The organism is Enterovirga sp. GCM10030262 (assembly GCF_042666435.1).
GTDB lineage: Bacteria > Pseudomonadota > Alphaproteobacteria > Sphingomonadales > Sphingomonadaceae > Allosphingosinicella.
On record NZ_JBHTDC010000001.1, the window covers coordinates 1171208 to 1226878 of the forward strand.

The 55671-nt window shown below is 67.8% G+C and carries 55 protein-coding genes and 1 pseudogene (3 of these 56 cut by a window edge); 15 read left to right on the top strand and 41 right to left on the bottom strand.

Annotated features, from left to right (window positions below):
• The 3 genes in view from queF to ACFQRC_RS05710 are tightly spaced (at most 18 nt apart) and all read left to right on the top strand, a layout consistent with a single transcriptional unit that may run on beyond the window.
• Positions 1–61, top strand: partial view of a preQ(1) synthase gene (gene queF, locus ACFQRC_RS05700; protein ID WP_379958755.1) — the 3' end only. The gene continues 386 nt to the left of window position 1, outside the view; the window shows 61 of its 447 coding nt (coding positions 387–447); its start codon lies beyond the left edge, outside the window; it ends in the stop codon at positions 59–61.
• Positions 58–1107, top strand: a complete 1050-nt coding sequence (locus ACFQRC_RS05705; RefSeq protein ID WP_379958757.1) for a 2-dehydropantoate 2-reductase — start codon at positions 58–60, stop codon at positions 1105–1107. Before queF ends, ACFQRC_RS05705 begins: the two co-directional genes overlap by 4 nt.
• Before the next feature lie 18 nt (positions 1108–1125).
• Entirely contained in the window at positions 1126–1524 is a 399-nt protein-coding gene (locus ACFQRC_RS05710) for an acyl-CoA thioesterase (RefSeq protein WP_379958759.1), read from the top strand.
• A gap of 2 nt (positions 1525–1526) precedes the next feature.
• Here the strand turns inward: ACFQRC_RS05710 and ACFQRC_RS05715 are convergent, their stop codons facing one another.
• The 4 genes from ACFQRC_RS05715 to hflK all read right to left on the bottom strand — a co-directional run bounded on the left by ACFQRC_RS05715 (position 1527) and on the right by hflK (position 6770).
• Positions 1527–3083, bottom strand: a complete 1557-nt coding sequence (locus ACFQRC_RS05715) for a helicase HerA-like domain-containing protein (protein ID WP_379958761.1) — start codon at positions 3081–3083, stop codon at positions 1527–1529.
• A 70-nt stretch (positions 3084–3153) separates the two neighbouring features.
• A complete protein-coding gene (locus tag ACFQRC_RS05720) occupies positions 3154–4707 on the bottom strand; it encodes a Do family serine endopeptidase (protein WP_379958763.1) in 1554 nt (517 codons plus the stop codon).
• A 123-nt stretch (positions 4708–4830) separates the two neighbouring features.
• Positions 4831–5694, bottom strand: a complete 864-nt coding sequence (gene hflC, locus ACFQRC_RS05725) for a protease modulator HflC (RefSeq protein ID WP_379958765.1) — start codon at positions 5692–5694, stop codon at positions 4831–4833.
• Positions 5691–6770, bottom strand: a complete 1080-nt coding sequence (hflK, locus tag ACFQRC_RS05730) for an FtsH protease activity modulator HflK (protein ID WP_379958767.1) — start codon at positions 6768–6770, stop codon at positions 5691–5693. The genes hflC and hflK overlap by 4 nt, the downstream gene beginning before the upstream one ends.
• Before the next feature lie 300 nt (positions 6771–7070).
• On the opposite strand from hflK, the gene ACFQRC_RS05735 reads away from it, so the two are divergent.
• The 3 genes from ACFQRC_RS05735 to ACFQRC_RS05745 all read left to right on the top strand — a co-directional run bounded on the left by ACFQRC_RS05735 (position 7071) and on the right by ACFQRC_RS05745 (position 10452).
• A complete protein-coding gene (locus ACFQRC_RS05735) occupies positions 7071–7835 on the top strand; it encodes an Mrp/NBP35 family ATP-binding protein (protein WP_379960401.1) in 765 nt (254 codons plus the stop codon).
• 28 nt (positions 7836–7863) lie between these two features.
• Positions 7864–8295 carry a CoA-binding protein gene (locus ACFQRC_RS05740; RefSeq protein ID WP_379958769.1) on the top strand — a complete coding sequence of 144 codons (432 nt, stop codon included), beginning with the start codon at positions 7864–7866 and terminating at the stop codon, positions 8293–8295.
• Between the two features lie 561 nt (positions 8296–8856).
• A complete protein-coding gene (locus tag ACFQRC_RS05745; RefSeq protein WP_379958771.1) occupies positions 8857–10452 on the top strand; it encodes a winged helix-turn-helix domain-containing protein in 1596 nt (531 codons plus the stop codon).
• Between the two features lie 187 nt (positions 10453–10639).
• Here the strand turns inward: ACFQRC_RS05745 and ACFQRC_RS05750 are convergent.
• The 6 genes and pseudogenes from ACFQRC_RS05750 to ubiA all read right to left on the bottom strand — a co-directional run.
• A pseudogene (locus tag ACFQRC_RS05750) lies at positions 10640–11134 on the bottom strand (TfuA-like protein); the annotation flags it as partial.
• The gene (locus ACFQRC_RS05755; RefSeq protein ID WP_379958774.1) at positions 11131–12282 is read right to left on the bottom strand and encodes a YcaO-like family protein; all 1152 of its coding nucleotides are present in this window, start codon (positions 12280–12282) and stop codon (positions 11131–11133) included. The pseudogene ACFQRC_RS05750 and the gene ACFQRC_RS05755, both read right to left, overlap by 4 nt.
• Positions 12283–12317: 35 nt before the next feature.
• Positions 12318–12602 (bottom strand): hypothetical protein, encoded by a 285-nt coding sequence (locus ACFQRC_RS05760; protein WP_379958776.1) that lies wholly within the window; start codon positions 12600–12602, stop codon positions 12318–12320.
• A 92-nt stretch (positions 12603–12694) separates the two neighbouring features.
• Entirely contained in the window at positions 12695–13456 is a 762-nt protein-coding gene (locus ACFQRC_RS05765) for an inositol monophosphatase family protein (RefSeq protein ID WP_379958778.1), read from the bottom strand.
• Positions 13449–14795, bottom strand: a complete 1347-nt coding sequence (locus ACFQRC_RS05770; protein ID WP_379958780.1) for a TldD/PmbA family protein — start codon at positions 14793–14795, stop codon at positions 13449–13451. Before ACFQRC_RS05770 ends, ACFQRC_RS05765 begins: the two co-directional genes overlap by 8 nt.
• 37 nt (positions 14796–14832) lie before the next feature.
• Positions 14833–15756: a 4-hydroxybenzoate octaprenyltransferase gene (gene ubiA / locus ACFQRC_RS05775; RefSeq protein WP_379958783.1), complete on the bottom strand. Its 924-nt coding sequence runs from the start codon at positions 15754–15756 to the stop codon at positions 14833–14835.
• Between the two features lie 102 nt (positions 15757–15858).
• Between ubiA and ACFQRC_RS05780 the strand changes: the two genes are divergently transcribed.
• The 4 genes from ACFQRC_RS05780 to ACFQRC_RS05795 all read left to right on the top strand — a co-directional run bounded on the left by ACFQRC_RS05780 (position 15859) and on the right by ACFQRC_RS05795 (position 19022).
• On the top strand, positions 15859–16629 hold the full coding sequence (locus tag ACFQRC_RS05780) for a 16S rRNA (uracil(1498)-N(3))-methyltransferase (protein ID WP_379958785.1): 771 nt from the start codon (positions 15859–15861) through the stop codon (positions 16627–16629).
• Positions 16630–16674: 45 nt separating this feature from the next.
• On the top strand, positions 16675–18048 hold the full coding sequence (locus tag ACFQRC_RS05785; RefSeq protein WP_379958788.1) for a glutamate--cysteine ligase: 1374 nt from the start codon (positions 16675–16677) through the stop codon (positions 18046–18048).
• 192 nt (positions 18049–18240) lie between these two features.
• The gene (locus ACFQRC_RS05790) at positions 18241–18786 is read left to right on the top strand and encodes a hypothetical protein (protein ID WP_379958791.1); all 546 of its coding nucleotides are present in this window, start codon (positions 18241–18243) and stop codon (positions 18784–18786) included.
• Positions 18783–19022: a hypothetical protein gene (locus tag ACFQRC_RS05795; protein ID WP_379958793.1), complete on the top strand. Its 240-nt coding sequence runs from the start codon at positions 18783–18785 to the stop codon at positions 19020–19022. Before ACFQRC_RS05790 ends, ACFQRC_RS05795 begins: the two co-directional genes overlap by 4 nt.
• Before the next feature lie 26 nt (positions 19023–19048).
• Here the strand turns inward: ACFQRC_RS05795 and ACFQRC_RS05800 are convergent, their stop codons facing one another.
• The 3 genes from ACFQRC_RS05800 to ACFQRC_RS05810 form a co-directional block, all read right to left on the bottom strand.
• Complete coding sequence (locus tag ACFQRC_RS05800) at positions 19049–19708, bottom strand: sigma-70 family RNA polymerase sigma factor (RefSeq protein ID WP_379958795.1); 660 nt, start codon at positions 19706–19708, stop codon at positions 19049–19051.
• 89 nt (positions 19709–19797) lie between these two features.
• Entirely contained in the window at positions 19798–19935 is a 138-nt protein-coding gene (locus ACFQRC_RS05805) for a hypothetical protein (protein WP_379958798.1), read from the bottom strand.
• An 88-nt stretch (positions 19936–20023) separates the two neighbouring features.
• Positions 20024–20821, bottom strand: a complete 798-nt coding sequence (locus tag ACFQRC_RS05810) for a response regulator (protein WP_379958801.1) — start codon at positions 20819–20821, stop codon at positions 20024–20026.
• Between the two features lie 299 nt (positions 20822–21120).
• On the opposite strand from ACFQRC_RS05810, the gene ACFQRC_RS05815 reads away from it, so the two are divergent.
• Positions 21121–21345: a NepR family anti-sigma factor gene (locus ACFQRC_RS05815; RefSeq protein ID WP_379958804.1), complete on the top strand. Its 225-nt coding sequence runs from the start codon at positions 21121–21123 to the stop codon at positions 21343–21345.
• A gap of 92 nt (positions 21346–21437) precedes the next feature.
• Positions 21438–22949 (top strand): sensor histidine kinase, encoded by a 1512-nt coding sequence (locus ACFQRC_RS05820; RefSeq protein ID WP_379958807.1) that lies wholly within the window; start codon positions 21438–21440, stop codon positions 22947–22949.
• A 15-nt stretch (positions 22950–22964) separates the two neighbouring features.
• Here the strand turns inward: ACFQRC_RS05820 and ACFQRC_RS05825 are convergent, their stop codons facing one another.
• Positions 22965–23153 (bottom strand): hypothetical protein, encoded by a 189-nt coding sequence (locus ACFQRC_RS05825; protein WP_379958810.1) that lies wholly within the window; start codon positions 23151–23153, stop codon positions 22965–22967.
• A 396-nt stretch (positions 23154–23549) separates the two neighbouring features.
• Here ACFQRC_RS05825 and ACFQRC_RS05830 point away from each other — a divergent pair, with 396 nt between their 5' ends.
• Positions 23550–23678, top strand: coding sequence for an entericidin A/B family lipoprotein (locus ACFQRC_RS05830; RefSeq protein WP_379958813.1), 129 nt, complete (start codon positions 23550–23552; stop codon positions 23676–23678).
• A 55-nt stretch (positions 23679–23733) separates the two neighbouring features.
• Here ACFQRC_RS05830 and ACFQRC_RS05835 read toward each other — a convergent pair whose 3' ends face one another.
• From ACFQRC_RS05835 to argS, 9 genes are all read right to left on the bottom strand, one after another.
• A complete protein-coding gene (locus ACFQRC_RS05835; RefSeq protein WP_379958816.1) occupies positions 23734–25473 on the bottom strand; it encodes a phospholipase D family protein in 1740 nt (579 codons plus the stop codon).
• A complete protein-coding gene (tatC, locus tag ACFQRC_RS05840) occupies positions 25470–26240 on the bottom strand; it encodes a twin-arginine translocase subunit TatC (protein WP_379958819.1) in 771 nt (256 codons plus the stop codon). Before tatC ends, ACFQRC_RS05835 begins: the two co-directional genes overlap by 4 nt.
• The gene (gene tatB, locus ACFQRC_RS05845) at positions 26237–26602 is read right to left on the bottom strand and encodes a Sec-independent protein translocase protein TatB (RefSeq protein WP_379958822.1); all 366 of its coding nucleotides are present in this window, start codon (positions 26600–26602) and stop codon (positions 26237–26239) included. The genes tatC and tatB overlap by 4 nt, the downstream gene beginning before the upstream one ends.
• 25 nt (positions 26603–26627) lie before the next feature.
• Positions 26628–26882 carry a twin-arginine translocase TatA/TatE family subunit gene (locus ACFQRC_RS05850; RefSeq protein WP_379958824.1) on the bottom strand — a complete coding sequence of 85 codons (255 nt, stop codon included), beginning with the start codon at positions 26880–26882 and terminating at the stop codon, positions 26628–26630.
• 30 nt (positions 26883–26912) lie between these two features.
• Positions 26913–27503, bottom strand: coding sequence for an SMC-Scp complex subunit ScpB (gene scpB, locus ACFQRC_RS05855; protein ID WP_379958827.1), 591 nt, complete (start codon positions 27501–27503; stop codon positions 26913–26915).
• Positions 27500–28261 carry a segregation and condensation protein A gene (locus ACFQRC_RS05860; RefSeq protein WP_379958830.1) on the bottom strand — a complete coding sequence of 254 codons (762 nt, stop codon included), beginning with the start codon at positions 28259–28261 and terminating at the stop codon, positions 27500–27502. The genes scpB and ACFQRC_RS05860 overlap by 4 nt, the downstream gene beginning before the upstream one ends.
• Positions 28262–28351: 90 nt before the next feature.
• Positions 28352–29359 carry a beta-N-acetylhexosaminidase gene (gene nagZ, locus ACFQRC_RS05865; protein ID WP_379958832.1) on the bottom strand — a complete coding sequence of 336 codons (1008 nt, stop codon included), beginning with the start codon at positions 29357–29359 and terminating at the stop codon, positions 28352–28354.
• 8 nt (positions 29360–29367) lie between these two features.
• On the bottom strand, positions 29368–30078 hold the full coding sequence (locus ACFQRC_RS05870) for an SPOR domain-containing protein (protein ID WP_379958835.1): 711 nt from the start codon (positions 30076–30078) through the stop codon (positions 29368–29370).
• The gene (gene argS / locus ACFQRC_RS05875; protein ID WP_379958838.1) at positions 30078–31811 is read right to left on the bottom strand and encodes an arginine--tRNA ligase; all 1734 of its coding nucleotides are present in this window, start codon (positions 31809–31811) and stop codon (positions 30078–30080) included. The genes ACFQRC_RS05870 and argS overlap by 1 nt, the downstream gene beginning before the upstream one ends.
• A gap of 182 nt (positions 31812–31993) precedes the next feature.
• Here argS and ACFQRC_RS05880 point away from each other — a divergent pair, with 182 nt between their 5' ends.
• Together ACFQRC_RS05880 and ACFQRC_RS05885 are read left to right on the top strand one after the other, a co-directional pair.
• The gene (locus ACFQRC_RS05880; RefSeq protein ID WP_379958840.1) at positions 31994–33034 is read left to right on the top strand and encodes an endonuclease/exonuclease/phosphatase family protein; all 1041 of its coding nucleotides are present in this window, start codon (positions 31994–31996) and stop codon (positions 33032–33034) included.
• A 130-nt stretch (positions 33035–33164) separates the two neighbouring features.
• A complete protein-coding gene (locus tag ACFQRC_RS05885; RefSeq protein WP_379958842.1) occupies positions 33165–34577 on the top strand; it encodes a calcium-binding protein in 1413 nt (470 codons plus the stop codon).
• A 6-nt stretch (positions 34578–34583) separates the two neighbouring features.
• Here the strand turns inward: ACFQRC_RS05885 and ACFQRC_RS05890 are convergent, their stop codons facing one another.
• Positions 34584–35747: a deoxyguanosinetriphosphate triphosphohydrolase gene (locus ACFQRC_RS05890; RefSeq protein WP_379958844.1), complete on the bottom strand. Its 1164-nt coding sequence runs from the start codon at positions 35745–35747 to the stop codon at positions 34584–34586.
• Complete coding sequence (locus ACFQRC_RS05895; RefSeq protein ID WP_379958847.1) at positions 35744–37465, bottom strand: SPOR domain-containing protein; 1722 nt, start codon at positions 37463–37465, stop codon at positions 35744–35746. Before ACFQRC_RS05895 ends, ACFQRC_RS05890 begins: the two co-directional genes overlap by 4 nt.
• A 107-nt stretch (positions 37466–37572) precedes the next feature.
• Positions 37573–39027 carry a cell division protein FtsZ gene (ftsZ, locus tag ACFQRC_RS05900; RefSeq protein ID WP_379958849.1) on the bottom strand — a complete coding sequence of 485 codons (1455 nt, stop codon included), beginning with the start codon at positions 39025–39027 and terminating at the stop codon, positions 37573–37575.
• A gap of 109 nt (positions 39028–39136) precedes the next feature.
• Entirely contained in the window at positions 39137–40408 is a 1272-nt protein-coding gene (gene ftsA, locus ACFQRC_RS05905) for a cell division protein FtsA (RefSeq protein WP_379958851.1), read from the bottom strand.
• Positions 40409–40418: 10 nt separating this feature from the next.
• The gene (locus ACFQRC_RS05910) at positions 40419–41348 is read right to left on the bottom strand and encodes a cell division protein FtsQ/DivIB (RefSeq protein WP_379958853.1); all 930 of its coding nucleotides are present in this window, start codon (positions 41346–41348) and stop codon (positions 40419–40421) included.
• Positions 41345–42283 carry a D-alanine--D-alanine ligase gene (locus ACFQRC_RS05915; RefSeq protein WP_379958855.1) on the bottom strand — a complete coding sequence of 313 codons (939 nt, stop codon included), beginning with the start codon at positions 42281–42283 and terminating at the stop codon, positions 41345–41347. The genes ACFQRC_RS05910 and ACFQRC_RS05915 overlap by 4 nt, the downstream gene beginning before the upstream one ends.
• Positions 42284–42400: 117 nt before the next feature.
• Positions 42401–43396 (bottom strand): UDP-N-acetylmuramate dehydrogenase, encoded by a 996-nt coding sequence (gene murB / locus ACFQRC_RS05920; RefSeq protein WP_379958857.1) that lies wholly within the window; start codon positions 43394–43396, stop codon positions 42401–42403.
• 26 nt (positions 43397–43422) lie between these two features.
• Positions 43423–44835: a UDP-N-acetylmuramate--L-alanine ligase gene (murC, locus tag ACFQRC_RS05925; protein WP_379958859.1), complete on the bottom strand. Its 1413-nt coding sequence runs from the start codon at positions 44833–44835 to the stop codon at positions 43423–43425.
• A complete protein-coding gene (gene murG / locus ACFQRC_RS05930) occupies positions 44832–45998 on the bottom strand; it encodes an undecaprenyldiphospho-muramoylpentapeptide beta-N-acetylglucosaminyltransferase (protein WP_379958861.1) in 1167 nt (388 codons plus the stop codon). Before murG ends, murC begins: the two co-directional genes overlap by 4 nt.
• Positions 45998–47206, bottom strand: a complete 1209-nt coding sequence (locus ACFQRC_RS05935) for a putative peptidoglycan glycosyltransferase FtsW (RefSeq protein ID WP_379958863.1) — start codon at positions 47204–47206, stop codon at positions 45998–46000. Before ACFQRC_RS05935 ends, murG begins: the two co-directional genes overlap by 1 nt.
• Before the next feature lie 10 nt (positions 47207–47216).
• A complete protein-coding gene (gene murD, locus ACFQRC_RS05940) occupies positions 47217–48533 on the bottom strand; it encodes a UDP-N-acetylmuramoyl-L-alanine--D-glutamate ligase (RefSeq protein ID WP_379958865.1) in 1317 nt (438 codons plus the stop codon).
• A complete protein-coding gene (mraY, locus tag ACFQRC_RS05945) occupies positions 48530–49600 on the bottom strand; it encodes a phospho-N-acetylmuramoyl-pentapeptide-transferase (protein WP_379958867.1) in 1071 nt (356 codons plus the stop codon). The genes murD and mraY overlap by 4 nt, the downstream gene beginning before the upstream one ends.
• Positions 49600–51000, bottom strand: a complete 1401-nt coding sequence (gene murF / locus ACFQRC_RS05950) for a UDP-N-acetylmuramoyl-tripeptide--D-alanyl-D-alanine ligase (protein WP_379958869.1) — start codon at positions 50998–51000, stop codon at positions 49600–49602. The genes mraY and murF overlap by 1 nt, the downstream gene beginning before the upstream one ends.
• Positions 51001–51031: 31 nt before the next feature.
• A complete protein-coding gene (locus tag ACFQRC_RS05955) occupies positions 51032–52447 on the bottom strand; it encodes a UDP-N-acetylmuramoyl-L-alanyl-D-glutamate--2,6-diaminopimelate ligase (RefSeq protein WP_379958871.1) in 1416 nt (471 codons plus the stop codon).
• A complete protein-coding gene (locus ACFQRC_RS05960; RefSeq protein ID WP_379958873.1) occupies positions 52447–54138 on the bottom strand; it encodes a peptidoglycan D,D-transpeptidase FtsI family protein in 1692 nt (563 codons plus the stop codon). The genes ACFQRC_RS05955 and ACFQRC_RS05960 overlap by 1 nt, the downstream gene beginning before the upstream one ends.
• A complete protein-coding gene (locus tag ACFQRC_RS05965) occupies positions 54135–54707 on the bottom strand; it encodes a hypothetical protein (protein ID WP_379958875.1) in 573 nt (190 codons plus the stop codon). Before ACFQRC_RS05965 ends, ACFQRC_RS05960 begins: the two co-directional genes overlap by 4 nt.
• Positions 54704–55671, bottom strand: the 3' portion of a protein-coding gene (gene rsmH, locus ACFQRC_RS05970) for a 16S rRNA (cytosine(1402)-N(4))-methyltransferase RsmH (protein ID WP_379958877.1). 1 nt of this gene lie beyond the right edge of the window; only the last 968 of its 969 coding nucleotides appear in the window; the start codon is cut by the window's right edge — 2 of its three bases fall inside, at positions 55670–55671; the stop codon is at positions 54704–54706. Before rsmH ends, ACFQRC_RS05965 begins: the two co-directional genes overlap by 4 nt.
• On the bottom strand, positions 55669–55671 hold the 3' portion of the coding sequence (locus tag ACFQRC_RS05975; protein WP_379958879.1) for a division/cell wall cluster transcriptional repressor MraZ. 480 nt of this gene lie beyond the right edge of the window; 3 of the gene's 483 nt are visible here — the last part of the coding sequence; its start codon lies off the right edge, out of view; the stop codon is at positions 55669–55671. Before ACFQRC_RS05975 ends, rsmH begins: the two co-directional genes overlap by 4 nt.

Genomic DNA, 55671 nt, shown 5'->3' on the forward strand with positions numbered 1-55671 from the left:
GCCTCCCGGCGGCCTGTGGCTGCCGGCCCAGGACGTATCAGGCTACCGCGGTCGCGGATGACGTTGAAGAACGAACCGCGCATCGTGGTGCTCGGCGCCGGCTCTGTCGGCTGCTTCATCGGCGGGGCGTGGCTGGCGGCCGGGTGCGAGGTCGGCTTCGTGGGCCGCGATAGCGTTCGCCGGGAGATCGCGGATCACGGCATCGGTCTTAGCGACCAGGACGGCTGGCGCATCCATCTGGCGCCGGACCTCATTGATTTCGCGACGAAGCCGGCGGCGCTCCGGAAGGCCGATATCGTCGCGCTGACGGTGAAGAGCCCCGGCACGGCGGCGGCGGCGAAGGAGATTGCGCGCCACGCGAAGCCGGGGGCGACCGTGATCAGCTTCCAGAACGGCATCGGCAATGCCGACCTGCTGAAGCGGCTGCTGCCGAAATTCGAGATTGTCCAGGCCATGGTCCCGTACAATGTGGTCCGGCTCGGCCCCGGCCGCTGGCACCGCGCGAGCTGGGGCGACCTCACCGCCGCCGATACCGAGGCGACCCGCGCCCTCGCCGCCCGCATCGGCAACCGTCCGGGCAGGCTGGTGCTGGCCAGGGACATGGTCGCCGTTTCCTGGGGCAAATTGCTGCTCAACCTCAACAATGCGATCAACGCCTTGTCCGGCCAGACCATCCTCGAAGAACTGGGCCAGCGCGATTACCGCCGGGTGCTCGCCGCGGCGATGGTGGAGACGCTGGAGCTGCTCGATGCGGCGGGCATCGCGCCGGTTGCGACCGGACCCATCCCGCCCAAGCTCATGCCCCACGCCATCGGCGCGCCCGACTTCGTCTTCCGCAACCTGATGCTCCGCGTCCAGAAGATCGATCCCAAGGCGCGGTCTTCCATGGCCGACGATTTCGCCGCCAACCGAGCGACGGAGATCGACTATCTGAACGGGGAAGTGGTGAAGCTCGCATCCTCGCTGGGGCGGGAGGCGCCGGTCAACGGTGCGATCGTCGATCTCGTCAGGCAAGCCGAAATGGGCATCGCGCGGACATGGAACGCCGCGGAGCTGCGAGCCCATGTGCTCGAAGGTCATAGGGGGGTCGAAATCTTCGGCTACTGACATTATGTTCAGTAGAGCATGACCTCATCCGCGCACAGCTATCCGATCGGCATCGAGCCTACCGACATCGACTTCATGGGTCACGTCAACAACGCCATCTACCTGAAATGGGTGCAGGCGGCGGTGGTGAGCCATTGGGAGAAGCTGGCGCCGCCCCAGGCCGTCGCCAGGCATCTCTGGGTCGCCCTTCGCCATGAGATCACCTATCGCAAGCCCGCCTTTCGCGACGACGAGCTGTTCGCTTCGGTGGTTCTCGAAAAGGTCCATGGGGCTCGCGCCTTCTACCGGACGCTGATCAAGCGCGGCGAGGACGTGCTGGCGGAAGTGAAATCGAGCTGGTGCTGCCTAGATTCCCGGACGCAGCGGCCGTCGCGCATCGCCCAGGAGATCACGGCGCGCTTCTTTCCCGGGGAATAAGCTCAGCGCCCCTTGAACAGGCCGCCCAGCAGGCCGCGCAGGATCGATCCCGCGACCTTGTTGGCGACCTGTCGTTGGAGGGTCTTGCCAACCTGGCGGGTCATCTGCTCGGCGAGCGACGGATTGGCGCGGCGTTCGCGTTCCAGCCTCGCGCGCTCTTTGACTTCGGCCGCGTGTGCACGGGCTTCGACCTTGGCCCGCTCGGCCGCCGCTTTCTCTTCTTCCGCCTCCGCCTGGACGGCCGCCGCCGCGGCCGCGGCCTCCTCGCCCCGCGCCTTCAATATCTCCTCTGCGCTCTCGCGATCGACGACTATGTCATACTTGCCCTCGACCGGCGAAATCGACTGAATGATCGCCCGTTCCTTGGGGCTGAGCGGCCCGAGCCGCGAGCGCGGCGGTTTGACCAGGGTCCGTTCGACCGGCGACGGCGCCCCGTCCTCAAGCAGCACCGACACCAGCGCTTCACCGACCTTGAGCTCGGTGATCGCCGTCTCCACATCGAGTTTCGGATTGATCCGGAACGTCTCCGCCGCGGCCTTGATCGCGCGCTGGTCGCGCGGCGTGTAGGCGCGGAGCGCATGCTGAACACGGTTGCCGAGCTGGCCGGCGACCTCCTCGGGAATGTCGATAGGGTTCTGGGTGACGAAATAGACGCCGACGCCCTTGGAACGGATCAGGCGGACGACCTGCTCGATCTTGTCCTGAAGCGCCGGGGGCGCATCTTCGAACAGGAGGTGCGCCTCGTCGAAGAAGAAGACGAGCTTCGGCTTGTCGAGATCGCCTACCTCGGGCAGCTCCTCGAACAGCTCCGACAGCAGCCACAACAGGAAGGTCGCGTAGAGCTTCGGGCTGGTCATCAGCCGGTCGGCGGCGAGGATGTTGATATAGCCCCTGCCCTGCTCGTCGATCTTCAGAAGGTCGGCGATGTCGAGCGCGGGCTCGCCGAAGAAGCGGTCGCCGCCCTGGCTTTCGAGCTGAAGCAACTGGCGCTGTATCGCGCCGACGCTGGCCTTGGTGACGTTGCCATATTCCGCCGACAGCTCCCCCGCATTCCGGGCGCAATGGGCAAGCAGTTCCTGGAGATCCTCGAGGTTGAGCAGCAATAGACCCTGTTCGTCCGCCACCCGGAAGGCGATGCTGAGCACCCCTTCCTGGGTCTCGTTGAGGTTCATCAGCCGCGCCAGCAGCAGCGGCCCCATTTCCGAGATGGTGGTACGGACCGGATGGCCCTGCTCGCCATAGAGGTCCCAGAAAACGGCCGGATTGTCCGAATAAGCGTAATCGGTCATGCCGATTTCGGCGGCGCGTGCGGTCAGCGCCCCATGCGCCTTGTGGGTCGGCGATCCCGCCATGGCTATGCCGGCAAGGTCGCCTTTCACGTCGGCGACGAGCACCGGCACGCCCGCGGCCGAGAAGCTTTCGGCCAGTCCCTGCAAGGTCACGGTTTTGCCGGTGCCCGTCGCTCCGGCGATCAGCCCGTGGCGGTTGGCGCGGGAGAGGATAAGCCGCTGCGGCTGGCCGCCCCCAAGGCCGATGAAGATGCCGCTCGCGTCGTCCATGTCTCGCTCCCCGTCATGCCGGCACACCGCGCTTCTTCCTCCAATCGGAGAGGCGCGGCAAGCCGGTTGGTCAGGTGCTCACGAGATCGACGCCGACATAGAGCGGCGGGGCGTTGCCGCGGCGGATGAGCAGCAGCACCGAATTCCGGCCGCCGCTGCGCGCCGCTTCGACGGCCGCCGCCGCCGCTTCGGGCGTCGGCGTCGCGCGCTGGTTGATCGACAGGATGATGTCGCCGGTCCGCAATCCTTCGGCGGCCGCGTCGCTCGACGGATCGATCGAAGCGATGACGACGCCGCGCAAATTGGTGTCGCTGAGACGCAGGGTTCGGGCGACTTCGGGCGTCAACGTCTGGACGGTGACGCCGAGACTCTCGCGGGCGGAGCGCTGGCTGGTGGTCTGCTGCTCCTCGGGCTGCTCTTCTATCTCCGCCTCGCCGCCGCCGCCGAGTCGGGCCAGTTCTTCCTCGGTCGGCCGTTCGGCGACCATCAGGGTCACGGTCCGGCGCTGGCCGTCGCGGATCAGTTCCACGGGCACGCGGGAGCCGACCGGCTGCGAGGAGACGAGGTAGGACAGGGTCTCGTCAGGGGTGACCGGGCGGCCGTTGACGGTGATCACCACGTCGCCCTGCTCGATGCCGGCGCGCGCGGCCGGGCTGCCGGGCTGGACGCCGCGGATCAGCTCGCCGCGGTTGCGCGGGAGGCCGAGAGAATCGGCGATGCCTTCGTCGAGCGGCTGCAGGCTGACGCCGATATAGCCGCGCTCCGGCCGCTCGCCGCGCCTCAACGCCTCCACCACCGGCAGCGCCTGTTCGGCGGGTATGGCGAAGCCGATGCCGACATTGCCGCCGGTCGGCGATATCAAGGCGGTGTTGATGCCGATGACGTTGCCATTGACGTCGAACATCGGCCCGCCCGAATTACCCTGGTTGATCGACGCGTCGGTCTGGATGTAGCGGTCATAGGCGCCGCCGCCGGTAATGCCGCGATGCAGCGCCGAGACGATGCCCGCGGTGACGGTTCCGCCCAAGCCGAACGGGTTGCCGATCGCGACCACCCAGTCGCCAACCCTGGTCCGGGTCGAATCCCCGAAACGGACGAACGGCAGGTTGGTGGCCTTGATCTTGAGCACCGCGAGATCGGAGGCGACGTCGCGTCCGACCAGTTCGGCCTCATATTCCTTCCGGTCGGTCAAGGTGACGGTGATGGAATCCACGGTGGCGCCGTCGCGGGCCGGCGAGATCACATGGTTGTTGGTGACGATATAGCCGTCGGGCGAGATGATGAAGCCGGAACCCAGCGATCCGCCGCGCTGGGTAATCGTGTTGTCGCCACCCTCCGTCTGGGGAGCGCGGCCGCCGAAGCGCCGGAAGAATTCCTCGAAGCCCGGCGGGAGGCCCGGGTTGCGGCTGACTTCGATCGACTGCTTGGTCGAGATGTTGACCACGGCCGGCTGGAGCCGGGCGGCGAGATCGGCGAAGCTCATCGGCGCGCCGGGGCGCGGCGTCGTGGCGGCGATCGCGCCCGGTTCGTTCTGCGCGGTCTGCGCGCCCACGGGGCCCACGGTCAGCGTTGCGACGGTTCCACCGAGAAGAAGCGCGGTGGTGATGCCATAGACGTAACGCACGTTGTCGGTCTCCTTACACTCTCTGGCCCGGCCGGGCGGACCCGGACGGGTCGTTCAGTCGGCCTTCAGCTATGGGGGCACGGCTGAACGGGAATTGAATATGCCATCACTGCCGCGCGGCACTCACTCGCCCCCCGTAAACTCCTCCAGATATTCGTTGCTGGGGGAGAGGATGATGGAGGAACGACCCATGGGCTGACCCGATCCATTGTCGACGAACGTCGTCTCGTAGGACTGCATGGCGCGATAGAAATCGTAGAAGTCCGGATCCTTGCCGAATGCGCCCGCATAAGTGGACGCCGCCTCGGCATCGGCTTCGGCGCGAATGATCTGCGCCTGCTTCAATCCCTGCGCCCGGATCGAGCGCGCTTCTTGCTGCCGGGCCGTCTGCATTCGCTGGTAAGCGGATTCGAGCGGCGTTCCGCTCGGCAGGTCGGCGCGCTTGATTCGGACATCGACGATCTCGGCGCCATATTGGCGGGCGACCCGGTTCAGGGCCTTCTGGATATTGTCCATCATCTGGCCGCGCTCCGGGCTCAGCAAAGCGGCGAAGGGCCGCTTGCCGAGCTCGTTCCGGAGCGCCGAGCCGAGGATCGGTCGGAGCTCGTCGCTGACCCTCTGCTCGGTGCCGGCGGCGATGTACATGCGCAGCGGATCGACGATCCTGTAGCGGGCGAAAGCATCCACCTGAAGCCGGAGCTGATCGGTCGACAGAACCTGCTGGCGGTCCATATCGACCGAGAGGATGCGCTTATCGATCCAGACGATCTGCTCCATGAACGGGATGCGGGCGGTGAGGCCGGCGCCGGTCTTGCCGAAACTCTCCTCCGGCTTGAAGCGATTGACGATGCGCTGGGGCTCGCCGAAGCGGACGATCACCGCCTGCTTGGTCTCCGGCACGATCGACAGGGTCGATCCCAGCAGGACGAGCAGGACGATCGCGATGAAGGCGAGCGCGATGGGGTTGCGGCCGAGACGCTGGATCATCGGGCCGCTCCTTCCTGGGCGCGCTTCTGAATTTCCGGCAAGGGCAGATAGGGGGTGACGCCGGGCGCCTCGATGATCGTCTTGTCCACGCGCGAGAGCACCTTCTCCATCGTCTCGTAATACATGCGCCGCCGCGTCACTTCGGGCGCGAGGCGATATTCCTCATAGACCTTGTCGAAGGCCGCGGCCTCGCCCTGCGCCTTGGCGGTGAGCTGGAGCGCATAGGCGCGCGCATCGTTCATATAGGTCTGCGCCTGCTGCTGCGCCGCCGACACTTCCTTGAAAGCATCGTTGACGGCCGCCGGCGGGTCGGACTGCTTGATGGCGACGCCCTGGACATCGACGCCGGCGCCATAATCGTCGAGCAATTGCTGCATCACCTGCGCGACGCGCTGCTCGATCTCGCTCCGGCCCGATCCGATCGCGTCGTCGAGCGACACGCCGGCAACGACCGCGCGCATCGCGCTTTCCGCGACTTCGCGAATCGTCTCCTCGGGGTTGGCGATCTGGAACAGGTAGAGCTGCGGCTCCTTGATGTTCCAGCGCACCGAATAAGCGAGATCGATGATGTTCTGGTCGCCGGTGAGGATCAGATTCTCGCTGCTCGCATCGGTCGATCCGATGTCGATGGTGCGGATTTCCTCGACATCGACCTTCTGGACGCTGTCGATCGGCGCCGGCAGGGTCAGGCCGATGCCCGGCCCCATCGTCGCGGTGTAATTGCCGAAACGAGTGACGACGCCGCGCTCCTGCGGCCCGATGCGGTGGATGCTGGTGAAAAGCAGCCACAGGATGAGGAAAATGCCGAGCCCGTAAAGCCAGTAAGGCTTGCCGTCGCCGGTCGGGAAGCGACCGCCGCCGAACCGCTCGCGGCTCTTCTTGATGAAATCGTCAAGCGAGGTGACGTTGCCCGTCGTGCCGGCGGGACGACGCTTGCGGGGGGGCTGGCCCCAGGGATTGCGCGGGCCATCGCCGCCGCCGCCGGAGCCGCCGCTCCCGCCGCTGCTGCCCCAGGGGCTCTTATTTTCATTGAAAACGGCGCTTAAACGCGCGCCCCACCCGAAAAATCTGCTCATGGAACCTTTATAGGAAGCGCTTCGGCGGAAAAACAGTGCCATCGGCCGATGATATGCCTATCGGCTCCGTTCATGAGTGAAAGCACCGACAGCCTGCTGGCCGCGCTGGCGCGCGTGTCCGATCCTGCGGGCGGCAACCTGGCGAGCGGCGGCCGCGTCTCGGCGCCGAGGGTCAAGGACGGCGTCGCCTCTATCGTCCTCGACGTCACCGGCCTCGCCGCCGACGCCCGCGCCACGCTCGAACGCCGGATCCGCGCCGAGATGGTGGGCGTTCCCGGCATCTCCGACATCCGCATCGCGATGACCGCCGACAAGGTGGCGCGGACGATCATCGCCATCGGCAGCGGCAAGGGCGGGGTCGGCAAGTCCACCCTTTCGGCGAACCTCGCCATCGCCCTTGCCCGTTTCGGAAAAAAGGTCGGATTGGTCGACGCCGACATTTATGGTCCCTCGCAGCCCCGCATCATGGGCAATCACGATCGTCCGGAGCTCGCCGACAAGCAGATCGTGCCGGTCGATGCCTGGGGCGTGAAGATGCTGTCGATCGGCCAGCTGGTCGATGCCGGCACCGCTCTGGCTTGGCGCGGACCGATGGTGGCGAGCGCGCTCGGCCAGCTGATGGACGGCGATTGGGGCGATTGCGACACGATGATCGTCGATCTTCCGCCCGGCACGGGAGACATCCAAATGTCGCTCATCCAGAAATGGAAGCCCGCCGGCGCGCTGATCGTCTCGACTCCGCAGGACCTCGCCCTCATCGACGCCACCCGCGCAATCGACCTGTTCCGCAAGATGCACGTGCCCGTGCTCGGCCTCGTCGAGAATATGGCCGGCTATGCCTGCCCTCATTGCGGCGAGATTTCCGACCCGTTCGGCACCGGCGGCGCGGAGGCCGCGGCGCGGGTGATGGAGATACCCTTCCTCGGCCGCGTTCCGCTCACCCTCTCGATCCGGCGCGCGTCGGACGCGGGGACGCCGCCGGCCGCGGGAGATGACGAGGAGGCTGAGATATTCGCCGGAATCGCGGCCCGGCTGATGGATGAAGTGAACCGAAAGCGGATGTGACGCATTTTCGTCACGAGGAGGAACGAACATGCCCCTGACCAGCGACCAGGACATCGCCGAATTACTGGCCAATACCCGCACCATCGCCCTGGTCGGCGCGTCCGACCGGCCGGACCGGCCCAGCTACGGCGTGATGCGCTTCCTTCAGTCGCACGGCTACCGCGTCTTCCCGGTCAACCCGCAGATCACCGGCGAGCATGTCCATGGCGAATATGTCTGGCGGGAATTGTCGCAGATCGGCGAGCCGATCGACATGGTCGATATCTTCCGTCGACCCCAGGCCGCCGGCGAGGCAGTCGACGAAGCCATCGCCGCCGGAGCCAAATCGGTCTGGCTCCAGATCGGCGTCATCAACGAGGAAGCGGCGGCCCGCGCGGAAGCGGCCGGACTCAAGGTCGTGATGGACAAATGTCCGAAGATAGAGATCCCGAGGCTCAACGTGGCGCCCGTCGGCTCATAAAGTCTCGGTCGCAGCGCTCCACGAGGCGACGGCAGGAACGGACCCAATTCCCTTCGAAGTTCGTTGTCTCGGTCTGCTTTATCCCGAAGAGACCGGCGCAGGGCACCGCTCGGCGCGGCTCATCCAGGGTCGAGGGCGACCCGGGCCGGAGCCCGGATCGCCCGTCAACGATCGATTGGAGGCAATCGAGGTTCGTGTCGTGGGGCCGCGCGCGGCTCATGCGACCTGGACCTGGGCGCCGGTGTCGATGCTCATGATCGCCAGGGTGCCGCTGAAGGCGCTCAGAGTCATGAACGAGGCGGCGAGGATGAAGAGGCTCTTGCGGATCATTTCGTGTCTCCCGAAGCGACCCGGCTTCATTGCCGGGGGCAGGATTCGATCTAGCCCGGCCGGCGGCGGACATCCTGCGAGGGGGGTGGAAACATCCTGTGTCAGAATCTTTCCACGATCCCGCGCCGCGTTCGGCCAGACCGGCGCTCGTCCGGCATCGAATCGGCGGCCGGTTTATGCTAGGCAAGTCCGTGGCTTGTCCGCTTTCGGCGGTTGGCCGGGAGACGTGGAGTGTCGATCGATCCGACAGGCGACCTGATCTTCGGTGACTTCCGGATCGATCGAGCGGACGAGCGGCTGGTCGGACCCCAGGGACCGGTGAAGCTCGGCAACAAGGCCTTCCAGGTGCTGATGCTGCTCGCCGGCCAGAGCGGACGGCTGGTGACCAAGGATGCCTTGTTCTCGTCGGTCTGGGACGGGACGATCGTGACCGAATCGGCGCTGACCTCGGTCATCAAGGAATTGCGGCGCGCGCTGGGCGACGAATCCCGCACCCCGCGCTACATCGAAAGCGCCTATGGCCGGGGTTATCGCTTCATCGCCCCGGTCGAATCGGGGGATCACGGCCCGTTCGCTTCCGCGTCCTGTGCGCCGGCGTCGGCCGAGGGCCAGCCGCCGCTGGTGCTGGTTTCGGCGTTTCGCGACGATGCGGTTCAGGCGCGCCATCCGCACTCCGCCGCTTGGCTGCGCGAGGAAGTGGTGTCGGCGCTGGCGCGCCTCCGCGAGATCCAGTTGGTCTCCGACAACCGCCCCGAGCAGGAAGCGGGAACGGGCCGCCCGGACCCTTCGGATCGGGACTATCAGCTGACCGCCACCTTGCTGCCCGACGGCGAGGGCGTGAAGGTCGCCGCCCGCGCCAAGCGCCTGGCCGACGGGCGCGTCGTCTGGGCCGAAACCATGTCGCTCGCCGATACCGGCACGGCCGGCGGCGTCGAGAAGATCGTGCGGCGCATCGTCGCCGCGGCGCTGCCCGCGCTCGACGGCGACCTCCTGCTCGGCCTGCCCGCCGGGACCGGCGATCTTTACGACCGCTATCTCCTCGCCAAGCATCGCTCGTTCACGGCGGCGACCTTTGCCGAAGCGAAGGCGGTCGCCGAGGCGCTGGAGGCGATCATCACCGAACGCCCAGCCTTCGCGCTCGCTTATCCGCCGCTGGTGCGGCTCTACAATATCGACTTCGGCTATACCGCATTCGGCGCGACCGGGCCGGCCGAGCGCGCCCGAGCGCTTGCCCTCGCGAAAGCCGGGCTCGCCGCCGATCGGGCCAACGTCCATGCTTATACGGTGCTCGGATTCTGCTACGTCTGGCAGAAGGAGCGCGACCTCGCCCGCAAGAGTTTCGAATGGGCGCTGGCGCTCAACCCCTATAATCATGTCCGCCTGCAGGAAGTCGCGGCAGGCCTGGTCTATACCGGCGACGCCGCGACGGCGCGGGCGCTGATGGAGCGCGCGAGTGAGCTCAACCCCATTCCCGACGATAACTTCTTCGAGGATTCGGGCCGGTTGCGCCTGTTCGACGGCGATTATGAGGGCGCGCTCGCGATGCTCGAATCTATCATGAGCGGGACGATCTGGGCGGAATTCTACCGGGCGATCTGCGAGATCCGGCTCGGCTCGGAGCAAGGCCCATCCCGGATCGCGGCGTGGCGGGCACGGGCCGGGGCCGGCTGGCATGGTGCGGCCCGCCCGTCGCCGGACGACATCAAGAGCTGGATCGCCCGCCATCATCCGCTGCCCGGCGCGGCGGGCGAGCGGTTTTTCGCGGACGTCGAAGAGGCGCTTGGGCGTCCCGTTCCTGCCCGACCAGCTCTGCGAGTTCCTGGATGAAGCAGGTATAAGGAGGGGGAACCGCGCGATGGGGAGCGTGGCTTCGCCGCGCCACCGCCAGGCAGGCGAGCGCGTCGATCCGCTTCAACGGGACATGAAGTTCCCGCAGCCGCCGGAACGTGGCCGCATCGACCAGCCCCTCGCCGAGGCAGCGCGCCTCCATCAGCGGCCAGTCCCGGCTGTCGAAATGAATGTCGTGGACACGCGCGCGGATACGCCGGGCGACATCCACGCCTAACAGCCCGGCCCGGCACGCGGCGACCAAAGTCGCGCGAACCTCGACCATCGGCACGGTCAGCGGAGCCCAGCCGAGCCGCTCGGTCGCGTGGATCAGGGCAACCTCGTCATCACCGGTCAGGCGCCCATCCCGGTAGGCGCGATAGATGGCGCCGACCCCGATCATGCCCAGCCCGTCCAGCTCGGCCGCCCTCAGCGCCCCCATGCTCGCCGCGCCGAGAACGCGCGTTCCCCGCGCCATCAGCATCAGCAGCTCCTTGTGCCAGGGCGCGGGACGGGAATCGAAGAAACCGTCGATCAGGCAGAGCATCGGCGGCGGCCGGTCGAGCCATGCCAGGAGGTCGCCGGCCGACGCCGGCGGGCGCCAGGAGAAGGCCGAATCCTCCGGCCGGAAGGCGGGCGGCAGCGAGGGTCCCACGAAGACGGGGATGGGCTGCGCATTCATGCGACCGGCGCTCGCCGCCGGCGGTGGACCGAGCCAAGCCCGCAAACGAACGCCTTGACCACGGCGATGCCCCCGCCATCCAATAGCGGCACGATCGCAATCCGCGGGTACCCCGCGCGCGCCAATGCATCTGTGATCGCGTCGGCGCCTTCGGGCCCGGGTGCGACGGCGCCGAAATCGACGCCGTTCATGCCGGGGGCCGGCGGAACGCCGAACATGATGTCCATCCCTCCCCGCGCCCGTCGCGCATAGGTCGCCGGCGGCAGATCCTCGCGCGCGCCCGCGATGAACGTCGCCCGCGCCTGGATCGCCTCGGCGAGCGCCTTGAACAAAGCGACCTCCGGGACCGGATGGCATCCCCTGCCCTGGATCGCGCGATAGGGCGCCCCGGTCTTGCCCATATCGTTCAGCTCGCAGGCGAAGACCGGCAGATCGACGACCGAGGGAACAAAATAGATTCTCACCGACACCCCGGCACGGTGCAGCCGCTCGCGCCACTCGCCGAGCCAGTCGAACGGCACCGTATCGAGACGGATCGCGTCGGCCATGCAGGCGAGCAGGCCCCGCGTCTGCCACTCGGTCACCGCGTCCCGCTCGATCACCTCCATGAGCGCCACTGTGATCGCTTCCGCCCGCGACGCGCCGGCGGCGAGGCCGTTGCTGCCCCGGTCGAACGCGCTCGGCACGTCCACCGTCAGGTCGAGCGAGACGATCTCGAACGGCAGGTGGATAGGGCCGCCCGAGATCGGATCGTGCGCGATGGCCCAGCGATAGGAGGCGTCGGCCGCCGGCGGTCGCTCCCGATCCAAGGCGAAGTCCGCCAGGCTTTCTCCGCGGCTCGCCCCCGGCAGGGCGTCGAACCGACAGTTCGGCCCTTCGGCGCCGAACGTCTCGGCGCTGTCGCTCTCGACCGCCTCGAGCAACGCGCCTAGCTGGGCGTCCGCGTCGGTCGCGCCCTTGCCCTGATGGACGCTGAGCGCCCGGCTCATCGGCCGCACAGCCTGCCAGACGGGCAGGCCGAGGCAGTCGAGCCGGGTGATATCGGCGAGCCTGGTCACGCCGGCCCGCGCGGCGGCGGCGCGAGCGGCGGGTAACAGCGCCCCGGCGGCGGCCGATCGCAGCGGATCGGAAGGGCCGAGGGCCGCCATGCGATCAGGCCGCCGCTGTTATGGCGGCGTCCTTGTCAGATTGCGGGCTTCGGGCCGGTATGCATCGGCCCCAAAGCGGCCCATTGATAGTCAATACGGCCCGCGCGCAGCGATCCGCCATCCTGCGACTTCACGAACATCTGCCGCATCTCCTCGATGCCGCGCTTCTGCTCGTCGGTGAGATCCTGCGCCCCCGGATCATATTCCAGGACCGCGATCGCCACATAGAGGCGCTCGCCGTCCTCGATCACGAAATTCGGCGCGGCGAGGGCCGGCTGGCCGTCCTTGGCGACGTGGACGACCTTGCTCTCGGATTCCATGTGCATCTCCGGCGCTGGGGAGGGAACGCAACACGACCGCCTCGCATACCATATCGCCCTGCTTCTGGAAACGGCGTCCCGCGCCGCGAGAATCAGACGGCGGCTTCCGCCCGTTCCCGCAGCCGCTCCACCGCCGCCGCGTGGATGCCCGGGGTTGCGACCAGCACGCCGAACGCTTCGCCCGAATGGGTGTTGAAGGCGAAGGGCTGGCCGAGCACGCCGGTCACCGTGGCGCCGGCTTCGGCGGCGATCAGGGCGGCGGCGGCGATATCCCATTCGAAGCCCCAGCGCAGGGTCGCCACCAGATCGGCCTCGCCGGCCGCGACCATGGCGATGCGCAGGGCGATGGAATTGGGCTTGGCGACGGCAACGAGGTCCCCGTCCACTTGAGGGAGCTGGTCGGCCGGAACTCGCGCGCCGGCGAAATCCGTGCGCCCGCTCACCCGCAGCCGCTTGTCGCCAAGCCACGCGCCCTTGCCGGCCTCGGCCTTCCAATGCTCGCCCCGCGCAGGCGCATCGAGCACGCCGATGATCGGCACCCGGTCCTCGACCAGCGCCACCGACACGCACCAACCCGGCCGCTGGCGGAGGTAATCGCGCGTCCCGTCGATCGGATCCACGATCCAGGCGCGGCGTTTCTCGTAGCGGTCCGAGGCGTCGAGCGTCTCTTCCGACAGCCAGCCCGCATCCGGGTCGAGCGCGGTCAGATGCTCGCGGAGGAAGGCATCCACTTCGAGGTCGATGTCGCAGACCGGATGGCCCGGCACCTTCTCCCACCGTTCGAAGGCGTCGCCGCACCGTCCCAAAGCGATGCGCCCGGCCTCTGCGGCGATCCTGGAAACCTCCTCAAGCACCGGCGATCGTCATTCCTTCCATGCGCAAGGTCGGAACATTGACCGCGCGGCGATGTTCCAGATCGTCCGCCGGGGTGAGACTCGCGAACATGGCGATCAGATTGCCGGCGATGGTGATCTCGGCCACCGGCGCGCCGATCTCGCCATCCTCGATGATGAAGCCGGAAGCACCCCGGCTATAATCGCCGGTCACCGGGTTGACGCCCTGGCCGATCAGTTCGGTCACATAGACGCCCCGCTTGATGTCGCCGATCAGCGCCGCCTTGCTCACCCGTCCCGGCGCCATGTCGACATTGGTCGCGCTCGCGCCCGGAGAGCCGCCGATGCCGCGCGTCGAATGGCCGGTCGGCGCCCGACCCAATTGCCGCGCCGAGGCGCTGTCGAGCAGCCAGCCGGTGAGCCGCCCGCCGTCGATGAGCTTGCTCGGCGCGGTCGCCATCCCTTCGCCGTCGAAGGGTTTGGAGCGAAGCCCGCGCCTCTTGTGGGGATCGTCGATGATGGTGACGCCATCGGCGAATATCTTTTCGCCCTCTCGGTCGAGCAGGAAGCTCGTCTTGCGGGTGATGGCGGAGCCGGTGATCGCACTCAGCAGATGGCCGACCAGGCTCGCGCCGACGCGCCGATCGAACACGACCGGCATCGGCCCGCTTGGCAGTCGCGCCGGATTGAGCCGCGCCACCGCGCGCTCGCCCGCCTCGCGCCCGATCTCCTCCGCATCGTCGAGATCCTCGAGCCAGCGCGCGCTGTGGCTGGCATGGTCGCGCTGCATCGAGCCGCCGCTGCCGGCGATGACGCTGGCGGAGCCTCCATAGCCGCTGGTCGTGTAGCCGCGGCAGAAACCGTGACTGGTGGCGAGCGCGACCACCGAGCGACCGGCGCTGACTCCGGCGCCCTCGCTGTTGGTGACGCCTGCGACGCTTCGCGCCGCATCCTCGGTCGCCAGCGCGCGGGCCTTCAGGTCGGCCGGCGAAGGGTCGCGGCCGTCGTCACCCTCGACATCGACTCCTCCGTGCCGCAGCAACCTGTCCTCCGGCGCGAGGCCGGCAAATGCGTCCTCCGGCGCCTCGCGCGCCATCGCCGCCGCGCGCTCGACCAAAGCCGCCAGCGCCTCCATCGACAGGTCCGACGAAGAGACGCTCGCCGACCGGCGCCCCAGGAAGAAGCGCAGCCCGATCTCCTCGCCCTCGGATCGCTCCACGTCCTCCAGCTCGCCGAGCCGGACCTGGATGCCGGTGGAGGCTTCGCCGGCATAGAGCACGTCGGCGGCGTCGGCGCCGGCCTTGCGGGCGGCCTCGATCAGGGCGGCGGCGCGCGCCTCGGCTTGTTCGATGCTGAGCATGGCGAGCGCTTAAGGCGGCGCGGCGCCAAAAGCAAAGTCAGGTGGTTCCGACCACCAGGCAGGCGAGGAACATCAGCAGCCCGGCGAAGCGGTTCGACCTGAACTTGGCGAGCGCGTCGGCGCCGTCGTCGAGTCGCAAAGTCGCCACCTGCCACAGGAGGTGCAGCGCCATCGGCAGCAACGCCGCCAGCGCGATCATGTCCGGCCGCAAGCGCCAGATAGCCGCGCCCCACAGAAGCAAGGCGGCCAGATAGCAAACGAGGACGCCGCCGCGCGCGTGCCGCCCCAGCGCGAGGGCGGACGACTTGACGCCCACCAGCGCGTCGTCCTCCTTGTCCTGGATGGCGTAGATCGTGTCGTAGCCGACCACCCAGAACACCGCACCGGCCCACAGCAACAAGGCCGCCGCGTCCATCTTCCCGGTCACCGCCGGCCAGCCGACCAAAGCCCCCCAGGAGAAGACCAGCCCCAGCCACGCCTGCGGCCACCAGGTGATCCGCTTCATGAACGGATAGGCCGCGACCAAAGCGAGGCTGCCCAGCGCCACGATGGCGGCGGTGAACTTGAACTGGAGCAACACCACGAGCCCGACCAGGCTCAGCCCGACGAGCAAGGCCCAGGCGCCTCTCACCGACACCCTTTTGCTCGCCAGCGGCCGAAGCTTAGTCCGCTCCACCCGAGCGTCGAGGTCGCGGTCGACGATATCGTTATAGACGCACCCCGCGCTCCGCATCGCGAACGCGCCGAGCGCCAGCCAACCGATCAGCGCCCATCCCCCGCGCCCCACCCCCGCCAGCGCCACGCTCCACGCGCACGGCCAGAACAGCAGCCAAACCCCGATCGGCCGATCGAGCCGCATGAGGGAGGCATAAGGCCGAACGGCGCGCGGCAAGGCGCCGATCAGGCCCCGGCGCTCCGAGTCGGGGACTATGTCCGTATCTTGGTCAACATTGGTCGTCATAACCGACAGATGCCGTTCGTCCCGAGCGAAGTCGAGGGGCGCTGGCAGGGAGTCATCACGGGCGCCCTCGACTTCGCTCGGGGCGAACGATTAGGAGGGCGCATGCCCGCCACCCCCGCCTGGCCGCCCTCCAGCCTTCCTCGGCTGTTCGTCGATCAGCCCTTGGCGCAGGATGCCCTCCTTACCCTCGAAGGTCCCCCGGCAAATTATCTCGCCACCGTCCTCCGCCTCCAGCCCGGCGACCAGGTCAAGCTGTTCGACGACCGCAGCGGCGAATGGCTCGCTGAGATCGTCGAGGCGGGGAGGAAGCGCGTCACTCTGCGCCTCGCCACGCACCTCCGCGAGCGCGAGGCAGTGCCTGATTTGTGGCTGCTGTTCGCGCCGATCAAGCGCGGGCGGATCGACTGGATTGCCGAGAAGGCGACCGAATTGGGGGTCGCGCGGATCGTCCCCGTCCTCACCCGGCGCACCATCGTCGACCGCGTCAACAGCGATCGCCTGCGCGCCCACGCCATCGAAGCCGCCGAGCAATGCGACCGCACCGCCCTTCCCGAACTGGCCGAGCCGGTGAAGCTCGCTTCGCTCCTCGCCGACTGGCCCGCCGACCGCGCCCTCCTGTTCGCCGACGAGCAGGGCGGCGTTCCGCTGGCCGAGGCCGCCGCGCCCGGCCCGGCCGCGATCCTGATCGGCCCGGAAGGCGGCTTCACCGACGAGGAGCGCGCCGTCATTCGCGCCATTCCGCAGGCCCAAGCCGTCTCGCTCGGCCCCCGCATCCTGCGCGCCGACACGGCCGCTCTCGCCGCCATTGCTTTGTGGATGGCGAGCGCCGGCGACTGGGATCTAGACCCGTCATCCCGGCGAAGGCCGGGATGACGATGCAGGCTGGCGGCCTTCCCCGGCCCCGGCTATGGGCGCGCGATGACGACGCGCACCGCTTCCGACGCCGCCGATCCCCTGATCGAGAGCCGCGACGACCTGCTCGCCCCCTTCATCAAGGGCGAGAAGCCGAAGCATGCCTGGCGGATCGGCACCGAGCATGAGAAGTTCGTCTATCGCCGCGAGGATCACCGCGCGCCGAGCTATGATGAGCCCGGCGGCATCCGCGACCTTCTCATGGAGCTCACCCACTTCGGCTGGGAGCCCGTCGTCGAGAATGGCAACGTCATCGCCCTCTCCGGCCCCGACGGCAATGTCAGCCTCGAGCCTGCCGGCCAGCTCGAACTGTCCGGCGCGCCGCTCGAGAACCTCCATCTGACCTGCGCCGAGGCCGGCCGCCATTTGAATCAGGTGAAGGCCGTCGGCGACAAGCTCGGCCTCGGCTTCCTCGGACTCGGCATGTGGCCCGACAAGGCGCGCGCCGATCTGCCGGTCATGCCCAAGGGCCGCTACGCCATCATGCTCCGCCACATGCCGCGCGTCGGCAATCTCGGCCTCGACATGATGCTGAGAACCTGCACCATCCAGGTCAATCTCGATTATGCGTCCGAAGCCGACATGGCCGCGAAGTTCCGCGTCGGCCTCGCCCTCCAGCCGCTCGCCACCGCGCTCTTCGCCAACTCGCCCTTCACCGAAGGCAAGCCCAACGGCTACCTCTCCTATCGCAGCCACATCTGGTCGGACACCGATCCGCACCGCACCGGGATGCTGCCCTTCGTGTTCGAGGACGGCTTCGGCTATGATCGCTATCTCGATTACGCGCTCGATGTGCCGATGTACTTCGTCTACCGGGACGGCCGCTACATAGATGCCGCCGGCCAGTCCTTCCGCGACTTCCTTGCCGGGAAGCTCCCGGCCCTCCCCAGCGAGAAACCGCGCCTCTCGGACTGGACCGACCACCTTTCCACCGCCTTCCCCGAAGTGCGCCTCAAGAGCTTCCTCGAAATGCGCGGCGCCGACGGCGGCCGCTGGAGCAAGATCTGCGCCCTCCCCGCTTTGTGGGTCGGCCTGCTCTACGACGGCAATGCGCTGGACGCCGCCTGGGACGAGGTCAGGCACTGGACGCTGGAGGAGCGCCAGACCCTGCGCGACGCGGTGCCGCGGCTCGGCCTCCAGGCGGCGACTCCGAACGGCGGAACCCTGCGGGAGCTCGGCGCCCGCATCCTCGCCATCGCCGAATCCGGCCTCCAGGGGCGCGCGCGCCTCAATGCCGCCGGCGACAGCGAATCGGGCTTCCTCGATCCGCTTCGCGAAATCCTCGCCCGAGGCCAATCCCCCGCCGCGTCGCTGCTCGAGCGTTATCACGGGGACTGGAATGGCGACGTTTCCCACATCTATGAGGAACTGAGTTTCTGATGGGGCTTCAACGGACGCGACCACGACTTCGCCTCCGAACCTCGCGCTCGTCTCGCATCCGCAACGCTTAGTCCGGTTCGCGCCCCCGGGGGGATTCCAGCGGCTCAACTTCCCGCTAGCTTCACCTCTCACAGCAGCGAATCGGTAGGGGGAGCCGTTCGGGGAGGCAGTAAGTTGGCGACCACCGGACAGATGGCAAGCAACCCTGGGCTGGGCGAAAAGGATTGGCCGCCAAGTCCCGTTTCCGAAGCCGACCTCGCCCGAGGCATGTTGCTGTTGCGCGCCAGCAACATGAATGTCGTCCGGCTCCAGCTGGCGATGGAGCGGCGCGACCGCCGTTTGGCCATGGAGGCGCTCGACGGCCTCGTCGCACTCGATGGGGAATTGAGCGGCCTAATCGGGGACATGCCGCCGCCCGGCGCCGAATATAGCGCGCTGGCCCGTCGTCTGGACGACCAGAAAATCGCGCTCGCCTCCGAAAAGCTGGTCTTCGCCGCCGGCCGTGCCGGGCCCGCTCTGGCCCGCGCCTCTTCCGCTCCCGCTTACACAGAAATCCCATCCCCTCCGGCGCCCGAGGAGGCCGAATTCTTCGCCGGGGAAGACGAGGAGCCCGCGCGCGGCACACCCTGGATCGCCTTCGCCGCGACAATCATCCTCCTGCTCGCGCTCGGCGCGGTGGGCGCTTATTATGCGCTCGGCATCGACGGCGTGACCAAGATCGTGGAGGCTTGGCGATGAGCGAGTGCGAAGGCCTGCTCCGCGCCCGGGCGCTGGAAGCCTATGAGACGATCCCCTCGCTCGACGCGCATGGCGAACTCACCCGCCTGATCCTCGCCGAGGTCGCCTTGCTGACGAAGAAATATCGCTGCGTCCGCCGCCACGATGTTCCGCACATCGCCGAACTGACCGGCCTGCTCGATGTCCTGTGGCAGGAAGTGGAGATGGCCGAGGCGCGGGGCGACGAGGCGCACTGAGCCGCGGGCGGCGGCGAAACGCCGTCCTAACCGCCGCGCGCGCCGGGATCGCGGTCGCGGCTGAGATCGTCCACTTCGCTCATGATCGATTGAAGCGCCGTCTTGCTCGAATCGGTTTCGTGGTCTCGCCGCGAGGGGAGGTTGCCGTCGGTCAGCAAAGCCTCCAGCGCGACCCGGCCGCGGGCGACCCGGCTCTTGATCGTGCCGACCGCGCAGCCGCAAATCTCGGCCGCCTCCTCGTAAGCGAAGCCGCCCGCGCCGACCAGGATCAGAGCCTCGCGCTGCGGCTGCGGCAAATGCATCAACGCCCGCTGCATGTCGCCCAATTCGACGTGCCGGTCCTGGCTCGCCGGCGCGGCCAGCAATTTGGACGCGGTCAGTTCGTCCCATTCGCCCTTGAACCGGGCGCGTCGCATCTGGCTGAGGAAGAGGTTGCGCAGGATGATGAAGGTCCAAGCGCGCATGTTGGTGCCGGCCTGGAAGCGCTTCCGCGCCGCCCAGGCCTTGAGCAATGTCTCCTGGACGAGATCGTCGGCGAGGTCGCGGCTGCCCGAGAGCGACCGCCCGAAGGCGCGCAGGTGCGGGATTACCTGGCCAAGCTGTTCCTTGAATTCGTCGTCGGGCAGCGGCACCGGCTCTTCCCGGCGCTCCTCTTCGTCGATCACTGCTGGCTTATGGCCGGCCATCAGGCTGCCCCCGTATGCTGAAATGGATTGTCGCTTGCGCGCATGACGGCCCGTTTGGGGCCGCTACCATCTGGTATTGGATGTATGCGCTAGCGCCAGACAAACAAGATCAGGGCGAAGAGGATGACGACTAGAACGACCGAGATGCTGAGTATGTAGCGCGTCATGTGAGGCGTCGTGCCGGCACGGGCCTCGGTCTTGCCGATATGCTGTTCGCGTTCGTCCATAAGCTGGGCGCTTCCTCGATCTACCTGAACTTACCGGGCCAACGTCCGCCGGGGCGGGGCGGTTCCCTTCGGCCCGAAAACGCCGCCGTCACGCCGCCGGAACGGTCGCGCTGTCGAAGAACAGTGCCTGGGCGATCGCCGCCTTCACCGTCGAGCGCTGGAACGGCTTGGTGATGAGGAAGGTCGGCTCCGGCCGCTCACCGGTCAGCAGCCGCTCGGGGAAAGCGGTGATGAAGATGACCGGCACCTGGAATTCGGCGAGGATATCCTTGACCGCGTCGATGCCGGAGCTGTCGTCGGCGAGCTGGATATCGGCGAGCACCAGGCCCGGCCGCTTCGCCATCGCCTGGGCGACCGCTTCGTCGCGGGTCACGGCGACGCCGGTGACGCCATGGCCGAGATCGCGGACGATCGTCTCGATGTCCATCGCGATGATCGGCTCGTCCTCGATGATCAGCACTTCGGCCCGGGTCTGGCGCTCGATCTCGGCCAGCGCTTCGGCGACGAGATTCTCCACTTCGGAGGCGGACGCGCCGATCAGATAGCCGGCATCCTCCGGGGTGAACCCTTCCATCGCCGTGAGCAGAAGCGCCTGGCGCGACAGCGGCGTGATCCGCGCCAGCCGGGCTTGGGCGATGCCTTCGGGATCGTGCGCGTCGCCGCCGCCTGAATCGTCTTCGATATTGGCCGAGGACCAGATGGCGTGGAAGGTGCGGTAGAGGCCCAGCCGGGGATCGACATCGCGCGGGAAATCACCTGGAGCGGCGACGATCGCTTCGAGCGTGGCGCGGACGAAGGCGTCGCCATGGCCCTGGGTGCCGGTGAGAGCGCGGGCATAGCGCCTGAGGAAGGGAAGGTGAGGCGCGAGTTCCTGGCCGAGCGACATTTTGGTTACGACTCCTGCATGAATTGGCCGGTGTTGTGGTTGGCTTGCCCGTGCTTTGCAACCCCGCCTCGCGCGGCATCGAAACAGCATGAACGCGGGAAAGAGAACGGCCCGGCCCGCTCCCTCTCGAAAGGGTGGAACCAATAAGCGACTTTTTTGTTTCCATGGCCACGTCGGCCGTTACAACGTCCCGGTCGGTGGGCTCTGTTCGTATCCGAATCGGTGGCGACACGCGGTATTGGCGGCGGGCCTTTTTTCAATGAAGCGGGCGCGGCGTGGGCCGCGAGGGGTATTCAGATTTGACTTTCGAGCTTGAAAAGGATGCCGACCGCCGGCGGAAATCCACTTATCCCGGCAACAGCGGAACCCCCGCTGGGTCAGGCGGTTCCAGTCGGGCCGACCTGAAGAAGAAGCAGCAGGCGGACCGACCCGAACTGGGGCTGGCGCTCAAGACCGTTTACCAGCGCACGGTCGAGGAAGACATTCCGCCCGAAATGCTCGATCTGCTCGGGAAGCTGGGGTAACGCCCCCCGCGCGAAACGGTCTGAACAGAGTGGAGCGAGACGACAAAGGCAGATTTGCATCCCGGTTCGCGCGGCTTTCCACCGGACTGAAGATGCTGTTGATCCTCAGCCTGGGATTGCTCCCGCTGGGGCTCATCGCCATCCTGGCCTCGGTCGAAAGCGCGCGCGACACCGGCGCCAAGCGGGCCGAGCAGACGCTCGCCAAGCTCGATTTGAAAGCGCAGCGGGTCAACGGTCTGCTGTCGCGCAGTTCCGGCACTATCCGCGCGGCCAGCACGGCGATCGCGCTGACGCCGCCGGGATCCTCCATCTGCGAGACCACCCTGCTGAGGCTGGAGCGTGCCCAATCCTCGATCGGCCGCTTCGCGCTCTACGGCAATGACAATGTTCCGAGGTGCGCGACGCCGGAATATTCTCCGGCCGCCGTCCCGGCGGCGGCCGGCCGCCGCTCGCTCATTGAGATCGGCGAGGAAGGCGAAGTGCTGCGCTTCGTCCTGTGGGACGACAGAGGCGCCATAGAAGGCGCCGGCGAATTCACCCGCGAGGAGCTGTCGGAACTCACCTATATTCCCGGCACGAGCGGCAATTTCGATCTGGAGCTGCTGCAAGGCGACAGGTCGATGATGCTGCGGAGCGATTATCAGCCCGGCCCGCTCGTCCAGTCGGTGACGGGCCTCGCCTCCATCGCCGGCGAGCGCCTGATGATGCGGATCACGCTCGGCGCGGTTCCGATCAGCGCGGTCGAGGTGCTGATGATCCTGCTCCCGGTGATGATGTGGATTTTTGCCGCGATCATCGGCTGGATCATTCTCGACCGGCTGCTGCTGAGGCCGCTGGTGCGGATGCAGCGGGCGGTCCTGGCCTATCGCCCGGGCGACACGAGCCTCGATCTGCCCACCTTGAAGACTCCGGCGCGCGAGATCGGGGACCTTGGCCGCGCCTTCGATCAGGTGACGCGGACCATCGCCCGGCACGAGGCGGACCTCGAGGCCGCGATCGAGCGCCAGAGCCGGCTCGTCCGCGAAGTCCATCACCGTGTGAAGAACAATCTCCAGGTGGTCGCCTCGCTCCTCAATCTCCATGCCCGCGGCGTCGCGAACGAGGACGTGGCCGCCGCCTACGCCTCGATCCAGCGCCGGGTCGACGCGCTCGCGGTCGTGCATCGCAACCATTTCGCGGAGCTGGAGGATAATCGCGGCGTCGCCTTGCGGTCGCTTATCTCCGAACTCGGCGCCAATCTGCGCGCCACCGCTCCGGCTTCCGCCGGAAACATGACGATCCGGATCGATATCGAGCCCTTCTACACCACCCAGGACGTGGCCGTTTCCGTCGCCTTCCTCGTCACCGAGATCGTGGAGTTCGCGATGTTTTGCGGCGCGCACCCGGTGTCGATTTCATTGCGCGCCGGCGCGAGCGGGAGCGCCCTGCTGGCGGTCGAATCCGAAAGCCTGCGTGGCGAGGCGTCCTGCGATCCCGATCTCGTCGACCGGTTCGAACGGATCATCACGGGCCTGGCGCGCCAGCTCCGCTCCGCGCTCGACCGCGACAACGAACGGGGCCGCTACGCACTGGAAATCGCGGTCATCGACAAGGGCGACGGCTAGGTTCGGGCCGCGGGGTCACCGGCTGCGGTCGTCGCGCCCTTTCGCTTCGTCCGAATAAGGCGGGCGGCCGATCGACTTCTTCTTCGCTTCGGCGAGATCGGCTGAATCCTGGCCCGCCTCGGCCGCGCTGTCGATATTGCGGCGCTCATCCTCGCGGACTCCGTCGAGATCGGAATGGGGCGTCGCTTTGGGTGGTTTGCTCATCCGTTGCTCCTTGGCTTTTCCATCCCTAACCGGCCGCGCGGCAATCCGGTTGCGTTCGCCCCGGCCGGCTGCGGAAAGTTTTTGTGCCCGCCGCGATTTTTTTCGAACCCGGCGGGAACCCGAGTGCCCCTCCCTCGTTCAGCACTTCGGATAGTGACCTTTTGCCCCCCCGCTCTCGCTATCCATAATATGAGCCCGGACGCGCCAACCTCCCCCCCCCGGTGGCGCTTCCGGGCTCAACATTTTTGAGGCGGGCTCCCATCCAAGGAAATAGGCGCGCCGATTGCGATGTCGGCGTCGTGACGCCGGTGGAACCAAGGCGCGCCGGCGCGCATTAAGCCCTCGCACGCACGCCGGCCACTCGATCGTCGCGCGCGTTTAGCCAGGAGAAAGATCATGGTCCGTAAGCTGTTTGCACTATTCGCCATAACGGGCAGCCTTGCCCTTGCCGCCTGCAACACCATCGAAGGCGCCGGCGAGGATGTCGAGTCGGTCGGCGAAACCGTGTCCGACGCCGCCGATTGAGGCGGTTCCCCTACATCCATGGAAAGGCGTCGCCGAGGCGGCGCCTTTTTCATGTTCACACCAGATCGTCCGGTATGAACCAGTAAGGCCGCGCGAACCGCCGCGCCCGGCCGAGTTGATAGGGAACGACGAACCCCTTTCGCGCCTCGGGCGCCGCGGCGGCATTGGCGCGGGCGACGGCGCGCCAGCCCTCCAGGTCCATGCCCTCCGGCAGCGCGCCTTCGAGGAGCTGTTTCCAGAGGTCGCGCTTGAAGTCGGCGATCCGGTCCCCCGCTTCGGTCCAGATGAAGCCCAGCTCCGTGTCCCACTCGAAGCTGCGCCCGTTCACGTTGGCCGAGGACATGAGGCAGGCCTTGTCGTCCGCGATCAGCAGCTTGGAATGGATATGGATGAGCCCGGAGCCGTAAGCGGTGCCCCGCGTCTCCTTAAACTTTTCCTCGCCGGATTCGACGGGCTCGTCCTTGGCCAGGGTGAACAGGCCGACGCGATGGGGGCCCGCCTTGCGCAGCAGCCTTCCGAGCGCGCGGGCCTGGAGGTGCTCGCCATGCCGGTGGGCGAGGTTGTCGCTCTGGCCCTGAAAGGCGATTTCCTCCGGCGCGTTGGCGACGAGGATGATGACTTCAAGGTCGGAGCTGGCGCGCAGCGCCGCCTCGATCCAATCCGCCGCGTCGTTGGAGCGAAAGAATTGCGCCTCGATATAGAGCTGGCGCCTGGCTGAGAGGATCAGTTCCCGGTGCGCCGCCTTCAGCTCCCGAATGCCGCGCGCCGGGCCGATTGCGAACGTCCCGCCGGATTTCAGCGACATCGTCCGGGCGAGCTGGACCCGGGCCTGGCCTTCGCTCTCCTGCGTCGTCGGCTCGGCTTTGATCTCGGTCAGCGGGTCGAGCATCAGCTCGCGGCCGCAGCCGTCGGTCCATTCCGCGACGGTCGAGCGGTAGCGCGGCAGTTCCCGGTTCCACAGCCGCGCGAAATGGCGCGCGGCGTCGGCGACCACGGGCCCCTCGACCAGCGCCGACATGTCGTGCCAGGTGCGGTCGGCGCGCTGGTCGTGCCGGCGGTCGTCCCAGCGACGCTCGTCGAGATCGAGCCCGCCAATGACCGCCTTGTCGCCGTCGACGACGACGAATTTCTGGTGGTAGGTGGCGGGCCACAATCGGGGCGGCGGGGCGGCTTTCCAGGCTTTCGCCTGCTTTTCCTCCCACCGGACATGACGCCACAGGCCGGGCCGGGTCTCGAAGCCGCCATCCTTGTGCTTCTCGCGCTTCAGGAGCTTCCCGACCACCTTGCGGATGCGGCGGCGCAGCAGCAGCCGCAGCAATTGCCGCCAGCCCCAGCCCATCTCCCCTTCATGCTGGACGACGATGAGCTGGAGGCGAGGGCGTATGTCCTCGTCCAGTCCCTCGATGACGGCGCGCAGCGTCCGATAGGTGCACCACGACCCCGCGTGGAGAAAATCGGCCAGCACCGGTTCGAAATCGGCAAGGAGGATCCGCACTTCGACGCCGCGTTCGACGATATGGGCGATCAACGCCGACCAGTCGCCGAGCCCGAGCGCCTTCGCCCGGTCCGAACGCGTTTTCGTGTCGGGATCGAAAACGCGGAAGGAGAGCCAGACCGCCTGCTTCGCATCGAGCAAGAGGTCTTCCAGCGCGGGATACATGTCCGCCGCCTCGATGAGCGGCGTGACGCGGCAGCCGTCACGGGGCGGCGCGGGCTTCATCCAGTCCGGAGCATCCTTCACCGCGAGCATCGCATTGCGATCGCTCAGGAAGGGCGGCGGCGGCGCGGCCGTCAAACCAGGTCTTTCCCGGCGTCCCGCGCCCTCCGCCGCTCGGTGAACCAGATCGCGATCAGCGACAATTCGTAAAGCAGGATCAGCGGCACGGCGAGCATGAACTGGGAGAGGATGTCGGGCGGCGTCGCCACCGCGGCGATGATGAAGGCGACGAGAATGGCGTAGCGCCGCCCGCGGACCAGCTGCTCGCGCGTGACGATCCCCGCCCGTTCCAGCAGCATCAGCAGGACGGGCAGGAGGAAGGCGATGCCGAAGGCGAGGATGAAGTGCATCACCAGGCTCAGATATTCGCCGATCGACGGCAGTGCCTGCTGCTCGATGCCGCCAATGTCGCCCTGATAGCCCAGGAAGAAGGTGAAGGCGGTCGGCATCACGACATAATAAGCCAGCGCCCCGCCGGTCAGGAACAGGACGGGCGTGGCGATCAGGAAGGGAAGGAAGGCGCGCTTCTCCTTCGAATAAAGGCCCGGCGCGACGAACGCCCATATCTGGTTGGCGATGATCGGAAAGGCGAGGAAGAAGGCGGCGAAGAAAGCCACCCGCACCTCGACGAAAAAGGCTTCGTAGAGCTTGGTGTAGACGAGCTTGCCCTGCCCCGGCCCGAACGCTTCAACGAGCGGCTGGGCGAGGAACGCGAAAATCCTGTCGGCGAAATAGAAGCAGCCGCCGAAGCAGAGCAGCAGCGCCACGGCCGACCAGATCAGGCGCCGCCTCAGCTCGACGAGATGGTCCATCAGCGGGGCGCGACTCTGGTCGACCTCGCTCATGGCAGCTTGCGGTCGTCGTCGCCGGCGCGCGGCGGCGGCATGTCGCCTTCCACAGGCGGCGTTTCTCCGGCCGGTGGCGGCGATTCTCCGACGGGAGGCGCGCCGTCACTCTTCGGGACTTCGACCGAGGGGAATTCGCGCATGATGCGGGCATTCTCCTCTTTCCATTTCTTCTCCATCTCCTCCAGCTCGGCCTCGCGCATCATCGTGTCGAGGCCCGAACGGAAGTGACGCGCCATGCCCTTCGCCTTGCCGACCCAATTGCCGACGGTGCGCATCACGCGCGGCAGATCCTTCGGGCCGATCACCACCAGGGCGACCAAAGCCACGATCAGCAGCTCGGTGGGTGCGATATCGAACATGCGCCCAGCCCCTCAGGCGAGCCGGTCAGGGCTCGCGCCGGTCTTCCGGATCGGCGGCGCGGCCGCGCTCCGGCGTCGCGTCGGGCTTGAGATCGATCGGACGGTCGCCTTCGATCTGCGGCGGCGGCGCCGGCTTCTCATCGTCGTCGGTCATGCCCTTCTTGAAGCTCTTCAGGCCCTTGGCGACATCACCCATCATCTCGGAGAAGCGGCCCTTGCCGAACAACAGCAATATGATGACGCCGACGACCAACCAATGCCAAAGGCTCAAACCACCCATCTTCATTCTCCACAGACGCTTGGAAGACCCCTAGTCGTCCTCGCGCTCCGTTTCCAGTTCTAGCTGTTCACCCAGCTGCTCCAGGGCCGCGTCGACCGGATCGAGCAGCCCGGCCGCCTTCAGATCGTCGATGCCGGGCAGGTCGCGCCGGCTCGCCAGGCCGAAATGGGCGAGGAAGCCGGCGGTGGTCGCATAAGTGAGCGGCCGCCCCGGCACCTCCCGCCGCCCCGCCGGCCGCACCCAGCCCGCCTCCATCAGCACGTCGAGCGTGCCCTTGGATATCTGGACGCCCCTTATCGCCTCGATGTCGGCGCGGCTGACCGGCTCGTGATAAGCGATGATCGCCAGCGTCTCGACCGCGGCCCGGCTGAGCTTGCGCACCTCGTCGCGTTCACGCCGCAGGATGTGGGCGAGATCGGGCGCGGTCTGGAAATGCCAGCGCCCGCCGCGTTCGACCAGCTCGATCCCCCGCCCCACATAATGGCCGGCCAATGCGCGCAGCGTCTCGCCGACATCGACATGCGGCCCGACATAATCGGCTATTTCCCGCGCGCTCATCGGCTCCTCGGCGGCGAACAGGGTCGCCTCGACCGCGCGGATATCGTCGGACGGCCTGCTCATGCGGCGCGAATGTACAGCGGCGCGAAAGCGGACGACTGCTCCATCTCCACCTTGCCCCGCCGCGCGAGCTCGAGGGTGGCGACGAAGCTGGAAGCGAGCGCCGACTTGCGGAACTCCCCATCCTGCGTCTCGGGCAGGAAGCTTTCGATCCTCGCCCATTCGACGCCGGCGCTAAGCAGCCGCTCGACCCGCAGCAGCGCCTCCTCCAGGGTCATGACCGGGCGGCGGCTGACGACGTGGTAAGCCGGCTCGGTCCGTGCGCGGACATTGCCGTAGGCGGCGATGAGGTCGTAAAGGTCCGCCTGCCACGCCGCCTTGCGGATCATCCGCAGCCCCTCCGGGCGCCCCCTCGCAAACACGTCGCGCCCGAGCCGGTCGCGCGCCAGCAGCCGCGCTCCCGCGTCGCGCATCGCGTTCAGCCGCTGGAGGCGGAGCTGGAGCCGCAACGCCAGTTCCTCGGGACTGGGATCGGCCTGCTCGTCGCGGGGCAGCAGCAGGCACGATTTGAGGTAAGCAAGCCAGGCCGCCATCACCAGATAATCGGCCGCGATCTCGAGCCGCAACTTGCGCGCGTCGGCGATGAAGGCGAGATATTGCTCGGTGAGCGCGAGTATCGAAATCTCGCGCAAATCCACCTTCTGCGTCCGCGCCAAAGTGAGCAGCAGGTCGAGCGGCCCTTCCCAGCCGTCTATGTCGAGCGTCAGCCTCTCGGTCTCGGCGACCGCCGGCTGCTCTTCGAAGGAATCGTCCCAATCCACCAGCGCGAGACTAAGCGGCGGGGGTGACGATGCGAAGCGGAAAAATGGCTTCTCCGGCGCCGGAATGGCGCAGCGCCGGCGCGATTCTCTTTAAGCGTAACCGAGGAGCGCGTCCCGCTTGGCTGCCAGCTCCGCATAAGGAGCGCCCTCGCCCGCATCCACCACGCTCGCCATCGCCCGGCCCAGGCGTTCGCGCGCCGCGTCCGTCATTTCGCCGAGGCCCGACGCCACCGCGACCATCTCGGCCATGTCGCCCGAGCAGTGCAGGGCCACATCGCAGCCTGCCGCGATCACGCCCGCCGCGCGTTCGTCGAAGCCGCCCGACAGCGCGTGCATGCCGAGATCGTCGGACATGAGCAGGCCGCCAAAGCCGATCCGTCCGCGGATGATCTCGCCGATCACAATCGGGGACAGGCTGGCGCAACGATCCGCGTCCCAGGCGGTATAGACGACGTGGGCGGTCATCCCCATCGGCGCGCCGGCCAGCGTGCGGAAGGGCTCGATGTCGGTTTCCAGCTCACCTGAGGAAGCGGTGACGACCGGGAGCTCCTGATGGCTGTCGCTCGTCGAACGGCCATGGCCGGGCATATGCTTGACCACGCCGACCACGCCCGCCGCGCGCAGCCCTTCGATCACCGCGCGCCCGAGGGCCGCGACCTGCATCGGCTCGAAGCCCAAGGCGCGATCACCGATAATGTCGTGCGCGCCCGCCTGCCGGACATCGAGCAAGGGCAGGCAATCGACATTGATCCCGGCCTCGCGCAGCACCGAGCCGATCGCCTGGGCGTTGACCCGCGCCGCCTCGATCGCGCTGATCGGCGCGACCTGGTAGAGGTCCGCGAACGCCTCGGCGGCGGGGAATTCCGGCCAGACCGGCGGCTGCATCCGCGAGACGCGGCCGCCTTCCTGGTCGATGAGGATGGGGAGGTCGTCGCGGCGGTGAAGGGCGCGCAGCGCGTCGGTCAGCGCGCGGAGCTGCTCCGGGTCGATGCAATTGCGCCGGAAGAGGATGTAGCCGGCGGGATCGGCATCGTGGAAGAAGGCGCGCTCGTCCGCGCTGAGGCTCGCGCCCGAAAGGCCGTAGATCGCCGGCTGCATGTCATTCCTTATTCGATACGCACACAGGATTCGCCCGCCACCTGGAGACGGCCGCAAATGTCGCGCGCGCCGGGGCCGGTGGCGCGCAGGCGATAGAGCGTCCGGCCGCCGGTGGTCGTCGGAGTGACGCTGTGGGAGAGCGGGGCGAGGTAGGAGAAGCGGCCCGCCAGCGCCTTCCACGCCGAATTGGCGCTCGCCTGACTGGAGAAGGCGCCGAGCTGAATGGTGCCATCGCCCGGGGCGGCGACCGCCGAGGGGCGCATCGCGGCCGGAGGAGCGGGCGTGGGAGCCGGCGCCGTGGGAGCCGGAGCGGCGGCGGGCGGCGCGGCGGCGGGCGGCAGCGCCCGGGTCACCGGCGCCTCGGGGAGCGCATTGGTGTCGATCGCGGACTTGGGCGTGGCGCCCTCGCTCGCGGCGAAGGCGGTGTCGCCGGTGCCTTCCACTTCCATGCCGCCGGCCTCCTCGGGCTTGACCTTGTAATCGCCTTCCTGCGCGGCGATCAGCTCCGGCTCGCCATCGCCCGCGGCGCCGTCGCGATTGCCCATCCAGAACAGGCCGCCGACGATGAGGCCGATGGCGGCGAGCCCGATCACCACGAACGCGATCAGCTTGGCCGCGGTCGGACCCTCATTGCCTTCTTCCTCCTCGACCGCCTCGAGCCAGGGCAGGCGGTCCTCGTCGTCGAGCGGCGTCGGGTCGTCGGCGCGGGTATCGGTCATCACTGCATCTCCTCGGCGGCCGCCACTCCCATGATGGCGAGGCCGTTGCGCAGTATTTGCCCGATTGCGGAAGCGAGTTCCAGCCGCGCGCGTGTCAAATCGGGATTGTGTGCCAATAAGAAGCGGCGGGAGGGATCGTCATTGCCCTTGTTCCACTGGGCGTGGAGGGCGGCGGCGAGATCGCCAAGATAGAAAGCGACGCGGTGAGGCTCATGCGCGAGCGCCGCCGCCTCGACGATCCGCGGGAATTGCGCGCCCAGTTTCACCAGCGCGAGTTCCTCGTCGTCGAGCAGCGACAGGTCGGCGGCGGGCGAAAGATCGATGCCGGCCTCCTCCGTCCGGCGGTGGAGCGAACGGATGCGGGCATGGGCATATTGGACGTAGAAGACCGGATTGTCCTTCGACGCTTCGACCGCCTTGGCGAAATCAAAATCGAGCGGGGCGTCGGCGCGGCGGGTGAGCATGATGAAGCGCACCACATCCTTGCCGACCTCGCGCACCACATCCGCCAAGGTCACGAAATTGCCCGAGCGCTTGGACATCTTGATCGGCTCGCCGGCGCGGAACAGACGGACCATGTTGACCAGCTTGACGTCCAGATCGACCTTGCCGTCGGTGAGCGCCGTCACCGCCGCTTGGATCCGCTTCACCGTCCCGGCATGATCGGCGCCCCAGATGTTGACGAGCGCGTCGGCCTTTTCCGCTTTCTGGAGGTGATAGGCCGCGTCGGCGCCGAAATAGGTCCAGCTCCCGTCCGACTTCTTCATCGGCCGGTCCTGGTCGTCGCCATATTTCGTCGAACGGAACAAGGTGAGCTCGACCGGCTCCCAATCGTCGGGCGTCTCGCCCTTGGGCGCCTCCAGCTGGCCTTCGTAGACCAGCCCCTTGTCGCGCAGGGTCGCCATCACCCGGTCGGCGGCGCCGCTGCCCTGCACCTCGGCCTCGGAAGCGAAGACGTCGTGATGGATGCCGAGCAGGGCCAGGTCGGAGCGGATAAGATCGAGCATCGCCGCGACCGACTTGCCCCTGAAGAGCTGGAGCCATTCGGCCTCGGGCGCGGCGGCGTAGAGGTCGCCATATTGGGCCGCGAGCGCCTCGCCGACGGGCTTCAGATAGTCGCCGGGATAGAGGCCCTCGGGTATCTCGCCAATGTCGGCCCCCAGCGCCTCGCGATAGCGAAGGTGCGCCGAGCGGGCGAGCGTGTCGACCTGCGCGCCGGCGTCGTTGACATAATATTCGCGGGTGACGGCATAGCCGGCATATTCGAGCAGGGACGCGAGCGCGTCGCCGACCACGGCGCCCCGGCAATGGCCGACATGCATCGGGCCGGTCGGATTGGCCGAGACATATTCGACGTTGATCCGCTCGTTCCCGCCGATCGCCGAGCGGCCGTAATCGGCGCCGCCCTCGATTATGGCGCGGAGCTCGTCGCGCCAGATGGCGGGATCGAGACGGATGTTGATGAAGCCGGGACCGGCGATCGCGGCGCTCTCGACCTCGTCCAGCCTCTCCAGTGCCGGCGCGATCAATTCGGCCAGCGCGCGAGGGCTGGTTGCCGCCCTCTTGGCCAGCACCATCGCCGCGTTGGTCGCGAGGTCGCCATGCGCGGGATCGCGCGGCGGCTCGACCGCGACGGCGCTCCGGTCGAGGCCGGCCGGAAGGTCGCCCGATGCGACGAGGGCGTCGAGCAATGTATCGAGATGGTGCGCGAAGCGGTGATAGAGGGTGGTCACATTTTGCCCGGTCGTTTGGGATGAAGCGCGCACCTAGCCCATCGAACGTGGAATATGAAGCGGCCACGCGCGAATGCCGCCGCCATCGGGATCGCTCCATATCGGCTTAGTCTCCGCTCCGGAATGTGACTGCCCTGCGGGATAAGGGAGGCCGCGCGCGCCGCAACGGGGGAGGACGATCGATGAACCTCGACAGGATCAGCTTCACGACCTTCAACCTGTACAATCTTAACGAGCCCGGCGCGCCGATGTACCGCGACGGGACCGGCTGGACCGCCGCGCAATATACGAAGAAGATCGAATGGACGGGGCGCATGCTGAATATCATGGGATCGGACGTCTACGGGTTCCAGGAACTCTGGCATGGGCAATCCCTCGCCAACGCGTTCCAGCAGGCGGGGCTCGCGACCGACTATGCGATGCTCGTGCCCGACGGACATGCCGGCGGCCGGATCGTCTGCGCCGCCGCGGTGCGCGCCGATATCCTGGCGGGCGACCCGGAGTGGATCACGAGCTTTCCCGACCAATTCCGCCTGCAAAGCCAGGGCGACGATCCCCAGACTTCGGAGATCGCCGTCAATATCGACAGCTTCTCGCGGCCGGTCCTCCATTTCGTCATCCGTCCCCGCGACGATACGCCGGACATCCATGTCTATGTCTGCCACCTCAAATCCAAACTGCCGACCCGCATCGACGACGAGCCCTGGTTCGAAGCGGCGCCGGACATTTTCGGTAAGCACCGCGACGCGATCGGCGGCGCGATCTCGACCATCCGCCGCACCGCCGAGGCGGCCGCGCTCCGTTTTATCCTGACCGAACGCATGAAGGGCACCGACACGCCGGTCATCCTGCTCGGCGACGTCAATGACGGCCAGTGCAGCAACACTGTCGCCATCCTCAGCAGTCAGCCCAATTACCTGATCGGCCTGTCCAAGGGCGGCGGGGACAACGATCTCTACACCGCCCAGACCCTGCAGCAATATCGCAGCACCCGCGACGTCTATTACACCCATATCTTTCAGAATGAGCGCGAGTCGCTCGACCAGATCATGCTGAGCCAGGAATTTTACGACAATAGCCGCAAGCGCATCTGGGCGTTCGACGGAATGGAGGTGAATAACGACCACCTCAATTACGATGATCACGAGCTGTCGGGAACCAACGACCACGGCATTATCCGCGCCGCCTTCAGATATCGCCCGGTCGCCGGCGGCGGTGACTGAGAGCGCTCAAACTGGCGACCGCCAATCCACGCGACTGTTCCGATTGCCAAGCCGCCGCGAATGCCGGATGATGCGGCAGCGTCCCGAGTAGCAGATTGTCGGTTCTTTCTTCCGAAGAAGGATCACGCGCATGGCGACCTACACCCTCTTCATCGGCTTTCGATATACGTTCGATACGACCTATCTCGCCCAGTTCTACGGCTCCCAAAGCGCCACCTTGTTCGAGGTAATCGGCGAGAATGGCGTCCTGCGCACCGCCTATCATGGCCGAAATTTCACCTATGCGAGCAACGGCTTTTTCAACAGGGGCACGGTGACCGAGGCCTATGGGTTCACCTCCGATGGGCGGCTCGCCAGCCAGGCGACGGGTCTCAACGTCGATGTCGCTACCCGCAACAGCCTGCTTTCCATCGGCACGTCGGGTTACGAATATGGCCAGTACGAATTGAGGGGAAACGACACGATCCGCGGCTCGGAAGAGGATGATCGCCTTGTCGGTTCGCATGGCCGAGACCGGATCGACGGCCGCGGCGGCAGCGACGTCCTGACTTTCGACGGCTTCGATGAAGGGGTGACGGTCAACCTTGCGACCGGCCGATACCGTACGTCCGACGGAACCAGCATAGTCACCGGCGTGGAGGATGTCGAAGGCTCCGATTTCGGCGACACCCTCATCGGCAATGGCGGGAACAATCAGCTCCAGGGATTTGCCGGCAACGACGCCATCAATGGCGGCGCGGGAATCGACACCGTGGTCTATTTCGACGCCGCGGCCCCCGTCTCGGTCAATCTGGCTACCCGCGCCGCAACTGGCGGCAGCGGCAACGACATTTTGTCGTCGATCGAACGCGTGCTGGGCTCGCGTTTCGCCGATACGCTGACCGGATCCGATGCGAACGAGTTCTTCCTCGGTGGGTTCGGCGACGACGCGATCGACGGCGGTCGCGGTGTCGATACCGTAGAATATGGCTTCGTAGGCTCCGGCGTGACCGTGAATCTCGCCACCGGCAAGGCCAGCGGCGGCGGGGGCAACGACCTCATCACCACCGTGGAGAATGTGATCGGCTCCCTGTTCGGCGACAGGCTCACCGGGAGCGGCCGCGCCAACCGGCTCGACGGCCGGGAGGGAGCGGACAACCTGGACGGCGGCGCGGGCGGCGACCTGCTGATCGGAGGCGAAGGCAATGACAGGCTGAACGGCGGCCTGGGAAACGACCGGCTGATGGGCGGCGCCGGGGCAGACAGCTTCCTGTTCACCACGCTCTTGTCCGGCAATGGCGACCGAATACTCGACTTTAGCGCGCCCCAGGACACCATCCGCCTCGACAACGCCATTTTCGACGCGCTGCCCGTCGGCGCGCTCACCCCCGGGGCCTTCCGGATCGGCGCGGGCGCGTCCGACGCCGGCGATCGCATCATCTACGACAGCGCCACCGGAATTCTGCTCTACGACGCCGACGGCACCGGCCCGACGGCCGCCATCCGCTTCGCGACGCTGTCGCCCGGTCTCGCGCTAACGAATACGGACTTCGTCATCATCTGAGTGTTGCTAAAAGCCTTCGGGGAGCTCGATCGGCCCTACCAGCTCCCGATAGCGGGTGACGGCGTAGCGATCGGTCATGCCGGCGATGAAGTCGCCGATCCGTCGCAGCAGCGCGGCCCGGTCGGCGATGCCGGCGCGCCATTCGGGCGGAAGCAGGGCCGGATCGTCGCGATAGGCGGCGAACAGGCCGGCGAGCAGCGCGCGGGCGTCGTCCGATACCGCCTTGACCGGCGCGGCGCTGTACATGCGTTCGGTGAGGAAGGCCTTGAGCCGCCCTTCCTCGGCCGCCATCGCAGCGGAGAAAGCGGCGAGCCTGCCGCCGGCGGCGCGGACTTCGTCGGCGCTCCCCACGCCGGACGCCGCGATGCGCCGGCGCGTTTCTTCCAGCACGTCGTTGACCATGCGGCCGATCTGGTCGCGGACCAGTTCGGGCACAAGCCGCGCTTCGTCCACGTCGGGATAGCGCGCGCGGACATCCTCCCAGCTCCGCGCCGCCAGCGGCACGGTCAGCAATTCCTCCAGGGTGAACAGCCCCGCCCGCAATCCGTCGTCGATATCGTGATTGTCGTAGGCGATGTCGTCGGCGATGGCGGCAACCTGCGCTTCGAGGCCGGGCCAGGTGGCGAGATCGAGCGGGAATTCGCCATTCGCTTCGGCAAGCGCCCAACCAGGGTTCTCGACCGGGCCGTTATGCTTGGCGAGTCCTTCCAGCGTCTCCCAACTGAGGTTGAGTCCGGCGAAGCGCGGATAGGGCGTCTCCAGCCGGGTCAGCAGGCGCAATGTGTGGGCATTGTGGTCGAACCCGCCCGCCTCGGCCATCGCCTCCTGCAGCACATCCTCGCCGGCATGGCCGAAGGGCGGGTGGCCGATGTCGTGGGCGAGGCAGAGCGCCTCGGTGAGATCCTCGTTGAGCCCGAGGTCGCGGGCGATGGTTCGGCCGATCTGCGCGACCTCGAGGCTGTGGGTGAGACGCACGCGGAAATGGTCGCCGTCGGGGGCGACGAAGACCTGGGTCTTGTGGCGGAGGCGCCGGAACGGCACCGAATGGATGATGCGGTCGCGGTCGCGCTGGAAGGCGTCGCGCGGGCCGCGCGTTCCCTCCGATTCCTCGCCGTGCAGCCGGCCGCGCGAGCGAGCGGGGTCGGCGGCGAGGGGCGACAGCGGCCTCACTGGGCGAAAAGCTTCTCGATCTCCTGCCCTGCCGGGCTGGTCCAGCTGAACGCCGCGAGTTCCACCTTGGCGAGCTCGTTGACGAAGCTCTGCGCCTCGCTTTCGCTGTCGAACGGGCCGACCAGCAGGCGATTGGTGAAGCGCAAGGGCGCCGTCCAGGCGGTCTTGCCCGACAGCAGCTTGGGCGCCCTGGTCTTCAGCCGGTCGAATTCGCGCGGCAGGGAAGCCTTGTTGGCTCCGCCAGCGATCTGGACCCAGTGACGGCTCGGCGCCTTCGGCTTGGCGGGGGCCGCTTTCTTTTCAGGCTTCGGAGCCGGCTTCTCCTCTTCGGCGCTGGGCGCTTTGGCCGGCGCCTGGAGGGCTTGGACGGTCTCGCTGATGTCGGCGACCCGGGGCGGCGTGCCCGAAGTGGGCGGACCGAAAGGCACCGGCGCGCGCCTGGCAACGCTTTGCGCGGGGGTCGCGGAGGATGGGCTCGCGGTGATCGTCGCCACGGGGGCAGCGGGTTCACGCCTGTCCGGCGACGGGGCGACCGCCGCACGCGAAGGCGGCGCCGGGTCGGGCTTGTTCGTCACGACCGTCGAAAAGGCCGGTCGGGGTTCGGGCGCTTCGTCGGCCGGCGCGGGGTTCGGCGCGGTTGGCGCGGGCGCCCGCGCGCTGTTCCGGGCGAGCGCCCCCGGCTTCCGCGGCGGCGGCGGTGGCGTCGCTTGCGCGGCGCGGGCGGATCGGTTGCGGGGGGCATAAGCGCGCGAGCCCGGCCCCACTTTCTCGACAATCGTTTCGTCGGCGCCGGGCCTCCGCCGCGGCGCGGTCGACGCGGGCGGCGTCGGCGCGCGGCGGCCGAGCGCGGGCTGCCGGGCGTCCGGCCTCCCGGTCTGGGTCGCGGCGGGCACGGCGCCGGAATAGACCGGCCCCGGGGCAGCCTGCGCCGTCTGGAGAGGCTGTGTCCCGGTCGGGAAGTGACCGAAATGCACGGCCATCGCGCGCTGCGCCGGAGTGAGTCCGGGCAGCCCGGCATAAAAAGGCCGCATCGCCACCGCCTGGCCAGGCATCACCGCCTCGGTGGCCGCCGTCGCGCCGGCCTCGTCGCCGGTGAGGGCGAGGATGAAGGCGCGGGTCCGCCAGGCCGACCGGTCCTGCTTCCGCACCAGCGCCTCGATTGTCGACAGCGCCGCCTCGCGGTGGCCGCTGATGGCGAGCGAGAGAGCGAGACGCTGCCGCACTTCCGCATTCTCCTCGCCCCGCAGCGCCAGCGCATAATCCGCCTGGGCGCGCTGGGGATCGCCGGTCAGGTCGTAGGCGAGCCCGCGATCGCCGGCGAAACGGGCGACGGGGATGCCGAGGCTCGCCGCCTCGCCGAAGAATCGCAGCGCCGCGGCGGGCTGCTCCAGCAGCACGAAGGCCGAGCCCATGCCGGCCTTCACCCGGCCGTCGCGGGGAGCGACCTCCTCGGCGCGGGCGAAGAAGGTCAGCGCGGTCTGCGGGTCGCCGAGCGCGAGCGAAGCCTCGCCCGCGCCGATGAGCGCGCTCGGGCTGCGCGGGGAATCCGCGAGGCTGCGCAGGTGCCGCGTCAAAGCGGCGCTGGGATCCTCACGCAACTGGCTGGGGCTGTAGACGGTGCGGATCTGCTGGGCCGCGACGGCCGGCGACGCACCCGCGAGCCCCATCGCCAGCAGGGCCGCGCCGAGCCGGAGCGATTTCACATTCATGGAAGTCATGCCGGCGATAAGCCTCGCCGAAGCTGTACCGGCAATGTCTCGGCCGCCAAATCCGCGCCAAGCCGGTGCCGAGCGGCGACGAACCGCCGGCACCGACCGGAGCGCCCTTATTGGTTGTTCTGGCGATTGAGGAAGCGCGGAATGTCGAGCGGATCGCGGCCGGAGCGCGCGGGCGCTTCCTCTTCCTCGACCTGGGCCTTGGCGGCGCCGCGGGCGATGTTCGACATGCGCTCGAACAAGGTTCCCCCCGCGCGGGGCGCCGCCGGAGCGCTTTCCTGCTCGGCGAGCCAGCTGCGGGTGCCCGGAGTCGGCGCCTCTTCGCCGATCTCGACCGTCTCCACATTCTCTTCGTCCGCCAGCATGTCGCCGCTGCCGAGCAGGAGCTCCTCGCCTTCATCGGCCGTCTGGTCGAGGCTCAGCTCGTCGGCGGGCGCCTCTTCCTCGAGGGTGAGCTCGACCGCCGGGGCGCGCTCTTCGGCGGCGGCTTCCGGCTCCATCATTGGTTCGGGGACGATCATCGGCTTCGGCGCCTCGGCGGCGCGGCTCGCGCCGGGGAAGGCGAAGACCTTGGCCGGGGCCGGCTGGACCGCCTGCGCCTCGGCGTCGATCCCGGTCGCTACCACCGAGACGCGGATCTTGCCTTCGAGGTCGTTGTTGAAGGCCGAGCCCCAGATGATGTTGGCGTCCGGATCGACCAGGTCCTTGATGTGATTGGCGGCCTCGTCGACCTCCATCAGGCGCATGTCCTCGCCGCCGGTGATTGAGATGATGACGCCCTTGGCGCCCTTCATCGAGACGCCATCCAGGAGCGGATTGGCGATCGCCTGCTCGGCCGCGTCGATGGCCCGATTGTCGCCGGCGGCCTCGCCGGTGCCCATCATCGCCTTGCCCATCTCGCCCATGACCGAGCGGACGTCGGCGAAATCGAGGTTGATGAGGCCGGGCATGACCATCAGGTCGGTGATGCCGCGCACGCCCTGCTGAAGCACCTCATCGGCCATCTGGAACGCTTCCTTGAAGGTCGTGTTCGGGTTGGCGATGCGAAAGAGATTCTGGTTCGGGATGACGATCAGGGTGTCGACATGCTGCTGCAGCTCCTCGATGCCCGCATCGGCGGACCGGCCGCGGCGGTTGCCCTCGAAGCTGAACGGCTTTGTGACGACGCCGACGGTGAGGATGCCCTTGTCGCGCGCCGCCTTGGCGATGACCGGGGCGGCGCCGGTGCCGGTGCCGCCGCCCATGCCGGCGGCGATGAAGCACATATGGGCGCCGTCGAGCGCCTTCTCGATCTCGGCGATCGTCTCTTCGGCCGCCGCCTTGCCGATTTCGGGGCGCGAGCCGGCGCCGAGACCCTGCGTGATCTTGAGGCCGAGCTGGATGCGCTGATCGGCCGAGGAGGCGTTCAAGGCCTGCGCGTCGGTGTTGGCGACGATGAAGTCGACCCCCTGAACGTCGCTGTTGATCATGTTCGCGATGGCGTTGCCGCCCGCGCCGCCGACGCCGATGACGCTGATCCGGGGACGAAGCTCGTCAACCTCCGGACGAATGAAATCGATGCTCATCTGGCTGTCTCCCCTGTGCTCGAGGCGCCCGCGCGAAGCACCTCCATGACTCTTTTGCACGATGCGATTCGCGCGCGGAAGCAAAAAGTTAACGTCACTGACATTTTTCCTAATAGTTGCTTCTAAACAATGAGATCAGGCGTTGGACCATATTTCCCTCATCGCCTTTCTGGACCGTCTTTTCGCCATCGCCGAAACGCCTGAGATCGAGCTCGTCGGAGGCCGCGAAAAGGGCGAGGCCGGCGAGCGTCGTGAAGGCCGGGCCGCCATGCGCCTCGGGCAGGCCGAGCAGCCGCGGCCGGCCGACCCGCACGGCGCGGCCGAGCACCCCCTGGGCGTAATCGGCCATGCCCTTCAGCTCCGAGGCGCCGCCGGTGAGCACGATCTGGCCGCCGAAGGGACCGGCGAAACCGAGCTCCTTCAAGGCGCAGGCGATCTCGCCCATCAGCTGGTCGAGCCGCTGGCGGATGACGGCGATGAGCTGCGCGCGGGTGATCCGCGCGGACTCCGTGCCCTCCTCTACGCCGGCGATCGGCGACAGATCGATCATGTCGTGATTGTCGCGCGGGCTGGTGGCGGCCGATCCGAAGAAGCATTTCATCCGCTCGGCCTCGACCCGCCGGGTGCCGAAGGCGGAAGCGATGTCGTCGGTGATGTCGATGCCGCCGATCGGCAGCGATTTCAGGCCGACCAGCATACCGCCCGCGAAAACCGAGACGTTGGTGACGCCGGCGCCCATCTCGACCAGCGCGACGCCCCGCTCGCGCTCTTCCTCGCTGAGGCATGCCCGGCCCGCCGCGACCGGCGAGGCGACGATCGCGGAGACGCCGAGATGCGCCGAACGGACGCACACATCGAGATTGCGCACCGGCGACGGCTCGGCGGCGATGACGTGGATGTCTACCGCGAGCTTGTCGGCGTGGAGGCCGAGCGGCTTCCTGACGCCCTGCACGCCGTCCAGAGTATAGAGGGCGGGAAGGGCATGAAGGAGCATCCGCCCTTCCGGGTTGATCGAATCCCGGCCGGCGCGGAGCAGTTCGTCTATGTCCTGCCTTTCGATGCGGCGGCCGCCAATGCCGACCTCGACGCTGGCGACGGTGCTGGCGAGGCCCCCCGCCGCGAAGCCTACGAAGACATCGTCGATATTGGTGCCGGCGATGCGCTCGGCCTGTTCCACCGCCTCGCGGATCGCGGCTTCGGCCTGCTCCATGTCGGCGATGAAGCCGCGTTTGACGCCCCGGCTCTCGCGCTGGCCGGTGCCTAATATCCTGAGCGCGCCCTCCTCGCCGGGATCGGCGATCAAGGCGGAGATTTTGGACGAGCCGATGTCCAGCGCGGTGACGAGCTTTCTGCCCGGCGGTGGGGGGAGCCGCCTGCTCACATCCTCGCCCTCATATCGTCGTCGCCGGATCGATCGGTGCGCCGTCTGCGATCGTCGGAGCGAGCGTCGGCACGGTCGTCCCCGGCACGCGGGAGAGGCGGACGATGAACTTGCCCGGGATGCGCATGTCGAAGCGGGCGAGGCCCCGGCCCAGCAGCTGCGCCGCCTTGTCCATGCGGCCGAAATGGACGAGCGCCTTCGAAGCCGCTTCCTCGCCTTCGGGCAAAGCGAGTACTTCGCCCGACTGGAACCTTATGTCCCAGCGACGCCCGCCGATCCAGCTCGCGCCGGCCAGCATCGGCCTGAGCTGCGGCGCCGCGTCGAACAACGCGGTAAGCTGTTGGGCATGATGGTTGGCGGCGGGGCCAATGACCAGGGGCAGGTCCGGCATCGCATCGAGCTTTACCGCTTCCAATACCACCCCTTCGCGGTCGATCAGCGAGAGCTGCTGATTGTGCTGCCAGATGGCGGCGGGAACGCGCTCGACGATGTCGACCACCAAAGTGTCCGGCAGGCGGCGAGAGACGCGGGCTTCCTCGACCCAGCCGAAGCGGAGCAGCCGCTCGCGCGTGCCGTCGAGGTCGACCAAAGGCATCGCCATCGAATTCTGATCGAGCGCGACCGCATAAACGGGGAGCCGCTCCATCCGGTCGAGACCCTTGATCTCGACCCTTTTCACCGCGAATCCGGCTTCGCCGACCGCCTCGCCGATCGAGGTGCCGATCATCCGCGGAACGCCCATCGCCGCCGCCACGGCGAGACCGAGCGCGATCGCCATGCCCAGCAATATCCAGAGCCCGACGCGGCGGATCGTCTCTTCGGCCATGGGCAGCGCGTCGAGCATCCCGGCCTGCTTCTTGCGGCCCTGCTTGCCGCGCGGCTGCGATTTGCGGGGTCTAGATTTCGCCGCGGCCGAGCCGCGGGCGATGCGTGCGCTCATCCAAGCCCTCCCTTGGGGAGAGCGTCCTCGACGATCCGCTGGACGAGCTCGGCATAGCTCATGCCGCGATATCTGGCCTGCTCCGGCACCAGGCTGAGCGGCGTCATGCCGGGCTGGGTGTTCACTTCGAGGAGGTACAGCCCCTCCTCGCCTTGCTCGTCGTCCCAGCGGAAATCGGAGCGCGACGTGCCCTTGCAGCCGAGCAGCCGGTGTGCCTTCAGCGCCATCGCCATGGCGGCGTCGCGGATCGCGTCCGGAATCTCGGCCGGGCAGACATGCTGCGTGAGGCCGTCCGTATATTTGGAATCGTAATCGTAGAAACCGTGGGTCGGCTTCAGCTCGGTGACGGCCAGCGCCTCGTCGCCGAGCACGGCGACGGTGAGCTCATGCCCCCGGACGAAGGGCTCGGCCAGAAGCCGGTCGAACTCCCGCCACGGCCCCGCCACATCGCGGCCGATGGGGTTGCCGTAATTGCTTTCGTCGGTGACGATGGCGACGCCGACCGAGGAGCCCTCGTTGACCGGCTTCAGCACATAAGGCCGCGCCATCGGGTCCTCGGCGTGGAGGCTTTCGCTGCGCACGATCCGTCCCTCGGGCATGCGGATGCCGTGGGGGACGAGCACCATCTTGGTGAGTTCCTTGTCGATCGCGATCACCGACGTTTCGACACCGCTATGGGTGTAAGGGATCTGCATCAGATCGAGCATGCCCTGCACCGTGCCGTCCTCGCCGGGCGTACCGTGGAGCGCGTTGAAGACGACGTCGGGGCGAACGGCGGTCAGAACCTGCGCGACGTTCCGGTCCATATCGACGCGGGTGACCTGATGGCCGAGGCTCTCCAACGCTTCGGCAATCCCCTTGCCGCTCGACAGCGAGACCTCCCGTTCGGCCGACCACCCGCCCATCAGCACGGCGACGTGAAGAGATTTAGGCAATGTAAACTCCGTTCGGGCTGAGCTTGTCGATGCCCTGCCCTTTCTCCAAACCCGTACGAGCAGAAGGACAGCCCTTCGACAGGCTCAGGGCGAACGGGGAGTGGAAACTCTCCCGGTTCATCCTTTCCTCCCCACCCGCTGTATCTCCCATTCGAGCTCGACGCCGCTATGCGCGCGAACCCGCCGGCGCACTTCCTCGCCCAACGCCTCGATATCCGCCGATGTCGCCTTGCCAAGGTTCAACAGGAAATTGCAGTGCTTCTCCGACACCTGCGCGTCGCCCATCGTGAGACCGCGGCAACCCGCCGCATCGATCTCCTTCCAGGCCTTGGTTCCGGGCGGATTCTTGAACGTCGAGCCGCCGGTGCGGCTGCGCAAGGGCTGGCTCGCCTCGCGTTCGGCGGCGATGCGGTCCATCTCGGCGCCGATCACGGCGGGATCGCCGGGCGCGCCTTCGAACAGCGCCTCGACGACGACCGCGCCTTCGGGAGTCTCGCTGTGCCGGTAGGTGTAACCGAACCGGTCCGCCGGCCAGACCTCGACGGTGCCATCGCGCAGGACCAGGGTCGCCTCGATGAGAATGTCGGCGACCTCGCGGCCATAGGCGCCGGCGTTCATCCGCACCGCGCCGCCCGCCGTGCCCGGAATGCCACGCAGGAATTCGAGGCCCGCGATGCCGGCGTCGCGCGCCTTGCTAGCGACGGTGATGCCCATCGCGCCCGCGCCGGTGCGGACGCGGTTGCCGGGCTCAATCGAGACCGCGGCAAGGCTCTTGGGAAGACGCACTACCACGCCCGAAACGCCGCCGTCGCGGACGATAAGGTTTGAGCCTACTCCGACGGGCAGGACGGGTGTCGCCGGATCGAGATGGCGAAGGAACTGCGACAGGTCTTCGACATCGGCCGGCCGGACAAGCCACTCTGCCGGGCCACCGGTGCGGAACCAGATGAAGTCGGCCAGCGAGCCGTCCGCTTCGACCTTACCTGTCAGGTCGGGGATTTCCGTTCGCCCCGAGCGAAGTCGAGGGGCCCCGTCGAGCGAAGCCGAGACCTCCTGCCTCCATGCATCGTCCCTCGGCTTCGCTCGGGAGGGTGTCTCGACTGCGCTCGACACGAACGGGTCTCTTTCGGGTCCGCCCATCATCGGCATAGCCTTTCGTCCCGAATGCAATCCGCCAGCCCGGCGGCCCATTTCGTGATGTCGCCGGCGCCGAGGCAGATCACCATGTCGCCCCTTGCGGCGACATCGCGGAGCTGGCGGGCGAGGTCCTGCTGGTCGGCGACGCTCGCCACCATGCGGTGGCCGCGCTCCTTCAGCCCCTCGACCAGAGCCTCGGAATCGGCGCCTTCGATCGGCTCCTCGCCGGCCGGATAGACGGGCGCCACATAGACGATGTCGGCGTCGTTGAACGCCCCCTGGAACTCGTCCATCAGGTCGCGGAGGCGCGTATAGCGGTGCGGCTGGACGACGGCGATGACCCGCCCTTCGGCGCCCTCGCGCGCGGCGGCGAGCACCGCCTTTATCTCGACCGGATGATGGCCGTAATCGTCGATGATGGCGACGCCCTCGACCTCGCCCACCTTGGTGAAGCGCCTTTTGACGCCGTCGAATTTCTCGAAGCCGCGCGCGACGATCGCGTCGGCTATGCCCATCTCCAGCGCCACCCCGATCGCGGCGAGCGCATTCTGGACGTTGTGGCGGCCCGGCATCGGCAGCTCGATGCCCTCGATCACCCGCACCTCGCCGGCCCGGTCGCGCACGCTCACGTCGAAGCGATTGCCGCCGGGAAAGGGCTCGACATTGTCGCCGCGCACGTCGGCCTGGGCGGCGAAGCCGTAGGTGACGACGCGCCGGTCGCGAAGGCGCGGGATGATCGTCTGGACTTCGGGATGATCGACGCACAGCAGGGCCGCACCGTAAAAGGGCACGTTCTCCACGAATTCGACATAGGCGTCCTTGGCCTTGTCGAAGCTGCCATAATGATCGAGATGCTCGGGATCGATGTTGGTCACCACGGCGATGGTGCCGTCGAGCCTCAGGAAGCTACCGTCGCTCTCGTCGGCCTCGACCACCATCCAGTCCGATTTGCCCAATCTCGCGTTGGAACCGTAGGCGTTGATGATGCCGCCGTTGATGACGGTCGGGTCGATGCCTCCGGCGTCCAGCAAGGCCGCTATCATCGAGGTAGTGGTCGTCTTGCCGTGCGTCCCCGCGACGGCGACGGTGGCCTTGAGGCGCATCAGCTCGGCCAGCATCTCGGCGCGGCGGACGACGGGGATGCGGCGTTCATAGGCGCATTCGACCTCGGGATTGCCGCGCTTGATGGCGGTCGAGGTGACGACCACGGCGGCCTCGCCGAGATGGTCGGGATGGTGGCCGATGGCGACGGGGATGCCCTGCTTGCGCAGCCCCTCGACGACATAGCCTTCCGACACGTCCGAACCCTGCACCTTGTAGCCGAGGATATGCATCACTTCGGCGATCCCGGACATGCCGATGCCGCCGATGCCGACGAAGTGGATGGTGCCGATGTCGGTCCCCACGCCTTTCATGCATAAGCTCCGCCGGCCGGGACCGGGCGAAAGGCGACGCCCTCGGCGCCGACGAAGGCGGGGTCGCGGCCGCTGCGTTCGACCAGATCGGCGAGCTCCCGGGCCGCGTCGGGGCGGCCGCATGATTTGGCGCGCTCGGCAGCGTTGGCGAGCGCCTTCGGCTCGAGCCCGAGCTTCTGCATCTGCTTGGCGAGCTCGACCGGCGTGAAGTCGGTTTGAGCGATCATCCGGGCGCCGCCGTTGCGCGCCATCTCGCGGGCATTATAGGTCTGGTGGTCGTCGGTGGCGCTCGGCAGCGGGATCAGGATCGCCGGGCGCCCCGCCGCCGTCAACTCGGCGATGGTCGAGGCGCCGGCCCGCGCGATGACGAGATGCGACCAGGCGAGCCTCTCCGGCAGATCGGGCATGTAGGTGGCGAGATCGGCGGGAATGCCGAGGCTGGCATAGCGCGCGCGCACCTCCTCTATATCCTCGGCGCGGCATTGCTGCGTCACCTGGAGGCGGCGGCGGAAATGCTCGGGCAGCAAGGCGAGGCCGTCCGGCACGACGCTCGACAGGATCGTCGCGCCCTGGCTGCCGCCGGTGACCAGGATGCGGAAGATGCCGTTTTCGTCCAGCGCCGGGAAAGGCTGGTCGCGAAGGGCCAGCACTTCGTCGCGGACGGGGTTGCCGACGAGATGGACCTTGTCGGCATGGGAATCCGACAGCCGGTGCACCTCCGGATAGGAAGTGGCGATGGCGTCGACCCGGCTGGCAAGCAGGCGGTTGACCCGGCCGAGAACGGCATTCTGCTCGTGAACCAGCGTCGCAATGCCGTCCTTGCGCGCCGCCAGCAAAGCCGGCAGCGCCGGATAGCCGCCGAAGCCGATCACGGCGGAGGGGCGGAACGTTTCGTAGAGGCGCGAGGCCATGGCGCGGCCGGCGAGGATGTTGCGCCCTGCCCTGAACCAGCCGATCGGGCCTCCGCCCAGGCGTCCGGCCGGAAGGATATGGACCTGCACGCCGTCGAACAGGCCGGGGATGCGGGCGCCGCGATCGTCGGTGACGAGGGCGGCGCGGTGGCCGCGCGCGATCAGTTCCTCGGCCAGCGCATGGGCCGGAACCATATGTCCGCCGGTGCCGCCGGCCGCGAGGACATAGTGCCGCGAGATCCCAAAGGCCATCAGCGCCCGCTCCATTTCACCACATAAGGGGAGCGGTGGAGATAGGGATTGCGGCGCGTGAAGGCGAGCAGCAATCCCATGCCGAGCGCCAGCGCGATCATCGACGAGCCGCCATAGGAGATGAACGGCAGGGTCATGCCCTTGGACGGAGCGATCTGGACGTTGACGGCCATGTTGATGAGCGCCTGCAAGCCGAACTGGCAAACCAGCCCGGCGGTGGCGAGGACGAGGAAACGGTCCTCCTCGTGCAAAAGCCTGACCATCACCCGCGCGACGATGCCGAAATAGAGGATGGCGATGGCGAGGCAGGCGATCAGGCCGAACTCCTCGCCGATCACCGAGAAGATATAGTCGGTGTGCGGTTCGGGCAGGTGGAATTTGCGGTTGCCGGCGCCGGGCCCAACCCCGAACAGGCCGCCGGCGGTCAACGTCCTCAGCGCGCTGTCGGTCTGATAGGTATCGACGTCGCCGACGCCTCCGAACAGGAAGGCGTCGATCCGCATGGTGGCGACATCGTAGAAGAAATAGGCGGCGACTATGCCGGCGACCGCGGCGACGCCGAGGACGACCAGGAAGCGCATTGGGACGCCGGCAAGCGTCAGCAGCAGCACCCAGGCGGCGCCGAAAATGATCGTCTCGCCGAAATTGGGCTGCTGCATCAGCAGCAGGGCGACGATGCCGGTGAGCAGGCCGGTCAGCGGCACGACCGGCAGACCCTGGTCCTTGTCGCGCAGCGACAGCAGCCAGGCGAGGCTGACGATGAACATCGGCTTCAGGAATTCGGACGGCTGGAACTGGGCGAAACCGTAGCCGATCCAGCGCCGCGCGCCGTTCACCTCCTGGCCGACGAGCGGCGTCAGGAACAACAATATGGTGAAGACCACCGCCCCGCCGATGCACAGCCGCCGCGCCTTCGCCTTGGGCAGCATCGACACGGCGATCATCACGGGAATGGAGACGACGATCCACATCATCTGGCGGTAGAAATAATAAAGTGGCGCGAAGCTGACGTCGCCGCCCGAATAGCGGGCGCCCGCCGCCGGCGAGGCCGCCGCCACCGCGACGAGGCCGATCGAGATCAAAACGGCGACGAGGAGCAGCAGCACCCGGTCGATCTCCCAGAACCAGCGGCCGAGCGCGCTCCTGTCCGACCGGCCGAGCCGCGCCGGACCGATGATCCCGCCCAATCCGTCCTGCATCACGCTCATCGCGTCATCCTCATGCCAGGGCCTCCACCGCGGCGCGGAAAGCGTCGCCGCGCGCCTCATAGTCCCGGAACTGGTCGAACGAGGCGCAGGCGGGCGAGAGCAATACCACCTCCCCGGGCCGCGCGGCGCCGGCCGCGGTCGCGACCGCCTCGATCAGCATCTCACATTCGATGACGGGCAGCCTGCCGGCGAGGAGCCGGGCGAACATCGGCCCCGCCTCGCCGATCGTATAGGCGCCTTTCACATGGTCGTAATAAGGCTCGCAGGCGTCGAGGTCGTCCGATTTGGGGAGCCCGCCCAATATCCAGTGGATCCTCTGTTCGGGGTCGGGCGGATAAGCGGCGAGCGCCGGCGCCGTCGAGGTCGGGTTGGTCGCCTTGGAATCGTTGACGAACAGGACGCCGTCTTTTTCGGCGACCCGCTCCATCCGGTGCGGAAGACCCGCAAAGCTGGCGAGCGCGCGGGCGATCACCGTATCGTCGATGCCCAGCACGCGCGCCACGGCGACCGCGGCGGCGGCGTTCTGGGCATTGTGCGGCCCCTGGAGCGAAGGCCAGCACGACTGGTCCCTGACGTCGGTGGAGGCAACGAGGACACGCTTTCCGCCCAATTGCCCGGCAATGGCGCGCGTATAATCGTCTTCGGCGGCGATGACCGCGACATTTTCCGGCGACTGCATGGCGAACAGGCGCGCCTTGGAGGCGGCATAATCGTCGACATCGTCATAGCGGTCGAGATGGTCGGGGGTGATGTTGAGCAGCACCGACACGTCGCAATCGAGGCTCTGCGTCAGATCGATCTGGTAGGAGGAAAGCTCGAGCACATAGACGCCGCCTTCCGGCAGCGGCTCCTGGCCCAGGATGGGGAGCCCGATATTGCCGGCCATGGTCGTCGGCACGCCGGCGATCCGGAGGATATGATGGACCAAAGCGGTCACGGTCGACTTGCCGTTGGTGCCGGTGATGCCGACCACCTTGTGCGGCGGCAGGCTCGGCCGCGCCTGGGCGAACAATTCGATGTCGCCGATCAGCGGCACCTTGGCCTCCCGCGCCCGCTCGGCGATGGGATGGCGGTTGAGCGGCACGCCCGGCGACACGACGACGCCGTGCATGCCGTAGAGGGCGGTCGTCATCGGGTCCGCCAGCTTCACTGCTCCCCCGCCTTCGCCGGAGAACATCGCGGCGACCGTCGTCCGCGCCTCCTCCCGGCTGTCCCACGCCATGATCCGCGCCCCGCTGGCGGCAAGCGCCTCCACCGTCGCGAGGCCCGACCGGGCAAGGCCGAGGACGGCGTAGTTTCGGCCGCGGAAGGCGTCGCTCGCGATCATCTGAGCTTCAGCGTGGAAAGGCCCGCCAGCGCGAGCACGAAGCTGATGATCCAGAAGCGGATGACGACGGTCGGCTCGGACCAGCCCATCTGCTCGAAATGATGGTGGATCGGGGCCATCTTGAACACCCGCTTGCCGGTGCGCTTGTAGAAGAACACCTGGATGATGACCGAGGCGGCTTCCAGCACGAACAGGCCGCCGACGATCGCGAGCACGATCTCATGTTGGGTCGCGACCGCGATGGCGCCCAACGCCCCACCCAGCGCGAGGCTGCCCGTATCGCCCATGAAGACGGCGGCCGGCGGGGCGTTGAACCACAGGAAGGCGAGCCCCGCCCCGACGATCGCCGAGCAGAGGACGGTGAGGTCGCCCGCGCCCAGCACGTGCGGAACGCCGAGATATTCGGCGAAGACGGCGTTGCCGACCAGATAGGTGATGACCAGGAAGGCCAGGCTGGCGATGATGACCGGCATGGTGGCGAGGCCGTCGAGCCCGTCGGTCAGGTTGACGGCGTTGCCCGCGCCTACCACCACCGTCGCCGCGAACAGGATGTAGAAGGGCCCGAGATCGACTACCGGCCCCTGGACGAAGGGAATGTAGAGTTCGGTCCCGGTGCCGCGCAGGATAATCCAGCAGCCGATGCCGGCGACGATGAATTCCGCGAGCAGGCGCACCTTGCCCGATACGCCCTTGTGGCTCTTCTTGGTGACCTTGTCGTAATCGTCGAGGAAGCCGATCAGCCCGAAGCCGACGGTGATGAACAGGCACGCCCACAGATAGGGATTGGAGAAATCCATCCACAGGATCATCGCGACCGACACGGACGTGAGGATCATCAGCCCGCCCATGGTCGGCGTGCCGCGCTTGGCGAGGTGGGAGATCGGCCCGTCGTCGCGGATCGGCTGGCCCTTGCCCTGGCGGATTCTGAGCCAGCCGATGAATTTGGGACCGATCAGGAGGCCGATGACGAGCGCGGTGGCGGTGGCGGCGCCGGCGCGGAAGGTGATGTAGCGGAAGAGGTTCAGGAGACCCGCGAAATCCAGCTGTTCGGCAATCAGTAGAAACATCAGCTATTCCCTGTCCCGCGGGACATCGAGGGGCCGCCCGCCAGCGCCTCGACGAGGGCGGCAAGTCCCATGGAGTTCGATCCCTTGACGAGTATCGCATCGCCCGGCCCGATCGCTTCTTCGAGCGGTGCCAAGGCCGACGATGCGTCGGGCACATGCGTCATTTTAACCTTTGCGCCAAGGACTTTCGCGAGCGGAGCCATCTCTTCGCCGACGAGGATGGCAAGTTCGACACAGGCGGCCTCGATCGGGTCGGCGAGGCCGGCGTGGAAGGCGTCCGACGTCTCGCCCAGCTCCTTCATCGCGCCGAGCACCGCGACGCGGCGGCCCCGGATATTCTCCGCGCCGAGGCTCTTCAAGGTGGCGCGCATCGACGCGGGGTTGGCGTTGTAGCTCTCGTCGATGAGCAAAGCCTCGCCGCCCGGCACGGCGATGCGGTGGCGCTCGCCCCGGCCCTTAAGGCCCGCCATGTCGGCCAGCGCGAGCCCGGCCGCGGCGAGATCGCCGCCCAGCGCGTCGACGGCGCCGATCACGGCCAGCGAATTGGAGACCCAATGCTCGCCCGGCTGGGAAAGCGTGTAGGTCAGCTCCGCGTCGGGCAGCGTGGCGGTGATCAGAGTCCCTCCCTGCACCGGCACCACTTCGCGCGCGCGGATGTCGGCGCCTTCGCCCACCCCGAAGGTCCAGACCGTCCCGCCGTGGCGGCGGGCGGCGGCGGCGAGCCGGTCGCGATGCGGACTGTCGAAAGGCACGAGCGCGGTGCCGCCCCCCTCCAGGCCCTCGAAAATCTCGCTTTTCGCGTCGGCGATCGCCTCGTCGCTGGCGAAGAAGGCGCGGTGGGCGGGGGCGATGGCGGTGACGATCGCCACATGCGGCCGCACCAGCCGGGTCAGCGCCGCCAGTTCGCCCGCCGCGCTCATTCCCATTTCGAACACACCGAAGCGGGCCTCGCGCGGCATCCGGGCCAGCGACAGCGGGACACCGGTATGGTTGTTGTAGCTCTTGACGGACCGGTGCGCGCGGCCCGGCGCGGCGCGGTCGAGCGCGGCGAACAGGGCTTCCTTGGTGCCCGTCTTGCCGACGGAACCGGTGACTCCACAAATGCGGGCCTCGGTGCGGGCGCGGGAGGCGCGGCCGAGGTCGTTCAGCGCGCGCGTGGTATCCGGGACGAGGACATGGGGCCGCTCGATCTCCGCGCTGACCAACGCCCCGGCCGCGCCCGCCGCGAACGCCTTGTTGAGAAAAAGGTGACCGTCGGTCGCCTCGCCTTTCATCGCGATGAAGAGGTCGTCCTGCCCAATTTCGCGAGAGTCGAAGGCGACGCCCGTTACCGAGAAGCCGCCATGCACGGCGCCCCCGGTCGCGGCGGCGATCTCCTCGGCCGTCCAGAGGTCTGTCATGCCAACAATCCCCTCGTGCTGGGCGCCAGCCTCATGCCGCGCACTCCCTCGCCACGGTGACATCATCGAACGGCAGGACACGATCGCCGACGATCTGCCCCTGCTCATGGCCTTTGCCGGCGAGCAGGACGATATCGTCCGGCCCCGCTTCGGCGATCGCGGCGGCGATGGCGTCGCGGCGGCCCGCGACCTCGGTCGCCTCGGGGGCCCCAGCCAATATGGCGCGGCGGATGGCGGCGGGATCCTCGCTCCTGGGATTGTCGTCGGTGACGATGACGAGATCGGACAGGCGCGCGGCCGAGGCGCCCATTTCCGGCCTCTTGCCGATATCGCGGTCGCCGCCGGCGCCGAAGACGGTGATGAGCCGTCCCTTGGTGTGCGGCCGCAGCGCCTCGATCGCCGATTCGAGCGCATCGGCCGTATGGGCATAATCGACATAGACCGGCGCCCCGGCGCGGGTGATCACCGCCCGCTCCAGACGCCCGCGCACCGGCTGCACCCGCGACAAATTGGCCAGGGTCCGGCGAAGGTCCCCGCCGGTCGCGATGACGAGCCCGGCCGCCGTCAACACGTTGGCGGCCTGATAGGCGCCGATCATCGGAATGGTGACGTTGTGCGTGCCGCCCTCGGCGTCGATGGTCAGCTTCTGGCCGAGCTGGCTTGGCTGGCGATCGACGAGCTTGAGGGTCTTGCCCCCGCGCCCGACCGTGAGGAGACGAAGGCCCCGCGCCTCGCAACGCCTCAGCACCTCGCCGGATTTGGGATCGTCCATCCACAGGACCGCCGTTCCGTCCGGCTCGACCACCTCCGAAAAGAGCCGCATCTTGGCCTCGAAATAAGCCTCCATCGTCTCGTGATAATCGAGATGGTCGCGGCTGAAATTGGTGAAGGCGGCCGCCCGCACCGACAGCCCCTCGGTGCGATATTGCGAAAGCCCGTGGCTGGACGCCTCGAACGCCGCATGGGTCACGCCCTCGCGCGCGAGGCCCGCCATGTTGGACAGGAAGGTGACGATGTCGGGCGTGGTGAGGCCGGTCGTCACCTGCTCGCCGGCGGTGGTGACGCCCAGCGTCCCGATCGAAGCGGCATGATGGCCCGTCATCCGCCAGAGCTGGCGAGTCAGCTCGACGGTCGAGGTCTTGCCGTTGGTGCCGGTAACGGCGGCGACCGTATCGGGGAAAGGCCTGAAGAAGCGCGCGGCGAGCTCGGCGAAGGCGCGGCGGGGCTCTTCGGCCGCCACATGGGCCGCGCCCTCCACCCGGGCCTCGGGCCGCGCAACGACGGCCACGGCGCCCGCCGAGACCGCCTGGGGGATGAAGTCCTCGCCGTTGAAGCGCGTCCCCCGGAAGGCCCCGAAGACGGTGCCGGGGGCGACCTTGCGATGGTCGATGGCGAAGCCGGTGACGGCCGATTCGTCGTTGCCGCCGATCAGCGCATCGAGCCGCATCAGCGCTTCGGATTGCCGATCAGCGGCAACAGATTGTCGACGTTGATATCCTTGCGCTCGTCCGGGATCACCCCCAGCAGCACGCCGGTGCGGCCGATCACCTTGGAAACCACGGGTGCGGCGGTCCACCCGGCCGTGGTGTAGCCGAACGTGTCGGCGGTGGCCTTCGGGGCATCCAGCGTGGCGATCACCACATAGCGGGGATCGTCCATCGGGAAGGCCGAGGCGAAGGTCGACACGTTCACCTTTCCCGAATAGCCGCCAGCGGAGGTCTTCTCGGCGGTGCCGGTTTTCCCGCCGACGCGGTAGCCGATCGCTTCGCCGTTCTTGCCGCTGCCATGGAGCACGACCAGCCGCATCATCTGGCGGATCTTGTAGCTGGTCTCCTCCGAGAATACGCGACGGCCCTGCGGCGCCTTGCCCGGCGCGATCTTCATCATCGTGGCCGGCCGCCACACGCCGCCATTGACCAATGCGGAATAAGCGCTGGCGAGATGCAGCGGCGTGATCGCGATGCCGTGCCCGAAGCCGCTCGTCAGCACCGTCGCCCGCGACCAGTCGCTCCGGAACAGCGGCTCGCTCTTCTCCGCGAGTTCGATATGAGCCTTCTGGTCGAAGCCGAGCTTGCGGAAGGCCGCGATCATCCTCTCCACGCCCATCTCGTCGGCGATCCGCGCGGTGCCGATGTTCGACGAATGGACCAGGATTTCCGGCACCGTCAGCGGGCGGTTCTGGCCCTTATAGTCGGTGATCCGGAAACGGCCGATCGCAATTGGCGAGCTGGCGTCGTAGCGCTTGGCCAGCGAAGTGATCACTCCCGCCTCGATCGCCGAAGCCACGGTGATCGGCTTGAACACCGATCCCAGCTCATAAACGCCCATGGTCGCGCGATTATATTGCGCGTTGGGCGGCGACTGGCCGGCGGCATTGGGGTTGAAGGTCGGGAAGGACGCCATCGCCAGCACTTCCCCTGTCCTGGCATCCATGACGATGCCGGCGGCGCCGACCGCGCTATGCTTGGCCACCGCCGCGCCGAGCGCGCTCTCCATCGCCGCCTGAACACGGCTGTCTATCGACAGCGCCACCGGCGAGCCGCGCAGCTCCGGGTCGGTCAGCCGGTCGTTGAGGATCCGCTCCATGCCGGAGACGCCGTTGCCGTCGAAATCGGTCCAGCCCAGGACATGAGCGGCGAGCCCGGTCTGCGGGTAGAGCCGCTCCGGCTCCCGGTCGAACACGATCGCCGGCTCGCCGAGCGCGTTGACGGCGGCGACCAGCTCGGGAACGGCGCGACGGTTCAGATAGGCGAAATTCTTGTCGGCCGTCAGCAAGCGCCGATATTCGGCGACGCTCCGCTCGGGCATCAACTCGGCGAGCTTGGTCGCCAGAGCGGCGGGATCGCCGATCACCTTGCGGGGATGGACCGCGATCGACCAGGCCTCGATGGTGCGCGCCAGGGGGACGCCGTTGCGGTCGACGATGTCGGCGCGCGGCGGCAACAGCGGATTGGCCGTCGACTGCCCGTCCGACCGGTCGGTGGATATCTGGAGATAAGCCAGCCGGCCGACGATCAGCACGGTGATCCCGGCGAAGACCAGCATCACCAGCATCAGCCGGTGATAGGTCAGCGCCAGGCCGTCCTGCCGCTCGCTTCCGGGCCTTGCCTGTCTCGGATGGGCGGCGAGCGCGGTCATTGTCCGCCGGCACCTCGCTCGGGCTGCTTCTCGGCCTTGGCGGCGTCGCCGATCTCGCTCAGCACCTTCTGATCCAGCAGGCCGGCGCGCTTGAAGGTGGGGAGCGGCGCATCCTCCGTGACGACGAGGCTGGCGCGGCGGACCAGCGGCCGCGGCTCCTTTTCCGCCGCGTCGGCCGCGGAGGCATAATCGGCGACGGCGATCGCCGGCCTGGGCGCGGCCTCCCTCGTCTCAAGCGACGCGAGCTGGACCCTGGCGCGATCCTCGATGGTCTTTTCGCGCTGGTCGAAGCGCGCCAGCACGAAGGCGCTGTCGATGAACTGGGCCGAAGTCGGCGCCGAGAGCGCGAGTATCTCCGCATTCCACTGGTCGAGCTGGGCCATGCGGCCGCGTGTGCCGAGCTCGGTCTGAAGCGAGCGTATGTCCTGCTTGGCGGCGATGATCTGGCGCTCGATGTCGGCCAGCTCGGCCCGTTCGGCGGCGACGTTCAGCGACAGCATGTAGCAGCCGAGCGCCGCTCCGGCGACGGCGGCGACCCAGCCCACGGGCTTGAAACCCCTCGCGATCATCGGGAATTTCCTTTCTGCGTCTGGGACCATGGTGCGGCGTTCGTACGGCGCGCGACGCGCAGGGTGGCCGAGCGCGCACGCGGGTTGGACTTGATCTCGCGCTCGCCGGCGCGAGTCGGCCTGGCGACGGCGTCGAAGCTTGGCGTCGGGCCCGCCACGGTCGGCGCCGGGAGGTGGCGCGAGCCGGAGGGCACCGATCCGCTGCGCTCCTTGAGGAAGCGCTTCACGACCCGGTCCTCGAGGCTGTGGAAGGTGACGACGGCGAGGCGGCCGCCGGGCTTCAGCACTTCCTCGGCGGCGGCCAGCCCGCCTTCGAGCTCCTGCAATTCCTCGTTGAGGTGGATGCGGATCGCCTGGAAGGTCCGGGTCGCGGGATCCTTCTTCATGCCGGCATGGTGGCCGAGCGCCTTGCGGACGATTTCGGCGAGCTGGCCGGTTCGCTCGATCGGACGCGCGGCGACGATCGCGCGGGCGACGCGGCGCGACCTGGGCTCGTCGCCATAATGGTAGAGCACATCGGCGATCTCGGCCTCGTCGGCCTCGTTGACGAAATCGGCGGCGCTGGCCCCCTCGCGGCTCATCCGCATGTCGAGTGGCCCGTCGGACTGGAAGGAGAAGCCGCGCTCGGGCCGGTCGAGCTGCATCGAGGAGACGCCGATGTCGAGCGCGACCCCGTCGACGGAATCCACGCCGCGATCGGAAAGCGCCTGACGCATCCGGGAAAAACGCTCCGGTACAAGCGTCAGGCGCGCCCCGCTCTCGTCCGCGAGGATACGTCCCTCGCGGATAGCATCCGGGTCGCGATCGAACGCAAACACACGCGCACCGGAATTCAGGATGGCCTTGGTATAGCCGCCGGCCCCGAAGGTGCCGTCGACATGGATTTCGCCTTCGCGCGGGCAGAGACCCGCGATGACCTCGTCGAGGAGCACCGGAACATGCGGGGCGACCAGTTCCGGGCTCA

Coding starts and splice junctions, on each gene's coding strand:
- hflK (WP_379958767.1), bottom strand. CDS start 6,770: ATGAGCAGATTTTTCGGGTGGGGCGCGCGTTTAAGCGCCGTTTTCAAT.
- ACFQRC_RS05810 (WP_379958801.1), bottom strand. CDS start 20,821: ATGTCGCTCGGCCAGGAACTCGCGCCTCACCTTCCCTTCCTCAGGCGC.
- ACFQRC_RS05885 (WP_379958842.1), top strand. CDS start 33,165: ATGGCGACCTACACCCTCTTCATCGGCTTTCGATATACGTTCGATACG.
- ACFQRC_RS05760 (WP_379958776.1), bottom strand. CDS start 12,602: ATGGAATCCGAGAGCAAGGTCGTCCACGTCGCCAAGGACGGCCAGCCG.
- ACFQRC_RS05870 (WP_379958835.1), bottom strand. CDS start 30,078: ATGACCGATACCCGCGCCGACGACCCGACGCCGCTCGACGACGAGGAC.
- ftsZ (WP_379958849.1), bottom strand. CDS start 39,027: ATGAGCATCGATTTCATTCGTCCGGAGGTTGACGAGCTTCGTCCCCGG.
- ubiA (WP_379958783.1), bottom strand. CDS start 15,756: ATGACGACCAATGTTGACCAAGATACGGACATAGTCCCCGACTCGGAG.
- ACFQRC_RS05825 (WP_379958810.1), bottom strand. CDS start 23,153: ATGAGCAAACCACCCAAAGCGACGCCCCATTCCGATCTCGACGGAGTC.
- ACFQRC_RS05850 (WP_379958824.1), bottom strand. CDS start 26,882: ATGGGTGGTTTGAGCCTTTGGCATTGGTTGGTCGTCGGCGTCATCATA.
- ACFQRC_RS05935 (WP_379958863.1), bottom strand. CDS start 47,206: ATGAGCGTGATGCAGGACGGATTGGGCGGGATCATCGGTCCGGCGCGG.
- ACFQRC_RS05735 (WP_379960401.1), top strand. CDS start 7,071: ATGACCGCCGACAAGGTGGCGCGGACGATCATCGCCATCGGCAGCGGC.
- ACFQRC_RS05780 (WP_379958785.1), top strand. CDS start 15,859: ATGCCCGCCACCCCCGCCTGGCCGCCCTCCAGCCTTCCTCGGCTGTTC.
- nagZ (WP_379958832.1), bottom strand. CDS start 29,359: ATGCAGCCGGCGATCTACGGCCTTTCGGGCGCGAGCCTCAGCGCGGAC.
- ACFQRC_RS05965 (WP_379958875.1), bottom strand. CDS start 54,707: ATGATCGCGAGGGGTTTCAAGCCCGTGGGCTGGGTCGCCGCCGTCGCC.
- mraY (WP_379958867.1), bottom strand. CDS start 49,600: ATGTTTCTACTGATTGCCGAACAGCTGGATTTCGCGGGTCTCCTGAAC.
- ACFQRC_RS05910 (WP_379958853.1), bottom strand. CDS start 41,348: ATGAGCGCACGCATCGCCCGCGGCTCGGCCGCGGCGAAATCTAGACCC.
- ACFQRC_RS05740 (WP_379958769.1), top strand. CDS start 7,864: ATGCCCCTGACCAGCGACCAGGACATCGCCGAATTACTGGCCAATACC.
- ACFQRC_RS05805 (WP_379958798.1), bottom strand. CDS start 19,935: ATGGACGAACGCGAACAGCATATCGGCAAGACCGAGGCCCGTGCCGGC.
- ACFQRC_RS05955 (WP_379958871.1), bottom strand. CDS start 52,447: ATGCGGCTCGATGCGCTGATCGGCGGCAACGACGAATCGGCCGTCACC.
- ACFQRC_RS05960 (WP_379958873.1), bottom strand. CDS start 54,138: ATGACCGCGCTCGCCGCCCATCCGAGACAGGCAAGGCCCGGAAGCGAG.
- ACFQRC_RS05895 (WP_379958847.1), bottom strand. CDS start 37,465: ATGACTTCCATGAATGTGAAATCGCTCCGGCTCGGCGCGGCCCTGCTG.
- ACFQRC_RS05755 (WP_379958774.1), bottom strand. CDS start 12,282: ATGGCGGCCCTCGGCCCTTCCGATCCGCTGCGATCGGCCGCCGCCGGG.
- ACFQRC_RS05795 (WP_379958793.1), top strand. CDS start 18,783: ATGAGCGAGTGCGAAGGCCTGCTCCGCGCCCGGGCGCTGGAAGCCTAT.
- ACFQRC_RS05770 (WP_379958780.1), bottom strand. CDS start 14,795: ATGCTCAGCATCGAACAAGCCGAGGCGCGCGCCGCCGCCCTGATCGAG.
- murG (WP_379958861.1), bottom strand. CDS start 45,998: ATGGCCTTTGGGATCTCGCGGCACTATGTCCTCGCGGCCGGCGGCACC.
- murF (WP_379958869.1), bottom strand. CDS start 51,000: ATGACAGACCTCTGGACGGCCGAGGAGATCGCCGCCGCGACCGGGGGC.
- murD (WP_379958865.1), bottom strand. CDS start 48,533: ATGATCGCGAGCGACGCCTTCCGCGGCCGAAACTACGCCGTCCTCGGC.
- ACFQRC_RS05880 (WP_379958840.1), top strand. CDS start 31,994: ATGAACCTCGACAGGATCAGCTTCACGACCTTCAACCTGTACAATCTT.
- ACFQRC_RS05830 (WP_379958813.1), top strand. CDS start 23,550: ATGGTCCGTAAGCTGTTTGCACTATTCGCCATAACGGGCAGCCTTGCC.
- ACFQRC_RS05790 (WP_379958791.1), top strand. CDS start 18,241: ATGGCAAGCAACCCTGGGCTGGGCGAAAAGGATTGGCCGCCAAGTCCC.
- ACFQRC_RS05820 (WP_379958807.1), top strand. CDS start 21,438: ATGCTGTTGATCCTCAGCCTGGGATTGCTCCCGCTGGGGCTCATCGCC.
- ACFQRC_RS05715 (WP_379958761.1), bottom strand. CDS start 3,083: ATGGACGACGCGAGCGGCATCTTCATCGGCCTTGGGGGCGGCCAGCCG.
- ACFQRC_RS05800 (WP_379958795.1), bottom strand. CDS start 19,708: ATGGCCGGCCATAAGCCAGCAGTGATCGACGAAGAGGAGCGCCGGGAA.
- ACFQRC_RS05710 (WP_379958759.1), top strand. CDS start 1,126: ATGACCTCATCCGCGCACAGCTATCCGATCGGCATCGAGCCTACCGAC.
- ACFQRC_RS05705 (WP_379958757.1), top strand. CDS start 58: ATGACGTTGAAGAACGAACCGCGCATCGTGGTGCTCGGCGCCGGCTCT.
- tatB (WP_379958822.1), bottom strand. CDS start 26,602: ATGTTCGATATCGCACCCACCGAGCTGCTGATCGTGGCTTTGGTCGCC.
- hflC (WP_379958765.1), bottom strand. CDS start 5,694: ATGATCCAGCGTCTCGGCCGCAACCCCATCGCGCTCGCCTTCATCGCG.
- murC (WP_379958859.1), bottom strand. CDS start 44,835: ATGAAAGGCGTGGGGACCGACATCGGCACCATCCACTTCGTCGGCATC.
- tatC (WP_379958819.1), bottom strand. CDS start 26,240: ATGAGCGAGGTCGACCAGAGTCGCGCCCCGCTGATGGACCATCTCGTC.
- ACFQRC_RS05785 (WP_379958788.1), top strand. CDS start 16,675: ATGACGACGCGCACCGCTTCCGACGCCGCCGATCCCCTGATCGAGAGC.
- scpB (WP_379958827.1), bottom strand. CDS start 27,503: ATGAGCAGGCCGTCCGACGATATCCGCGCGGTCGAGGCGACCCTGTTC.